The following is a 57,671-nucleotide window of genomic DNA, read 5'->3' as shown; positions in this document are numbered from 1 at the left end:
GACCCAGACCCAGCAGGGCCAGGAATACGAGCCCCGGCAGCTTGGCCTGCGACGCGAACTGGCGGATGTCCGGGCGAGCGCGGTCAAGAACAACCGGAGCCGCCATGTCTGGACGATCAGACATTGGCCCGCCTCCCCTGAACAATTCGGTCGAAAGCCAGTGCGCCGATGAGCACCGAACCCAGCACCAGCGTCTGGAATTTGCTGTCGATCTGCGTGAGGTTCATCGCATTGGCGATGATCGCCAGGCACAGCGCCGCCATGGCGACGTTCTCGGCGCGGCCTGAGCCGCCGCGCAATGAAACGCCGCCGATCACCGCCGCTGCGATCGTCTCCAGTCCGAGCGTCCCGCCGATCGTCGACTGGCCGGAACCGATACGGGCGGTGATCAGCACGCCGGTGAGTGCGGCCAGGAGACCGGAGAGCACATACGCGGTAATCAACACACGGTGTGTGCGCACTCCCGACAGTCGGGCGGCGCCGACGTTGCCGCCGACGGCGTAGAAGTGGCGCCCGAGCGCGGTCCGACGCTGCAGAATGATGGCGATGGCGATCACCACGATCGCCAGCAGCAAGGCCGGCGGCAGGCCAAGCACCTGCCCTCGCCCGATGGCATAGACGAAGGCGTCGGAAACGCCATAGATCGGGATACCCTGCGTGTAATAGAGCGTAAGTCCCGCGACGATCGACAACGATGCCAATGTCACCATGAAAGGTGATAGGGAAAGGCGCGCCACCAGCGTGCCGTTTACCAGGCCAACACAGGCGCCGCAGGCCAAGGCCAGCGCTACCGGCATCAGCAGCTGGAGCCCATGCGCGTCGGGCATCGCGGCCATCGCCGCGGCCGTGACCACGGACGCCAAGGCCATGGTGGCGCCGACCGACAGATCAAAACCGCCGGTGGTCATGACGATCATCTGGCCGATCGCCGGAACCGCCAGGAAGGAGAAATTGCGCAGGACGTTGAGGATGTTCAGGCGGTTCAGAAAACGCGGTTCGATGATCGCGGCCGCGGCCGCAACCGCGACCAGAAGCAGGATGACGATCCCGCCGGTTTCCAGAAAACGGCGCCGCAGCGTGTCAGGGCTCATGCTGCCTCCGTGGCGCCGGTTTCGGCGTCGAAATAGTGACGCAGCACAGTGGCCTCGGTGATGCCGTCGGCTTTGAGTTCGGCGACTATGCGCCCTTCGCGCATGACATAGACGCGGTTGGCCAGGTGAACGAGCTCTGGCAGTTCGGACGATGACAGCAGAATAGCCGCGCCATTCTCGACCAGGCTTTTCATAAGCCTGTAGACCTCGCTTTTGGCGCCCACGTCGATGCCGACCGTCGGTTCATCGAAAATATGGACCGAGACAGGACGCATCAGACCGCGCGCCAGCACGAGTTTCTGCTGGTTTCCTCCCGAAAACGACGACGCCGCGCGTTCCGGCGCCATCGGTCGTAGACCCAGTGTCTTCAACGGCGCGGCTATCGCCCGGCGCTCGCGCCAGAACTTGAGCAGTCCGGCCTGGGACAGTCTCGGGTCGTCGAGCGCGGCCATGGTCACATTCTCGCGGCCTGGCCGGCCAAGCGCCAGTCCCTCGGCGCCGCGATCGGCCGGGTAGTAACAAAGTCCAGCACGCAACATGCTGTGCGGCACTGGCGCTCTGACCACCTCGCCATGGAGTTCGATCTCACCGGACGTCACACGCTCCAGGCCGAATACGGCTCGGCAAAGTTCGCTACGACCGCAGCCAACCAGGCCCGCCAGGCCGACGATTTCGCCAGCTCTGACCACGATGGAGGCATCGGATAGGGTGCCGGAGACACTGATCCCCCTGGTCGCCAGCACGATTTCGGCGGGGCGCTGGCTAATTGATGGATAAAGTCGTTCGACCGGCTGGCCGACCATCATCTCGATCAGGGTCGCGTCCGATGCCGCGGCGATGGCCACTGTGTCGATCTTGCGCCCTCCTCGCAAGACCGTGACACGGTCCGCGAGCCGACGGATCTCGGCCATGCGATGCGACACATAGATGATGCCGACGCCCCGCGCCTTGAGGCCCGCGATTGCGGCGAACAGTTTTTCCGCTTCACCGTCGGTAAGCGACGCGGTCGGTTCGTCGAGGATGAGGATCTTGGCATCCGAAAGCATGCCTTTGGCAATCTCGACCATCTGCTTTTGCGCCCGGGTCAGCGTTTCGATCTTGCTGTCCAGCTCCACGTGAAAGCCAATGTCGCGGAAGCGTTCCTCCGCGCGGGCACGCATCGCGCGCCGGTTCAGGAAAAGCCTTCCTTTGATCTCGCGTCCAAGAAACAGGTTCTCCTCGACCGTGAGGTCGGGGACGAGACTGAATTCCTGGAACACCGCCGCCACCCCGGCATCGCGGGATTTCTGCGGGGTCAGCGCGGAAACGGTTTGGCCGTCGATACGGCACGAGCCTTCGGTCCAGCCATAGGTTCCCGCTATCAGATTGATGAGCGTCGACTTGCCGGCGCCGTTTTCGCCAAGAAGGGCATGGACCTCGCCGCTCAACAGCGAGAAATCAACGCCGTCAAGCGCCACCACACCCCCGAAACGCTTCGTCATACCCGTAAGTTCAAGCATCTTTTGACACCACCGAACTCGAAGCAAAAAGGGCGGCAGGCCAAGGCCGAGGTCTACCGCCCATCGTAGATGCGACTATTGTACCGAAAATTCAGGCTTCCACCCATCGGGCGCGAAAATCTGCGTCGGGTCGATCTTGTCGACGTTGTCCTTGGTCACGATGCCCGGCGCGACCAGCAGAATCTTTTCATAGTCCTTCTTTTCCAAGGCGCGCACCGCGAGGTCGACGCTGATGCGGCCCATCATGACCGGATACTCGGCGGCAAAGCCAAGCACCTTGCCTTCCTTGACCAGCTTCAGCATCGTCTGGTTCTCGTAGGACGACATGATCACGACATCGTCGCGGCCGGCGTCGGCGACGGCACTGACGGCCGCTTCCGCCGCCGCGGCCCCGCCCCAGATGACATTGAGATCGGGATAGGTCTGCAACGCGTCCTCGACGAGGCGTAGGCTCTGCGGAACGCCGGGCTCCCCATAGAGCTCGGCCGCTAGCTTGATGTTGCCGGTTTTGGTGCTGTCGCGGAAGCCCGCCATATAGCTCTCAGCCCAGCCCGATCCCTGCGGACCCGGCAGGCCGATCGCGGTCGTCTTTTTGTCGCCGAGATACTTCTTGAGGTACTCACCCTCCTGAAAACCCTTCTGGTAGGTATCGGGAGTGATGCGCGCGGTGATCGGGGTTTCCAGGATCGGATTGGCGACGGCGATCTGGACAAGACCCTTGGCGTCGCCCTCCTTCAGCTTGGCCGCCAGACCGGCTTCCGAGATGGCGGCGACGAGGATGCCCTGGGCGCCGGATGCGACGCAATCGTCATATTGCGACAGCTGCTTTGGCAGTGCGTCATAGCCGCCGGCCTGCAGGACCGTCACTTTGACACCCAGGCGCTTTGCTTCTTCGACGATGCCGTAGTCGACCGAGACCCAGTAGCTGTCCTTGAGGTGCGGAAACAAGACGCACAGGTTCCAGGGCTTCTCGGCCTTTTCCAGCGGCACATAGTCGAGTGCCTCGACTTTTTTCAGATCGCCGCCTTTGGCCGCGTTGATCTTGAAGGGCCACCAATCCTTGGCTTGGGCGGCGTTGGGCAGGACGGCCACGCTGGTGACGAAAGCCGCCGCGAGCATGGATTGGAAAGCGCGAGTCTTGGTCATGTGATTCCCCATTTGTTTCGTGTGTTCCCGGGTGGGGAGCCGACGAATTCGCCGGCTCCCCGGTCTGCCTTGGGAGCAGAGATATCTGCCGATGCGTGGAAGTCACCTTTTCGGCGAATGCGCCTTGGGGTTGTCCGCGCTGTCGCTCATTCACATCGCCACCGTACTACTTATAAGTTATAAGTCAACAGGCTTTCATACGCTGGTGCTAATTTCAGGCAGGGTGAGCGTCTTCAATCCCGCGCCCTCGCCGCCGTCGACCGGCATGACGATGCCGTTGACGAAAGATGAAGCGCGCGACAGCAGCCAGGCCACGGCCTCGGCGACGTCTTCGGGAGTTCCCAATCGACCCACTGGAATGCGGCTTTCCAGCAGAGCCCTGCGGCCAGGAATGGCTAGCGTGCCCGTCATCATCCTTGTTGCGATCTGGCCGGGGCAGACGGCATTGAAGCGAACGTCGCTGATCTCCAATGCCAGCGACAAGGTCAAGGCGATCAGCGCGGCCTTGGAGGCCGAGTAGATGGCCAGACCCTCCTCGCCCATCAGCCCGGCCACCGATGACATCATCACCACCGATCCGCGCGCCGCGCGCAGGCCTGGCAGCGCCGCGCTGGTGAAGACGAACGACGAGCGCGCATTCACCCTCATGATCTCGTCCCAATCGCTCAGGGTGGCGGTCTCAAAAGCCCCTCGCCCCGTCATGCCGGCGTTGTTGACCAATCCGGCTATCTTTCCGTTACCGAGCATCATCGCGGTATTGATGACCGTTCGGCATTGGGCTTCGTCGCGCACATCACAGGCGATGAAATGTGCATTGGCGAGGCTGGATACGATTTCTCGTGCGGCAGCCTCGTCGCGACCCGTGAAGACGACGGCCGCGTTCTCCTGCTCGGCAAGGCGCCGGACACAGGCGGCGCCGATGCCATGCGTGCCGCCGGTTACGACATAGACACTCTCTTTTTCTCTCATGGTTCAGCCTTATGAATGATTGGCCCAACGAGCCAGGTTGCGCTGTCACGCTTCCAGCAAGGCTCGCGCAATTCGGTTGTGGTCCCGCCCACGGTGGGGTGGCTCACTGCGCGCGTCGATCGTGTTCACGGGCGTGGCGCCGCCGGTGGTCGGATAAAGGCATGTCGGAGCACGCAGCCTGCGCCGCGTTCAGTCAGTGTAAGTCGCGCTGAAAACCAAGCTCCAGCACGCCCGAAGCGTCATGGCCTCGACGAACCGCGGCGGTCCGGCGCTGACAAGACACAGTCTTTGATGATGTTGAAACCCGGGCATCCAGTGGCGTTGCGATCGTAAGCTTCGAAGACACCCATTGTCAGGTGGAGCCACAGAAAAATTCTTATCGTGGAACTGCGGCATTCGGCTATGCGAAAATATCACTGTTAACCCTCGACGCCCCCCGGCGATGCTGCTCATCATTCGACGGCCCACAAATAGACTTCCAAGCTAGGTAGTGAGGGTCACGAGACGCGCACTCCGCAGACACGAACAAACGCTGTGACGCGTCCCCTGCCCAAAGTCTGTGTTAACTTATAACTTATAAGGCGACTGTCAAGAATAGGGGCTGTGGTGTTCTGGCGTTGAGGGACCGGTTAGGCTGCGGCTGATGGAAAGACATGGCTGCATGGCGATGGCAGTGCGGTTCCGGACTGCCATTATGCGACTTTCGAGGCACAAATCATGAACATGGGACGACGGATATTTGGTTCGAACTCGCGAGCCCGTTCGAGGGGAACGGCCCAAAGTGCTACCTAGACTACTCTGAACTCGCGGCAGCGTTTGCCGCTGACTGATCAAATGCCAGCCGCAATCGCTCCATTTCCGGGCGACTGTGTTCGCGGGCGGCAAAGGATCCCACGGCAAGCGCCGGGCTGAGGCATGGATTTTCGCAATGTTGCAATGCTCGTCTGGGCGGCGCCACCCACAAGAAGCTTGATCCTATGAATCGGAATATGCAATTGCACGCGCCGGTGCGGCGATGCATCGAACGTTTTGATCCGGCTGGGACGCCGTGTACGAAATGCCGCCTTCGGCCTCATCGCGGTCATCGACGGTAAATGGCTCGATCGATCCGCCGGCCGACAGGTGGAGAGGGATAAGGAAGGACTAGCAACCGACGCGCACGGATTTGGGGATTCAGCCGTATGAGGTAGCGAAGCACGGTCAGAATATCCGCCGTTGTGCCGTTCCAACGCAGCACCCGAAGTTGGTTGACCGGCTTGTAGATACCGGCGCCCCCGGCGATGGCGTCGAGGGCGACTAGTACGAGGGCGAAATAGCCATAGGAAAAGGTATTCTCATTTGTCCACCGATCGAATGATACCGCGAAGAGGCGTGGCGCGGCACGCCATTTCCGAAGGATCTCCACCATTTCGGGATCTTCCTCGAGCTGGTCTCGAATATCGTCGAGAAAACGCCGCTTCGTGCGCGCCTTGAATTCGCTATGCAGATCGGCGAATGCAACATCGAAGCGCGATTTCCTCGCCATAGGCCCCCTGCGTCATTGAATGTTTGATCGACTAGCGTTGGACTAGAGTTGTTGTTTTCGGATTGCTCCATTGAACCGCCGTCGAGGACAGCGAAGAAGTGTTTGTCGTCAGCGTCAAGATCTCGAAGCTTGACGAATAGCTCTGAGGCGCCAGGATAGCCCTGAAGCCGCATAAGCCCCCGAACTTCGCGGTTCCAGAGCGCCTGGATCGCGGAGCTGTCTCCTACGGGTTTATTCCAGAGCTTGACGTAGTATAGGTCTCCAGCATCTTCGGCCTGCCACAGATCAGGAACTCCTCTCTTGGCGTCCCCACCTACGATCCGACGGATCAGTCGATACCGCCCCACCCTCTGTTCAGCCATCCGATCCCCACCCAGAAATGTTACTCGCAAGACGTTGGGCATCGGTTTGAAACAATGCGCACAGGATTTGTTTCATCTATTTCTTCGCAATACTAGCTTGAGTTGTTCGGTCCTTCTGCGCCGCGGTCAGTCGGCCCGAACCGGCCCAACCCTCCACTTTGGTACCGACACCGACGATAGCAATTAAACGGCCGCGGTTCCGCTAGTGCGGGGCGAGTCCGACCTGCACCGGCCGGCCAAACGTCAAGACCATTCCTGGTCAAGCTCTCGAGTGGGGACGAGGCCACCATCGGCTTCCCAGGTCGGTATGCTCGTAGCGTATATCCTGCTAGACCTGATCATCAGCATCGTACGTGCGTTCCGAGACCCCGCACTCAAGGCACACGTCGCCACCATGGTTCTCGCTGTAGGTCCAGCCACCCGCCCACCCGCAGTTGGGACAGAATTCATAGCAGTCGAGCTCGCCCCATAGCCATGGACTAGCATATTCCGGAACCGCGTCCCTATCATAGGAAATGATCTCAAAGGCATCTTGTCCGACAGAGATGTAAGCCCTCGATGAAAAGAGCTTCAGGGCAGAAATAACGTCGTCTGCCGACAGGAAAAACCATTCTCCCGAATCTGCCTTGTGGTCGAATATGAGGTGCAACCGCCGTTCGACCACGCGGTCTTCGGAAATCGATCCGGTCCGAATTTCTCCCATCAACGCAACTCTACGCCGATTGCCAGTCTGCAGGTTGGCTATGCGGCGATCGACCGCCTGCGAGCGTCCGACCTTCACATAAAGACGGCCGGCAAGGCTGTTGTCCAATTCAGTGATAAAATAGACGGTCATTGTAGCATTCAGGATATTCAGCTACGCGCTTCAACCCCGCTGCACTCCCAAAAGAAAAATTGCTAGCGAGGAACGGCAGCAGCGCGGTCACCTACTCTCTCCAGCCAAGTGCACGGAGCCACGCATCGACCTGACCAAATGCATCCTGCTGCCATTGTTCGGCGGTGCGTTCCCCGAGAATTTGGGTGTCCTGCACGAACTGGCGGACGCTAGTGGGGCCAAAACTATCAACCGCCTCGAACTTGCCGGCAATAAACCCGAAGCCCTCTTTGCCTTCCTTGTGAGCGAGAACCGGCTCGCAATCCGCGGCAAGTGCATCGGGGCCACCTGGATAGTTTCGAACGCAGTAATAGATGTCGTATGCATCCTTCCTCTTCAGGCGGTTCTCGATTGCGTAGCCCTTCATTGCGAGGAGGGCGGGGATCGATGCGACGGCGATGTTGACGTGGTTCGCGCCTCCATCCGGCATCTCGCCCGAAATCGCAACGAGGTTGTAAAAGCGTAAGGCCAATTCGGCACCCGATGCCCGCTGCACGGCAAAATGCTCGATCAGCGGCGGTTTGTTCTTTGTGAAGACGGCGTCGAAAGGACGCAAGAAGTCGACAACCACATCGATCGGACCTCCACCATCATCGACAGGCACTGTCCGAACAAGCTGGAACAGACGGTGATCGTCACGCTGCTCATACCCATTCCCCATAAGTGCCTCGACAAGTCGGGCGTATTCGCCATCTCCAAGTGCCTCGGTATCGAGGCCCAGATCGACGTCGAGAGTTCCGACATGCGGCATTTCTTCGTTTTCTAGGAGGAGCCAAGGCACCGCGCCGCCAATCACGGCGAACTTGCCTTTGAAACTGCCGAGTATCTGACCAATTTCCAGTAGAACCGATTTCACGGCCGCGGTGGTGCGGTCGTCGTAGTCGGCGGCCGATTGCGGATCGGGCGGTACTACTGGAGCCATTGCAATTTCTCCTGCCGCAAATGGTCAGCGGCTTCCTGTCCCCTCTCCCCGGATATCACCAAATCAAGGTAAGTTTGAACAGGACTTGTGCAAACGACGCCGGGCGCCGGCTCGATTGTATCAAGCAGTGGCCCTTCATCCTTCAGGATCGTGATCACAACGTTTTCACCCTTCGCCGCCGACGACAGCTTGAGGGCATGCCGCAGACGGTCGAGACCTCCGCTATCTGCGTAGAAGAACTGGCTGCCTACCCGAGCATATGGCGCAATCCATTGCGCTGCCGAGAACGATGCGAGGATCGCTCGGTCAATTCGATTCGACGCACCAAGCACATCGCGAACGACCTGGTCGAACGCTTTGCCGTGCAAGGTAGTGTAGAAGGTTTGGCGATCACCCGCTGGCGGCTCATAAGAGTTCCGCCAAGCGTCCAGAACCGCTGCCGGCCGAAAAAGCGACATGCCATCGTCGCCGATTTTCGCCCACTCCCGATCCACAAGCGCAGCGCGGACATTGCTGACGTGGCCGAGACTGACACCGGCTGCTTCCGCAAGCTCGGTGACGCGCCAGGGATGGTGTGGATCGCGCAACATCACTCTCAGAACCTGCGCGGACTTCGGTTTGAAGATCGACTTCAACTCGCGGCGTTCGATTGCGGGTCGGGTCGGAACCTTACGCTCAATAAATATGCCGTCGAAAGCGAGCCGGCAATTTCCCTCGAAATCGAGGAAGCCCACATTTTCTTCCTGGCAAAGAGCCTGTGCTTCTGGAGAAAGAAAGGGCGCAATGAACACAGGAATTGCGCCTTTTCCTATGTGGTTTACCGCCCTTCGCACCTGGAGTAGGCCCGAGTGAACGTGGCGCGGCTGTCCGCTCGACTTGACCTCACAGACGAGAATATGTGTGCGCCCGAAGGCGCTGATATACGCAAGAATATCGATTTCGCGATCGAAAGCGTCGGCTTCAACCTCTACATTCTCGATGGAAACGGGCGGAATATCGTTTAAGACGGCCCGCAGAGCGTCCGCAGCTTGATGCTCAATGCTTTTCAATGAGTCGCCCGATTTCAGCACCCGCTGAAAATGGCTGACCTACTGAAATATGTCAATCGCAATTTCACAAAATGTGGCGGTTTCAGCGGATGTTGAAATTCGACCAAGAGTGAAAATTAATCTTGAGTTAGCTTCGCCCGTGCCCCAATCAATCCATCTTATGTCGATGGCCGCGACCTGAGTATCGAAAGGCGTCAACTAAAGGCGCCTTCACCAAAATCATCGATAGCGCGCCAGATCGACAAGGGATTGAGATCCGACCGGGCCAAGGCGCTTGCCTTCATCAGCGCAATGCTCAGCGAGCTGAATCAGATCGCGGGGTCTCACAGGCTGCAGTTCCTAGGATACCTTCTGGAGATGGCGTATATCGAGTCGTACGACATGGTCCGCAAAGAGCGCTCCCACCATCAAAGCAAGGCCATAGATCAGGGATAGCCCTGCTGAACTGAGCGCTGCGGCAGCTTCAAATCTGACCTCGGCACTTCTATTTCCGCAAAAAAGACGCGCAGTGCTCCAGCGCGTTCACGGGCGGTTGGACTGCAAAAACCAGTTGGAATATTTGACAGCGCGGCAGGATCACGATTTGCTCTCCAGTGCGCGAGCAACGACATGGATTCGATCTCCTTGTTTCGAGAAATGGTCGGACTGTTTCGCACAACTGACATCAGTTTCGGTTGAGTGGATTCGAGTGGGTCTAGTGGCCCCTCACTGAGGCCCTATGCGAAATCCTAGGCCAGCGGATAAACCAAAAAGTCGTGTGACACGCCAATTGCATCGAGGAGGATTCGCGTTGCCCTTGTACGAGCCAATGCTTCGCCATCTGAAATCGCGCGAGCTGTTCGGAGCCATTGACCGGGTGCCGGCTCTTGGCATGCTGGTAAGTGAGCAGACCTTCGAGGTATTAAACCCTTCGACCGGCGAAGTGCTGGCGGAGCTGCCCGACATGGGTGTCGAGGAGACGCGCGCCGCAATCGACAAAGCTCATGTGGCGCAACCTGAATGGGCTGCACTGACAGCTCGCGAACGCAGCGACGTTCTCTGGCGCTGGCATCAACTGATCGTCGACCACGCCGACGATCTCGCTGCGATTCTCACTGCGGAGATGGGCAAGCCGCTAGCCGAAGCGAAGTCTGAGGTGGCGCATGCTGCCGCGTATCTGCAATGGTACGCCGAAGAGGCCAACCGCATCTACGGCGAGACGATCTCGGCGCCCTCCGCAGACCGTCGCATGCTGGTTATCAAACAGCCGATCGGCGTTGTTGGTACGATTACGCCCTGGAACTTTCCGGCTTCAATGGTTGCGCGCAAGATTTCGCCGGCTCTCGCCGCCGGCTGCACTATTGTGCTCAAACCTGCTGAACAGACGCCCCTGGTGGCAGGTGCAATGTTTGCTCTGGCCCATCTTGCCGGCTTTCCCGAAGGCGTCGTCAACCTCATCTACGCCTCCGAAGGCGATACGGTCGGCCGCGAACTCTGCTCGAACGCCAAGGTCCGCAAGATCAGTTTCACGGGTTCGACCGAGGTCGGCCGATTGCTCATGCGCCAGTGCTCGGACCAGATAAAGAAAGTCGGTCTAGAGTTGGGTGGCAATGCGCCTTTCATCGTCTTTGATGATGCCGACGTCGATGCTGCCGTCGACGGAGCGATCCAGGCCAAGTTCCGCAATGCCGGCCAGACCTGCGTTTCCGCCAACCGGCTTTACGTCCAGTCGGGCGTTCATGACGAATTCGTCGCCAAATTCGTGGAGCGTGTCCGTGAGCTTCAGGTCGGCGACGGCTTCGATCCAGGTGTCGCCATCGGTCCGCTGATCGACGGGCATGCACTGGCCAAGATCGAACTTCACATTGCCGATGCCTTGGCCAAAGGTGGCGCGATCCGATGTGGCGGCGGCCGGATCGGCAGCAATGGCAACTTTTTCCGGCCGACGATTCTCAGCAACGTCTCAAGGGAAATGATCCTGGCGCAAGAAGAGACCTTTGGACCCTTGGCGCCGATCATTCGCTTTGAGGATGCTGATCAGGCCGTGCGTGAGGCCAACGACACGATCTACGGCCTCGCCGCCTACTTCTATGCTTCGAACCTGAAGCGTGTCTGGCGTGTGGCCGAGGCGCTGGAATATGGCATGGTGGGGATCAACACAGGACGCATGTCTTCAGAAGCCGCGCCCTTCGGTGGGATAAAACAGTCCGGCATCGGGCGGGAAGGTTCCCGCCATGGCCTCGAAGACTATCTCGAAATGAAGTACCTCTGCATGGGCGGCATCTGAGGCGGCGGGCGGCGATTGCCGCGATGAAGGCCAGCGGACGGCCGGACGCCACGAAATGGACCCGCAGTTTTCAGATTCGCGGAACAATCCGCACCCAGTCTGCCTCATAAAGGGCCCCGGTTTTCCGCCTATTTTTTGGTGGTCGAACGTCGTCAATTGCCTTCGTCACTGTGGCGGAACGCGGCGCGATAGCCGGTTAGCAACAAGCTTTGGGCGTCATTTCTCTCTGGCGGAATCGACCCTTCCGACAAAAGCCTGACCTTTGCCAGTCTTCTACGGGCCAGCGTTCGCGCCAAAAGCTCAAAGCCGCGTCCGTAACATTCAACAATGAAAGCCAGCGTTATCAGGTCGAGCAGAAAGTCGTCTATCGCATGCGTGAGCGCATCAGACCTTTGTTCGAATCGAAGTAGCAAGGCGCGCGCCTCTTCGATCGCGGCCCGGCAATCGTCTGCGCCTATCAGTGAATCGATCCTGTCGAAGATCTGCAAGCGTCCTCACTCTCCCTAAGCCAGCGCATCGAACGCCGCTGATGAATGAGTCTTCAACAAAGAACAGGGTCGCGTTTCGCGAAAAGGCATCGCTCCGCAAAGTGCGCGTTGATGAAGCCTGGTGCGTTAAGCGACAAGTGAATCCGACCTTGACAAGACATCTTCGAAGGCGAGTGAGCCGGCCCACGCCCGCGTGCCGCGACCCTCAATGCCGAGGAAACTGTGCTGCACTCGTCGGAGGCAACCAGTTCCTCTCTATTCTTCCCGCCGCCACGGTTCAGCCTAGATTACATGCGAAACGACAATAACGGAAAGCAAAGGTTCGCAAAATGAGTAGGGTGGCTGGATCAAACGAAGATTTGGCTGCACCAAGGACCTTTGGGCCACTTCTGCAGCCGACCTTTCGTTCGATCTGGCTCGCGACGCAGGTTTCAAGCCTCGGCTGGTTGATGCAGACTGTCGCTATCAGCTGGCTGATGGCAACGATTTCGACTTCCGATCTGATGGTTGCGCTGGTGCAGGCTTCATCGAACCTGCCCGCTTTCATTTTGTCCGTGTTCGCCGGAGTTCTCGCCGACAATTTCAGCCGGCGCCGGGTCATGTTCGCCGGTCGCTGCCTTATGGTGATTGCCTCTGCGATGCTGACCGCGTCCGTGGCGCTGGGCTTTGTCAATCCGTGGATTATCCTCGGCTTCAGCTTCTTGATCGCAAGCGGCGGTGCTCTCAATGATCCGGCCTGGCAAGCGTCGGTTGGCGATATCGTGGATCGACGCGATGTTCCCGCTGCCGTCACCCTGCTTTCTGTTGGCTTCAACACCGTCCGGACTGTGGGTCCGGCGCTCGGCGGCATTGTGGTTGCTTCGTTTGGGCTTATGGCGGCATTCGCCGTAACCACGCTCACCTATTTCGTACCCTTGGCTACTATTTGGCGCTGCAAGTGGAAGGTTCGTTCTTCCCCTCTTCCCCGCGAGTCGATGAGGACGGCAATTTATGACGGGCTGCGCTTCACGGCGATGTCATCGGAGATCAAGGCAGCGATCGCGCGCGGAACCCTCTTTGGCCTGGCGAGCATCGCCATACTCGCGCTGCTGCCGGTGGTTGTCCGCGACCAGCTGGGAGGAGGCCCGCTTGCCTATGGCGCGCTCATGGCTGGCTTCGGGACCGGTGCCGTCTTGGCTGACCTCTCCAACAGCCTGTTCAGACGGAGCTTGTCGCAAGAAAGGCTGATGAGGCTCTCCTGCGTGGCCTGTGCGGCGTGTTCTCTCTCCCTGGCACTGACATCTTCGATTGCCGTGGCGGCAATTGCACTCGCCTTGGGCGGCGCGGGCTGGGTGACCGCCTGGTCCGGGGTTGGTGTGAGCGTGCAGCTGGCGAGCCCGCGCTGGGTCGTGGGGCGCACCATCTCGATCTACTATGCTTTGATAGACGGCGGCATCGCGCTCGGCAGCTGGGTGTGGGGCACGGTGGCCGAAAACCATTCGTTGACCTGGGCGCTGGAGGGTTCCGCTGGAGCCCTGTTGATCGTCGCTGCAGCCGGCGTTCTCTTTCCTCTTCGAGAGCGCCGCGACTCCGAGCCCGATCCCTTGGAGGAATTCGATGCCCCAGCTGTCTCTCTCAATTTGAAGCCGAGGAGCGGCCCGATCGTGGTCAAGGTCGAATATCTGATAGCCGAGAGAAATCTCGAGGCCTTCCTCGACCTCATGCGGCAGCGGCGCCACGTACACAGCCGCGTCGGTGCTCGGAACTGGACGCTCCAGCGGAACCTGCAGAAGCCTATGCATTGGACAGAAACGTTTCGCACGCCGACCTGGACGGACTACCTTCGCCTCAATCATCGTCTGACGGAAGTGGACAAGGAACTGGACGAGCGTGTCTTTCAGCTGCACGCGGCCGAGACCCCACCTCAAATGACACTTTCCATCGAGCGGCCGACAAGCTCGGCCCGCAAGCCCGAGCACTCAGCTTTTCGCCATCCCCGTCATTGAAGCCTGGCCGGCATCTCTGTCATCAATCGATTGGCTACGAGCGCGACCGGTCGCCCCCGACCCTCAAGACCATCGACATCGAAGCGGCCGCGAGTTGCCTATAAAACCTTACTGCACTCTTATTGTTTGTGACGCATGCGGGTGGTGAGCGGTTTTCACAGCCCATTTCCTGCTACAAAGCTAGCTGGACACTTGAACCACTGAATTGCCGATCAAACGCTCTCGGATACTGGTGCGAGTATGAAATCAAACACGGGCTCAGGCTGGGCAGGCTTTGGCTCCCGCGGAACAACCGGGTAAGCTACGATCGCTTGGGCATGTTCAGCGAGCGCGGCGGGTGTCATTCCCAGCGCTTTCTCCCACAGGCCGCCCGGCACTCTCACCAACTGACGAAAAAGCCCTGCAGCTCTTGTCGCATGGCGCGCCGCTGCGACCCGCTTGCCCTCGCGGATCTTCACCCCGGCCGCCGCTAACAGGATCAGTCCCTTGAAGAACATGCGGTGCTGAGCACTTTGTTTCGCAGCCTGCCAGAGAGGCTCCCAGGCTTCATGGGCTTCCCAGTAGTAGCCGTGATTGAAAAGGTCGATTCCCCATAGAAACACATCTGAGCCAAGCGCTTCGCCAACGGCGACGGTCACCGGATCTGATCGGTAACTGTGGCCCAAGGGATCGCGCACCGGATGCGGATATTTGCCGGGCAGATACGCATAGCTCGGGAAACTTTTTTCGGGCAGCAAGCGAGGGCGAAACATAGACCCAGCAAACATGAAAGTGCGTTAAGGGGCAATTCATGCTGACCGCGTCGTGACAGGGAAGCAGTCGTAACCGGCTTGTAAAAGGTGCCGAGATTGGCCAAAACGCGCTTTGCCAAATGATGACGTTGGGTAAGCGGCTGACGCAAGGAGAAGATATGATTTTGCGACTGAAGGAGCGGCTCGGCAAAAGGTTTGAGGAAGAAGTCCAATTCTTCAAAGGCTGGCAGAAGGACAAGAAGGGCGTGGGAGCCCTTATTCCCACTTCGGTTTATGCGGCACGCCGGATGGCAAGCGTGGTGAACCCACGGTCAGGATTGCCGATTCTGGAGCTTGGCGCGGGAACCGGTGTCATCACAAAGGCGATCCTGGCTAGGGGAATCAAGCCGCGCCAGCTGGTTTCAGTCGAATATTCCAGGATTTTCTACGACGGCCTGGTGCAACGCTCCCGAATGTGGACTTCAGATTGGGCGACGCATTTGCGCTGGACAAAGCTCTGGGTGAGCGCAAAGGTGAACAGTTCGATTGTGTTATAAGTGCAGTCCCGCTGTTGAGCTTTCCAATGCAACAGCGTGTCGCGCTGGTTGAGGATCTGCTTGCCCGTATTCCTGCGGGCCGGCCGCTAATTCAGATCACATATGGACTTCTGTCGCCGGTGATCAAGATGCCAGACCGTTACGTGGTTTCCCACTATGACTTCGTCGTCCGCAACATACCGCCGGCACAGCTCTGGACTTATCGTCGAGCAGTCTAGCCAAATCTGGACGGTTTTCCTTCTCTGAGGGTTCCGCTGGGTGGTGGCCTTCCACCCAAACAGGATGTGGACAGAGCAGGGGCAGATGCCAGACTGCCAAGAAGACGAAGCGGTCCTGGTTTGATTTGACAGTGGGCGGGCCAAATGCGCTTGACAAAGCCGCGCCGGCCCGTTCAACCTGAGGCATTCACCAGGGGAGTCCCGGCAAGGGGCTGAGATACTGCTGGCTTTCGCGGCGCAGTGACCCGTTGAACCTGATCCAGTTCATACTGGCGTAGGGACGGTGCAAGCGCTTTGCGGGAGTTACGCCCGAGGTCCTGTTTCGGCAGGTCGACAGAAGCGTCTTTTCATCCTTCCGGCACAGAACTGGGTCTCCAATGCATGAGCAAAGGAGCCTCAAGATGAATGCCCTCACCCCTGCCGTGTCGACGGGACCGCTGCCCGCCTCGCGGAAGATCCACAAGCCCGGCACCATCCACTCGCAGATCAAAGTGCCGATGCGCGAAATCTCCGTCCATCCGACAGCCGGCGAACCGCCAGTCACCGTCTACGATCCGTCGGGCCCCTATACCGATCCGGCTGTCGAAACCAGCATCGAAAAAGGCCTGGCTCGGCTTCGCCACGAATGGATCTTGGCCCGCGGCGATGTCGAGGACTGTGACGGCCGCCATGTCCGGCCGGAGGACAACGGATTCGCGACGGGCGAACGCCTGACGCCGGAATTTCCCATCCGCCACCGACCGCTCAGGGCCAAAGCAGGCAAGGCGGTGACGCAGCTTGCCTATGCGCGCGCCGGCATCATCACACCCGAAATGGAGTTCGTTGCCATTCGCGAGAACCTTGGTCGCGAGATCCTGCACGGCAAGCTTGAGCGCGACGGCGAGGCTTTCGGCGCGACACTGCCCGATTTCGTCACGCCCGAATTCGTGCGTGACGAGGTGGCGCGCGGACGGGCGATCATTCCCGCCAACATCAACCATCCCGAGAGCGAGCCGATGATCATCGGCCGCAATTTCCTGGTCAAAATCAACGCCAATATCGGTAACTCCGCCGTCACATCGTCGATGGCGGAAGAGGTCGAAAAGATGGTGTGGGCGATCCGCTGGGGCGCCGATACGGTGATGGACCTGTCGACCGGCCGCAACATCCACAACATCCGCGACTGGATCGTGCGCAACGCGCCGGTGCCGATCGGCACGGTGCCGCTCTACCAGGCGCTCGAAAAGGTCGGCGGCATTGCCGAGGATCTGACCTGGGAGGTCTACCGCGACACGCTGATCGAACAGGCCGAGCAAGGCGTCGACTATTTCACCATCCACGCCGGCGTGCGGCTGCATTATATCCCGCTGACCGTCGACCGGGTGACGGGTATCGTCTCGCGCGGCGGCTCGATCATGGCCAAATGGTGCCTGCACCATCACCGGGAAAGCTTCCTCTACGAGCACTTCGCGGAGATCTGCGACATCGCCAGAGCCTACGACGTCTCCTTCTCGCTCGGCGACGGTCTTCGTCCAGGCTCGATCGCCGATGCCAATGACGCGGCGCAGTTCGCCGAGCTGGAGACGCTCGGCGAGCTGACGAAGATCGCCTGGGCGAAGGATTGCCAGGTGATGATAGAGGGCCCCGGCCACGTGCCGATGCACAAGATCAAGGCGAACATGGACAAGCAACTCGCCGTCTGCGGCGAGGCGCCGTTCTATACGCTCGGACCGCTGACGACCGACATCGCGCCGGGCTACGACCACATCACCTCAGGCATCGGCGCCGCGATGATCGGCTGGTTCGGCACCGCCATGCTCTGCTACGTCACGCCCAAGGAGCATCTCGGCCTTCCCGATCGCAACGACGTCAAGATCGGCGTGATCACCTACAAGATAGCCGCCCACGCCGCCGACCTGGCGAAGGGCCATCCGGCAGCGAAGGTCAGGGATGATGCGCTTTCGCGCGCGCGCTTCGAGTTCCGCTGGGAGGATCAGTTCAACCTGTCGCTCGATCCCGAAACCGCGCGGTCCTTCCACGACCAGACCTTGCCCAAGGAGGCGCACAAGCTGGCGCATTTCTGCTCGATGTGCGGACCGAAATTCTGCTCGATGCGTATCTCCCACGACATCCGCGCCGAGGCACAGAAAGAGGGCATGGCGGCGATGGCGGCGAAATACCGCGAGGGCGGCGATCTCTACCTGCCGGCGGACGAGACCGGCGCACCGCTCATACCTCAGCCACGTGAGCCATCATGAAGGTCTTGGTCAAAGGGGCGGGCGTTGCCGGCCTCACCGCCGCCTTCGAGTTCGCCGCACGCGGCGCGGCGGTTACCGTTGCCGAGACAAGGCCTGCCCTTGGGGGCAATGCGTCGTGGTTCGCCGGTGGCATGTTGGCGCCGTGGTGCGAGCGTGAAAGCGCCGAGCAGCCGGTGCTGGATCTCGGACGCGACGCCGCCGACTGGTGGGACGCCGCAACGCCCGGCTTGGTAACACGACGGGGAACGCTGGTCTTGGCCTCGCCGCGCGATGCGGGCGAGCTCGACCGGTTCGCCAGCCGCACGACGGGCTATCGGCGCGTCGAGGAAGATGAAATTGCCTTGCTGGAGCCCGACTTAGCCGGCCGCTTCCGCCGCGGATTGCTCTTCCCCGCTGAGGGCCATCTTGATCCGCGCCAGGCGATGGCAGCACTTCATGACAAGCTCGCGGCCACGGGTGTTGAATTCCACTTCGGCGCCGACGCGCATCATGTTTTTGGTTTCGATCGTCAGATCGACTGTACGGGAATGGCGGCACAAAATGACTGGCTGCGCGGCGTTCGCGGCGAAATGCTCACCCTGCGTACCCCTGATATCTCGCTGTCGCGCCCTGTCAGGCTGCTGCATCCGCGCTTTCCACTGTACGCAGTGCCGCGCACCGACCACCGTTTCATGATTGGTGCGACGATGATTGAAAGCCAGTCCGTCGGACCGGTTACGGCGCGTTCGATGATGGAACTGCTGGGTACCGCCTATGCCCTCCACCCGGCCTTTGGCGAGGCCGAGATCGTTGAAACCGGTGTCGGCGTCCGCCCAGCCTTTCCCGACAATTTGCCGCGCGTCGAAACCAAGGGTGAAATCATCGCGATCAACGGGCTCTATCGTCACGGTTTTCTCCTGGCTCCCGCCATGGCGCGCCAGGCTGCCGACCTGGTTTTCAGTCAAGACAGAACCAAGGAGCTTGCTCATGAAACTGATGGTCAACGGCGAAGCGCATGAGGTTGCCGCCACCACGCTGGCCGAGCTGCTTGCCGCGCTTGACTATGAGGGCGATTGGCTCGCGACCGCCGTCAACAACGACCTCGTGCACAAAGCCAACCGGGCGGAATTCCAATTGAACGACGGCGACCGGATCGAAATCCTCTCGCCCATGCAGGGCGGCTAGGCCATGATCGAGCTTTATGGAGCCGAGCTTCCCTCCCGCCTGCTTCTTGGCACGGCTCAATATCCTTCGCCGGCCATCCTTGCCTATGCAGTCAGGGCATCGGGCACGGCGGTGGTGACCGTCTCGTTGCGCCGTGAAATGGCAGGCGGCAGGGCCGGCGAAGAATTCTGGTCGTTGATCCGCTCGCTTGGTGTCAGAATCCTGCCCAACACTGCTGGCTGCCACTCCGTCAAGGAAGCGGTCACGACCGCACAAATGGCGCGCGAAGTCTTCGGTACGAACTGGGTCAAGCTCGAAGTGATCGGCAACCACGACACGCTGCAGCCGGATGTTTTCGGTCTGGTCGAAGCCGCCCGCATCCTGTGCGAGGACGGGTTTGCGGTCTTCCCCTATACCACCGACGACCTTGTCGTTGCCGAGCGGCTGCTTGCGGCGGGCTGCAAGGTGTTGATGCCGTGGTGCGCGCCGATCGGTTCCGCTCTCGGACCGATCAACATCACGGCGCTGCGCTCGATGCGCGGACATTTCCCTGATGTTCCGCTGATCGTGGACGCGGGGCTCGGACGGCCGTCGCACGCGGCAACCGTCATGGAGCTCGGCTTTGACGCCGTACTCCTGAACACCGCGGTCGCCAAGGCGGCCGATCCGGTCGGCATGGCGCGTGCGTTCGGCAAGGCGGTCGAGGCCGGTCGTGAAGCTTTCAGCTCGGGTATGCTTGAACCGCGCGACGTCGCCGTGCCATCGACGCCGACCATCGGCAGGGCCGTTTTTTCATGAAGCTCGATCCCTTCTACCTGATCGTCGACAGCGCTGACTGGGTCGAGCGGCTGGTCCCGCTCGGCGTCAAGGTGGTTCAGTTGCGCATCAAGGATAGGGACGAGACCACGCTGCGGTCGGAAATCCGCCGCGCGAACGACGTCTGCGCGGTCCATGGTTGCCAACTGATCGTCAACGACTATTGGCGCACGGCAATCGAGGAAGGCTGCGACTTCGTCCATCTCGGCCATGAGGATTTGGCTGCGGCCGACCTGCTGGCGATTAAGTACGCCGGATTGAAGCTCGGGCTTTCCACGCACGATCATCTAGAACTGGAAATGGCCATCGCTGCCGAGCCCGACTATGTCGCGCTCGGCCCCATCTATCCCACCGTCCTGAAGCAGATGAAATGGGCGCCGCAAGGGCTCGAGCGGATCAGCGAGTGGAAGCATCGGGTGGCGCCGATCCCATTGGTCGCCATTGGCGGCCTCAACCCCGATCGGCTCGACGGTGTTTTCGCGGCTGGTGCGGACACCGCGGCGGTGGTCACCGACATCACGTTGAATGCCGATCCCGAAGCGCGCACGCGAGAATGGATCGAAAAGACAAAGCCATGGCGCTGAGGCGAGAACCGCATGTGCTCGTGGTCGGCGGATCTGACTCCAGCGGTGGGGCTGGAATTGCACGCGATATCGAGACGATCTCTTCCATTGGCGTCCGCACCTGCCTGGCTGTCACAGCGCTGACGGTGCAGACGCACGAAGCCGTGATGAAAATCCATCCTTCGCAGCCCGATCTTGTGGCCAATCAAATGCGCGCCGCGCTGCAGGCCAACAAGGTGGCGGCAATCAAGATCGGCATGCTTGCAACGGCCGAGATCGTCGTAGCCGTCGCGGCTGTGCTCCGCGAAAATCCACAGGTGCCGGCAGTACTCGACGCGGTGCTGGCCTCGACGTCAGGCCGGGCGCTGCTGGACGCAAGGGCCATCGCCGCCATGAAACGCGACCTGATGCCCCTTTGCCGCCTCGTCACACCCAATCTCATCGAGCTGGCGCTTCTTGTTGGCTTAGAGCCAGCGGTTGATGAAGACGGCGCGGTGTGGCAAGGCCAGGAATTGCTGGTGGCCGGGATGCAGGCCCTGCTGATCAAGGGCGGCCACGCGGCGGGACCCCGATCGATCGATATTCTGTTGCGCCCCGATCACGAACCAGTCCGCTTTGACACGCCGCGTCTTGCCGCATCGATGCGCGGGACGGGCTGCATGCTGGCCAGCTCGATTGCGGCACATCTGGCGAAGGCGCAATCAATCGAGTACGCCGTGCGCCAGGGCAAGCTCTTTGTGTTAGAAAAGCTTCGGAAAACCCCAGCCGAATAGCCGTAGAGCCGGCTCAAGCGTTCAGCGGCTGACGCTGAAATGGAAGCCGTAGCCCTCCTGCCCTTTTTTCACAGGGCGTGACGGGATGAGGCCGCTTTGCAGATCGGAATTCAGCGGCGCCGAGACAAGCTGCCCTGCCAGGCCGGGAAAGTAACGGGACCCTTCCTGCGGCGAAGCGCACTGCCAGTCAGGCATGGGGATGCACTTGTGCCTCCTGGCGAGTGTGAGGCCGCAGGAGCGAGGCATTTCAGCGCGGCGGGGGCCGCCGGATCTGGCCCCGCAGTGCTGGAGCAAAGCAAAGGCCGGTTTGAGTGGGTGGGGAGAGAGGGCCGCGCGCCTCTCTTCCCGCTACATAGGAAAGGTGCCGCTAGGCACATCCATGTCGGCGCAGCCGTGCCGCGAAGCGGCCCAAGAAAGAAGAGCGTACAAAACGGAAGCACCGAAATGCCCGCCAGCGGGACCAAGTCAGATCGGTGCAGGAGAAAGACCGTGGCCCTGAGACCGGCTCAACAGGGCGACCGTAGGAGCATCAGCAACGCGCCGCCGTCAGGCGGGATGCGGAACGGACGGCCCCCGGCGAAGGGCGCCGTTCTCTTTGAGCTGCGACCCTGGTGAGCGCCTTCGTGCCTAAAGCTGTGCCGTCGGGCTAAGCTTCAGCTTCAGATCGTTCTGAAAAGCCGAACATGGTTCGTCGAGGTAACCCTTGAGGGAAGGATCCTTGTCGGGTTCCCTGTTTTTCGACAAAATCGCCCTGCAGAATTTATATTGCGATTTGGCGGCGTCGCACTGCTGGGTGTCCGCCTTATAGCAAGCGTGGACCAAAACGGCTCCCACGTAATCATGCTCGACGTTGTTGGAAGAAAGGTGAGTCTGAATGTCTTGGAGAATGGCAACTCCATGGGACATCCCATCTGCTCCGGAGTAGGTCATTACGAGTTGACCGGGTCGTTCAAAGCCGCTTACCGAGCCGCTCCCTGCAACGTTCTCGTAGGTGCCAGACAAATCCGGGGCCGACGTGAATGTCACCTTGAAGGGGTGCCCCAGGCCGACGGGGGTGACATCCGTAAAGTCGGGACCGTAGTACACCGAGAGATACCACTCGCCCTCTGTAAGAGCGTTGGGGGCTTGCCCGAGCCCAAGGCGCTGCATGCTCTTGTCGATGACAGTCCGAACGAAGTTGGACGTGCCCTGCTGGATGCCTCGCCGAAGCCGGTCCAGATGAAGGCGCCTACGGCCAACACAGCCACACCCAGCAGGCCGAACCTCGCACCTGTTGACTTCGTTTCACGCCCGGGCTCGATTTCCGGCTGGTCCTGAATCCGCCCCTCGCAACGCTCGTCGGGAACAACTTGGGACCCGATTATGGGCCCCAAGGGATCGGTCAGCATGCTTCCAGATGAACTTTCTTCTTCATGTGCATTCCTCCTCGACTCAAGGGCACTTGCCGTGCGGAGCCGAACACACGCAGTATGGAGATGATAACCCGATTGCGGCTTTCAAGTGTCCTCGCATCCCCCGAGGGCGCCACCTGATCTCTCGGGCAACCTTGTTCGGCGCCGCAGTTATTGAGGCGGCCGGCTTGGAAGCAGTTCCTTATGGCCCTCATGCATAAACCAGAGCACCCGTTTGAGATGACTGCGAAGGGCCTTACGGGCGCGGATTGGCTCTTTGACCGGATCGATACCCAGTACATCCAGCGCCATCTCCTCTTCGCTGGCACTGTCGGCGCAAGCGTCCATGAGCTTCAAATAGAGCTCGAAATGCTTGTCATCATATGCGGTTAGGCTTTCCGACCAGGGGACTTCCGTTGCAATGGTTGGATCAGGTGTTGGGCGCGATCTGCTTTTCATCCATGTCTCGCTTTGGCGATGAACCAGGCCCCCGTTCCAATTCAGAATATCTCCATCTAGCGCACTTTCAACAGTTCTCGGCCTTCTTCGGACAGTGCCCAATCGTTGCATATGGTCGTGGGTTCCAAATTGGCGCGCGGCTGCTCGCGACCATACATCCTCAACTTGGCGAGGCGATGTAACGCCCGGCGGAACCAGAATGGCGCGGCTATTGAGCATCGCCGATTGGACCGAACCTCTTATTTTAGCTTCGCGGTAATCTTGTCTGGATGCTTGCAAGCGTCCATCATGCCGCCGTACATACGCTTAAGGATCTCGCCCATCACCGTACGAGCAGCAAACATTTCCAAACTCGATCTTGTAACTTGAGGCTTTGCGTTACTGCATAGCTGCATTGCACAATATGTGTTTGCGCATTGCACAACTTTTAGCGATTAAGCTTACAGCTGATGCACGCGATGGTTTCCTCCCATTCCATCGTACCAGCTGTTCCCCTCTGAAGGTTTTGACTTTACACCTAAAGGGCCTCGGTTTTCCGATGGCCCTTTTTTTGGCGATCGCCACGTCGTCAATTGCAACGCGGCGCGATCGCCGGTTCAGCCATCAGACTTTGGAACCATTTCTGCCCGGCCAATCCCTCCCGACAAAAGTCTGATCTTCACCAGCCTTCTACGGGCAAGCGTTCGCGCCAGGAGTTCAAAGCCGCGTCCGTAACATTCGACAATGAAAGCCAATGTCATCAGGTCGAGCAGAAACTCGTCGATCGCATGCGTGAGCGCATTAGACTTTTGTTCGAATCGAAGGAGCAAGGCGCGCGCCTCTTCGATCGCGGCCTGGCAATCGTCTGCGTCTATCAGGGAATTGAGCCTGTCAAAGATCTGCAAGCGTCCTCACTTTTCGAAAGCCACACTCAGCATCGAATGCCGCTGATGAGTGAGTTCCAACAAAAAAAAAGGGTCGCGTTTCGCGAAAAAATCTCGGCAGCGGCGTCGATCAAGCATGGCGCCTCCAATGCCATGTGAATCCCGGCTCACCAAGGTGTCTTCGAAGGCGAGTGAGCCGGCCCATGTCTGCGTCTCGGCCGCCTAACCACTGGTCAGGAGGAACTGTGGCCACATTTGTCGGGCAAATGGGTTCCATCTATTCTTCTAGCCGCCACGGTTCAGCCTAGATTACATGGGAAGCGACAATAACGGAAAGCAAAGGTTCGCAAAATGAGTAGGGTGGCTGGATCAAACGAAGATTTGGCTGCACCAACGACCTTTGGGCCACTTCTGCAGCCCACCTTTCGTTCAATCTGGCTCGCGACGCAGGTTTCAAGCCTCGGCTGGTTGATGCAGACTGTTGCCATCAGCTGGCTGATGGCAACGATCTCGACTTCCGATCTGATGGTTGCGTTGGTGCAGGCTTCATCGAACCTGCCCGCTTTCGTCTTGTCCGTCTTTGCCGGGGCTCTCGCCGACAATTTCAGCCGGCGCCGGGTCATGTTCGCCGGTCGGTGCCTTATGGTGATTGCGTCCGCGATGCTGACCGCGTCCGTGGCGCTGGGCTTTGTCAGTCCGTGGATGATCCTCGGCTTCAGCTTCTTGATCGCAAGCGGCGGTGCTCTCAATGATCCGGCCTGGCAAGCGTCGGTTGGCGATATTGTGGATCGACGCGATGTTCCCGCTGCCGTCACCCTGCTTTCTGTTGGATTCAATACCGTCCGGACTGTGGGCCCGGCGCTCGGCGGCATTGTAGTTGCCTCGTTTGGCCTTATGGCGGCATTCGCGGTGACCACGCTCACCTATTTCGTACCCTTGGCCACTATTTGGCGCTGCAAGTGGAAGGTTCGTTCTTCCCCTCTTCCACGCGAGTCGATGAGGACGGCGATCTATGACGGGCTGCGCTTCACGGGGATGTCATCGGAAATCAAGGCCGCGATCGCGCGCGGAACCCTCTTTGGCTTGGCGAGCATCGCCATACTCGCGCTGCTGCCGGTGGTTGTCCGCGATCAGCTGGGAGGAGGCCCGCTCGCCTATGGCGCGCTCATGGCCGGCTTCGGGACCGGAGCCGTCTTCGCTGGCCTCTCCAACAGCCTGTTCAGACGGAGCTTGTCGCAGGAGCGGCTGATGAGGCTCTCCTGCGTCGCCTGCGCGGCGTGCTCACTTTCCCTGGCACTGACAACTTCGATCGGGGTGGCGGCAATTGCACTCGCTTTGGGCGGCGCGGGTTGGGTCACCGCCTGGTCAGGGGTCGGTGTGAGCGTTCAGCTGGCAAGCCCGCGCTGGGTCGTGGGGCGCACCATCTCGATCTACTATGCTTTGATAGATGGTGGCATCGCGCTCGGCAGCTGGGTGTGGGGCACGGTGGCCGAAAACCATTCGCTGGCCCTGGCGCTGGAGGGTTCCGCTGCCTCCCTGATGTTCGTCGCTGCAGCCGGCGTTCTGTTTCCTCTTCGCGAGCGCCGCGACTCAGAGCCCGATCCTCTGGAGGAATTCGATGCCCCGGCTGTCGCTCTCAATCTGAAGCCGAGAAGCGGCCCGATCGTGGTCAAGGTCGAATATCTGATAGCCGAGAGAAATCTCGAGGCTTTCCTCGACCTCATGCGGCAGCGGCGTCATGTACACAGCCGGGTCGGTGCTCGGAATTGGACGCTCCAGCGGAACCTGCAGAAGCCTATGCATTGGACGGAAACGTTCCGCACGCCGACCTGGACGGACTACCTTCGCCTCAATCATCGTCTGACGGAAGTGGACAAGGAACTGGACGAGCGTGTCTTCCAGTTGCACGCGGGAGTGGAAGCGCCTCAGATGACACTTTCCATCGAGCGACCGACAAGCTCGGCCCGCAAGCCCGAGCACTCAGCTTTTCGCCATCCCCGTCATTGAAGCCCGGCCGGCACAGAAAACGCGATTCTTGTCTATCGCGCTCAAACCGGTGCGGGAGACGGACAATCCACCAAAATTCGATGATGGGTGGCAGAGAAGAACCCCAGGCTGAGAGTGCGACCGATCGGTCCCCACGGTGAAGCGGAGCCTGGGGCTACAGCGGCACGCGACTGTTGCCGCGTGTCACCTTTTGAATTTAAAGTCTTCCTCAGTCCGCCTCGCTGATCCGGGCCAACGCTATCTTGAGGTTGGCATTTTGTCCCGCCAGCTCGCTGAGACGATCACGTTCGGCGGCGACCACATCCGGACTGGCGTTGGCAACGATGCACCCGCGCGGAGCGTGCTGTTGCTGGAAGCAGGAAGGCATGATCGGCCAAAGCCGGGAGAGGTGCTGCCGGCAGTAGCGAATGGGCTGCTGCGTCAGCTTGGTGTCTGGACGCCGTTCGCCGAGGCCGGCTTCGTTGAAAATCGTGCGCTTGTTTCGGTGTGGGCCAATGAAGTTCCCAGCGAGCGGCACGGCATGTTTTCCGCTCAAGGTGCCGGCTGGCAGCTCGACCGGACGCGATTCGACCGGCTGATGGTGCAGGCGGCCAAGGCGGCAGGTGTGGACACGCGGTTTGGCTCGGCCGTGGGTTCGGCAGTGCGCGACGATCAAGGCTCGCTGCTCAAGCTGGCCGATGAAGCTATCGTTGCCCGCGCACGTGGTTTGGGCGACCGGTCGCAGTTGGAGGCCGGCGCGATGTTTCGGCGCCAAGCTCACCATGCACGGACATCTTGCCGCCTACACACGCTTTTTCGACCGCGCACCGGGCGATTGCAGCATGGTCGTCGAGGCGCGTCCCGAAGGCTGGTGGTACAGCGCCGACTTGCGCGTGCCTCACCGATCCGGATCTGGGCAGCGAACTGCGCAAAGCCGGACATTGGTACCGCGCTTTAGCCGCAACGCAGTCCATCGCGCCGCTCGTGCCGCCCAACGCAATCGAGACCGCCAGCATGATCAAGGCGGCGGGAACCGCAACGATCGATCCCGCCGCCGGTGACCGCTGGGTCGCGGCGGGCGACTGCCTGTTCTGTGCCGATCCACTGTCATCACGCGGGATCGTGCATGCACTCCGCTCAGGGATCCTGGCGGCCTACGCGGCATCGGACATGCTGGACGGGCGTGGCGATTCGCCTGCGCCCGCTATGCAAAATCGCCACACGCGGCTTTGCCGATTAGCTCCCGGCGCTGGCTACCCACTATGCAGCCGCCGCGCGATGGGACACGCCTTTCTCGCAGCGGCGGCGCAGCCATGTCTTCCACGCGTATAGCATCGAAGGAGGGAGGTCAGAGGTGGTCTCGGGACGGGGTGCTCGGCATTTATGAACCGACCGAGCGCCAGCGAGTGGTCGTCGGCGGGCTCAATGGCGGCATCAGGTCAGGGAACTCGACCTCCATGATCATCTCCGATTTAATTCAAATTTGTCTGTATATATTGACGATTGCACTACCTTCACCTCGTAGACGGCAATGCGGGCGGGTAGAGAGGGTTCTATGATATGATAAGCGATTTTTCCGCCGCCCGAGTGCATTTAGATCGAGCGTATGACTACCTTTGTGGGGATGACCCGATGAGTCAAAGGGGCCGCGAAGCCTTGGACCTGCTAATTGAGGCGGTTGCCGTCGAAGAGTTCAAGCAGCCACGCCAAAGCGCTGAGGTGCTAAGGTTTCCGATCGGGCGCCGCTGCTGAGGTAATCTCCACGGCCGCCATGTAGCCTCGCGGGTGAGGCGCTCACGGCAGGGACTCGCCGCCCCGTGAGGGCCCGGAACGAACGCATTGGCAAACGGAAAGCCCACTTGCCAGACCAGCGCCCGGCCGGCGTGGCAAGTAGGCCGGCGGTTCCAAGCGGAGACATTGATGCCGGACTATGTCGTGCTTTGCATCGCATTAAGCTGCTGCGGGATATACGTAACGCCATCCCTAAAAACATCGAATGCGGCAGCGACAGCGCGAATCCCAAAGCGATGCTCCCGCCGTACGCGGACAAAGCCGTTTTCGAAGTCCACTATCCCGTCCTTGGCCAGCATGGCCAAGCGCTCAGCCGAATCGCGAAGACGGATCGGACCAAATCCGTGGGCGACACAGATTGCCGGCACGTCAGCCTCGAAATCGCACATTAATCGCTCGATAATTGCGGCTCGCACGCGGTCGTCGTCTGTGAGGCGATGGCCCTTCGATGTCGCCAGTCGGCCAGCTGCGATGTGCCGGATGTAGGAATCCCGTGTAATTTCGTTTTGAACGTATCCTTGGCCGATGCGGCCGATAGCCGACGCGCCGAAACCGATCAGGGTTCTGCAGGTATCGGCCGAGTAGCCCAACGAGTTACGTCGCAGGCGACCTGTTTCCTGTGCCAGCGCGAGCTCGTCGTCCGGCAAGGCGAAATGGTCGAGCCCGATCTGTCGGTAGCCGGCGGCAATCAGCGTCACGGTGACAGCCGCATACTGTTCAGCGCGGGCAGCGCTGTCGGGAAGAAATTCCGCCTCGATGAGGCGCTGATTCTTTATTTGGGATGGGATGTGCGAGTAGCCGAACAAGGCAAGCCGGTCGGGGCGCATGGCGACCGCCGCCCTCACTGTTTCGACGCACGACTCCACCGTTTGACGCGGCAGGCCGTAGATGAGGTCGAAGTTGATGCGGCTTACTCCATGCCGGCGCAGCATTTCCACGGCAGCCGACGTCTGGGCCTCGCTCTGGATCCGGTTGATCGCTTTTTGAACAATGGGATCGAAGCTCTGTACGCCCAGGCTCGCGCGGTTCACGCCGGCCGCTCCCAAGCCTTCCGCCATCTCGGGCGTGAGCGTGCGTGGATCGATCTCGATGGCGACCGTAGCTGTTTTCGAGATGGCGAAGCGGCATCGCAGGAACTCCATCAGAGCGAGGAACTCGGCTGGTCCGATGAGAGACGGCGTTCCGCCGCCGAAATGTATGTCGCTCACGGGCAACGTCTTCGGCACTCGCACCGAAACCAGACGGATCTCGTCACGCAGCGCCGCCAGATAGTTGAGGATGGGCGCATCACGGCGGGTGATGGTGGTTGGGAAGCCGCAATACCAGCAGGCTGATCGGCAGAACGGAACGTGCAGATAGAGTGACACCGGATCATCAGCCGGCAGGTTCCTGAGCCATTCCTCATAAGCCTCGGCGCCGACCGCCCCAGAGAACTCCGACACAGCCGGATAGATAGTGTACCAAGGCAGCCGGGCCTCTCGAAATTTCGTGGTCTGCAACGGTCACCGTCCCATGCTGATAACATCCAACCTTACCGCTGCGCTCGCCTGCGTCTTTGCGCTATGTCAGTCCGTTCCGCTTTGGGCTCGAAATTTTTAAGCAATGGGCGCCGTTCAGTCTTGGCTGGACAGCGATGGTCTGAGCGCACTCGGTCAGCGACTGACGATGGTGTTCCCGCCGAAACCCTCACGCGCACCGTTTTGTTCCAGCCTCCCTTCCCTTCATCTGCGCGTGGGAGACTCTTCTGAGCGCAGATGCCGCATCCGATGAGACAATACGGTGTTGGGTCCAGACTTTGCACGCCAGCTACGTCTCTGCCGTCTCGATGAGCTCGTTGTGTGAATTGCTGGCAAGAAGCATTAGCTGTGGCGCGCCGCTTTCAGCACGAAAACCTGCTCGACGCGACCGTCAGGTCCGCCGCACTGCCAAGGCTGGCGCCTACTGATTCAGTGGTGCAAGGCTGCAGCGCGTGGTTGTCGACCATCAGCTCGCCAAAAATGACGGCGTCGAACCGAGCGGTGCCGCCGCATGATGCCTCAACGTCGGGGCTCACAGCAGACAATGCTGTCGCCATTGAGCGAAAACTGTCGCGAAGCGAACAGACGAGCCGTAGCCGAAAGATTTGCCGTTCCTGCTTGGGTGGATCCGCAAGGCAAAAAGAAGGGAGCGCGAACCAAGATCCGCCCGCACATTTGAGCTTCAAGCTGCAGCTGGGTCGTCAGGGTGGCACGTCATTTGTAGTACCTTTGTGAGGCCCGCCGCGGAGGTGAAAAAGGTGATTGTACAAAAATGTTGTACGACCGCCCGGGAGTGATAACTACTTAATATATGTGACAACAAGTCTCAATCACATTATAAATTCTCCTGAGCATTAGCACGGCAGGTGCAGCAACACTCCTAGAATTAAGCTTGGTTCGCTGTCAATCGTTCGCTTAGCAAAAATCATTCATCGGTCTCGATTCCTTTTACTATTTAGACGGAGATCAACAATGACCATTGGGAGCCTCCTCCTCGGCTCAACTGCGGCACTGATCGCCGCTTCCGACGCTCGCGCCGTGATCATCGTCCCCGAGCCTGATCCCACTGAGTACCTCAAGATCTGCGACGTCTACGGCTCCAGCTACGTCTATATTTCAGGCACCGAGACCTGCCTGCGCATCGGCGGCTATCTTAGCTACTACGTGGGCTTGGGCGATGTCGGATTGTTTTACCACGCAAGAACCTCAGATGTGAGGACTGGTGAGGATCAGGGTACATGGCAAAACAACACGCGCTTCACACTGAAAGCTTGGACCGGCCAGGAGACCGAACTCGGCACGTTGAAGACCTACACCGAAACCCGCGTGAATTTCGGTAACCGCCACACTTCGGTTTCGGACAGTTCTCGGTCCTATGCCTTCAACGGAGACAGCATCTTGACTTTCGCCTGGATTCAGCTTGGTGGCCTCCGAGTTGGTAAGGACTGGTCGGCCTTCGACATGTTTATTGGCGGCGCGGGTGACGTACTCAACCAGACGCCGGTTCCCTACGGCGCTTTGGATACCAATGTGGTCCAGTACTACTTCGACGCCGGGAACGGCTTTTCGGCCGTGGTTTCGCTCGAAGAAGGCTCAGGCGTGGTCGGCACAATCGACAACTACGCTCCGCAGATAGTCGGCGGCTTGAAATACACACATGGCTGGGGAGCGATCACCGGCGTTGCTGGTTATGATAGCAACTACGAATCGGTGGCCGCCAAGGTCCGTGTCGACATCAATGTCACCAACGAACTGTTGCTGTTCGGAATGTTCGGCTACGGTTCCAATGGCAAGCTCAACGACGACCCCATGAACGCGATCGACGCTCATGGTCGCGGTTTCTATAAACCTTGGGGCGGGAACTGGGCTTTCTGGGCTGGCGGCGGTTACGAGCTCACCGAGTCAGCTTCGTTCAACCTTCAGCTCTCGGGTGATCAGCTCAACAACTATGGTGTCGCTGCGAACGTCGCCTATGCGTTCCTTCTAGATTTCACAGTTACGGCTGAACTCGACTATGACCGCTACGGAGGCTCCGCCGTCGGAAAGGTGAAAGCTTCCGAAGTGAACTGGACCAATGCCAACAAGAAGAGCAGTGTCGGCGGTATCCTGCGTTTCGAACGCTCATTCTAATGCGATGAAGCGTTGAGCTCCGAGGTCCAGTTGATGCGCGGACATTCCCCCTACATTCCGTTGATTGTGCATGCACGGCTCGGACGGCCGTCGTACGCGGCGACCGTCATAGAGCTCGGGTTTGACGCCGTGCTCCTGAACACGGCGGTCCCGAGGGCGGCCGATCCGGTCGGCATGGCGCGTGCGTTCGGCAAAGCGGTCGATGCCGGTCGTGAAGCTTTCAGCTCGGGAATGCTCGAACGGCGCTACCCACCGACGATCGGCAGGGCCGTCTTCTCATGAAGTCGTGGACGTGCCGGCTGGATTGACCGGCTGGTGCCGCTCGGCGTCCGTCTGGTGCAGCTCCGGATAAAGGATATGGACGAGAAAGGACTGCAGACGGAAATCCGCCGCGCGAACGACGCCTGCGCGGTCCCTGGTTGCCAAGTGAGTCAACGACATTTGGCGCACGGCAATCGAGGAAGGCTGCGACTTCGTCCATCTTGGTCAAAAGGATTTGGCTGCCGCCGATGCTGGCGATGAAATACGTCGGGTTGAAGCTCGGCCTGTCGATCCACGATCACACCGAACTGGAAACGGCGCCAGTGGCGGAACCGGAGTATGTGGCGCTCGCCCCAGTCTATCCAACAGCCTCAAGAAGATGAATGGGCGTCGCGAGGACTCGAGCGGATCAGCGGTGGAAGCACCAGGTCGCGCCGATCCCATTGGTCTGCATCGGCGGCCTCAACCTGACCGTCTCGAAGGCGTTTTTTGAGGCTGGCGCGGAAAGCGCAGCCGTGGTCACCGACTTTGCGCTGAACGACGCCCCAGAAGCGCGCACGCCAGAATGGATCGAAAGACAGAGCAATGGCGCCGAGGCGAGAACCGCATGTGCTCGTTGCTGTCGGGTCAGACACCAGCGGTGGGGGCTGGAATTGCCCGCGAGATCCAGACGATCGCTTCCAGTGGCGTGCGCACCTGCCTTGCTGTCAGCGCGCTGACGGTGCAAACCCATGAACACGCCTGGAAATCCAAGTTACGCAACCCCGTCCGGTGGCGGATCAGATGCGCGCTACGCTTCAGCCTAACAGAGTGGCCGCCATCAAGATCGGCATGCTCGCAACGGCTGAGATCGATCGTCGCTGCGGTTGCCGCTGTGCTGCGCGAATATCCGCGCACCGACAATCCAGATCCGGTGCTGGCTTCCACGTCAGGCCGAGCGTTCTTGAAGCAAGCGCCATCCCGCATCATGAAGTAGCATCTGATGCCGCTTTGCCGTGTCGACACCCAATGTCATTGAACTGGCGCTTCTTGCCGGCTCAGTGCTACCGGTGAATGAGGCCGGCGCGCTTCAACAAGGACCACAAGCCACCCCGTCTGCTGGACTCCTCCAAATTCGAAACACGGATGGTTACTATCCAGACAATTGATTTTATCAATCTGCGACAATACCGCATAGCGGCGCCGGCGGAATGATCACCGGTAGCAAGACGAGCTGTTTCGTTGGCCTGTAGGACGCGCACCGCGACCGAGGTACAAGCCAGCCCGTCTGCGGCCATGTTCGGATCGGGCGCATCGGTGCGCCGATGAGATTGCCGGCGGAACGTTCTATTCGTACAGCCGTGACGGCAGTCATCTCACCGGCGCCATCCTGCCGATGGATGGCCGGCAGTCGGTGCAGCATGGGCTGACACTGTTCGGAATGAAGCCGCTCGCGCTTCGGACGGTTGAAATGGAGGACATTAGCGTGGAACCGATCAGTCTCGACGAACTTCTGGCCAGCGTCGGCAAGGAAGTCGGCGTGTCGCCGTGGCGGGTGGTCTCGCAGCAGATGATCGACCAGTTCGCCGAGGCCACCGATGACCACCAGTTCATCCACTGCGATCCGGAGCGCGCCAAGCGCGAGACGCCGTTCGGCGGCACCATCGCACATGGCTTCCTGTCGCTTTCGCTTTTGTCGGCGATGACTTTCGAGACCATGCGGCCGCTCGAAAACTGCAAGATGGGTGTCAACTATGGCTTCGAATCGCTGCGCTTCCTGGCGCCGGTGAAAACCGGCTTTCGCATCCGCACCCGTTTCGTACTGGCCGACGTCAAGGTCAGGCCGTCGGGCTGGGTGCAGACGGCGCTGGGCGTGACGATTGAGATCGAGGGCTCGAAAAAGCCGGCGCTGACCGCGCGCTGGTTGACGCTGACGCTGATCAAACGCCAGCCGGAGGCGGCCTGAATTGCTCAACGAGCATCAGCAGAGACGATCTTCACGTGCCGGGGCGATGTAGGCGACTAGCGCACCGATCGGCAACGCGGCCACGGGGGTCGGCTAGATAGAGTGGCAGGAATGCCTAATCGGGGCTCCGACTCGGAAGGGGCTTCGATGCATCGGAAGCGCTTCGGCTTTCGGCGCTGCATTCCTTCCTCACGAAGGTCCATGGAGAATTCCCGACCACGGGGTCGAAAGATCGGCTTGTGATCGGAGTGGGCAGATCCTCCCCGACTGAATCTGCCAATAGAGTGTTATCGAGTCAACCGGGTCGAACTTGAGGTCGCAGGTGTCGCTGATCGGCTGCTCGTCGAGCTCGAGAGCTGCCAGCTAAAGGAAGAACACGGCTATGAAGAGCTCCGCAGTTGATGTGGATGCCCAGAGCTGGGAGTGCAGACCGACGAGTTCCCAGCGGGCGAACTTGCCATTGGTAGCGCGCCAGACCAGTGGCGAGAAACCCTCGATGAGAAGGCCCCCGAGGCGCACGCGGGATGGACTACAGTGGCGTTTGGCGAGAGGGCCTTCGAAGACGAGATCGAGTGTAAGATGGACGAGCTCGACACGCGTATCGCGCAGTCCCTGCGATCGCGCCTTGTTCGCGGCGCTCGTGCGTGCGAACTGTTGGTAGATCGAGCTGACTAGATGAACAGGGATGGCATTAAAGCGGAACTGGAAGAGACGTCCCTGGCCAAACTAAGTAAGATCAATCCAGCCATCGCTAAAGGTAGGCGAACACGAGACGTTCGGACTCCCTGCCGCTGAAATCCTCAAATTGAAACGGCCGGACCGTTGGAGCTATCATCACCCGCTTGGCTTCCAGAGCTACGGAGCGGGTTGATTATCTGAACGTCCTCGAAGTCCTTTTCATTGTCGGTCACTACGACACACTCGTTGGCTTCGGCTACAGCGGCAATGATTGTGTCTAGGGCGCTCCGCGAACGGCCTCTGGCTTTGCCGTTGGCCATCAGCCGCGCCCACACGAGGCCAGCTTTCTCGTCGAACGATAGCACGCGGCCAGCGAACAGCGCTTGCGGGCCTTCGGAGCCCTCGAACCAAGTTTCAAGGCTGCTGCGCTTTTTCCCCTTCGGCTTCTCTAGGATGCCTCGGCGAATTTCGGCGACAGTAAGCGAAGCAATGAAGAGGTCTTCGTCCTTCTGCGCGCCCATCCAGGCCAGCAACGAGCCCGAAGGCTCCGGCTTTATGACGTTGCTGATGATATTGGTATGAAGAAGGTAGCGCGTCACAGGTCGATCTTGCGCCCCTCTTCGCGCGGCCGGCTGAGGTCGAGATTGGAGCCAACCAGAGGCGAGCGACGCAACGCGGCGAGAATGCTGCCCGCTTTCGGTGGCTCACCCGCCACGGCTTGCTGTATGGTCCGACGAAGCTGTCGGGCATCCGGCCCGCTCTCCGTTATTTTCGGGCAAGAGTTCGCAGTAGATCGCGGTCTGCGTCGAAGGCCTGGATCTCGAACCGCGCGATGCCGCGCTCAGCCAGGCGAGAGCGATAATTCTCGATGGCTCTCTTCTGTGCAGTGTTGCCCATCGCGTGCCTCCGTTCTCTATCCGGATATATAGCCATGGCTTCTTCGGAGCACAAGGTGCCCCGTGATCGGCCAGCACTGGCTCCTGCGCGACGCGCGTTATTGATAGAATTCCAGCTTGTCGAAGCACTGTGACTTGGCATCATTGTCGCGAAACGGAGTATTTCGCGTCAGGACAGGAACGCGATCATAGCGCGCCGAAACGGCAACAGCCGAAAAGCTTGGTGTGGTCGCCGGCGCGGCCCGCGAATCGGCTGTGTCTGCGTCGCCGAAGCCCGATCGACGCTTCGTCAATCTGGTCCGGCTGCTGGCGCGACAGGCCGCACGGGATTTCGTTCAAGCCGAAACGGATAGCCAGACGCGAGACCGCGTCCCGGAGTAAGGGGCCGCCTCATGAAGGTCGCGCTTGGCGCTCGCTACTCAACTGACAATCACCGATACGCCTCGATCGAGGATCAGTTGCGGCTCTGCTGCTTGCGTGCTGAAAAGCAAGGCTGGACAGTCGTCGACAGCAATACCCACCGCGCGATCTGCGGCGGGTCGCTGTTGCGTCCCGGCCTTCAGGAGCTGATCAGCGATGCGATGCAGGGCAAATTCCTGATTGTGCTCGCAGAGGCGATGGATCGCCTGACCATGACCGCTGCAAACCGGGAGCAGGCCAGGCTGGGCAAACGTTGCAACAGATCCTTCAAGGAAATTCATAGACTCTTAGCAACTCCGGCTCGCTGTGAATGGTAGGCTTATTGCAACGTCTGAGGTCAGTGGTTCCAAACCGTGGCCCCGCTTGTCTTCGACTGGCCGAACTGCTTGCAATTTCGGCTAAAGGCAAGAAGAGCGCCCATTTGTTTGTTCGACACAGGATATCGACGGTCGTCACGGCCACCGAGATTTGTCCGGTCGTTGGACAACCCTTCGAAATCGCAACTTCTGCGGAGAACGCGAAATGAGAAATTCGGCAGGACTTGGTCCTGAGCCATGATGACACTGGTTAGTCGCCTACGCATGGCAGCGCATCCAGACCGCCTTCGAATCCTGGGCCTTTGTGCGCATGCGGACCTAACTGTCTGCGAGCTAGCGGAGATTCTGGGCGTGTGTCGAGAGCGGGTTGCGCGACACGTCCGGCTGCTCGCCAGAGCCGACTTTCTTTGCTGCAACGAACAGCCTCCGTGGCGCTCGTACCATCTCAACGCAGGATCCAACGACGGCGGGCTGGTTCAATTATTGGTCGATCTCCTGCCCCATCGCGACGGCTATCATAAACAGGACCTGCAGCGGCTCGAAGCGGTACGAGACACGCGGCCGAAGGGGACCGCGTGCTTGATCGTGAAATAGGTCAATCCAATTGGAGCGCGAAGCTACCATGGACAACTCCGCAGACGGTGCGATCGCACAGCCCGACACCCACGGGCGGTCTTCCTTGGCCGCGGTTGATTGCCGCGTTCACGAGCTGCTTCTGAGACAGGAGCGGCAGGAGCGGACGACCCTCAAGCTCATCGCCTCAGAGAACTTTGCGTCCTCGGCCGTGCTGGAAGCGAACGGCTCGATTTTCACGAACAAGTACGCCGAGGGGTACCCCGGTGCGCGCTACTACGCTGGAAACGAGATCGTTGATGAGCTTGAGAATCTAGCCATTGAGCGCCTGAAAACGCTATTTGGCAGCGAGCATGCCAACGTCCAGCCTTATTCCGGCTCGCCGGCCAACCAGGCTGTCTATCGTGCGCTTTTGAGTCCCGGTGACAAAGTCATGGGCTTGCCCCTTCCGGAAGGGGGCCATCTGACTCATGGTTGGGCCATCAACTTTTCCGGAACTGACTATCAACGCGTGCCCTATGGACTAGATGAAAAGACACAGCAGATTGACTATGACCGCTTGCGCGAGACAGCCAAGCGGGAACGGCCGCGGCTCATTTGGGTCGGCGGAACCGCTTACCCGCGTGTCTTTGACTACGCGGCAATGGCAGAAATTGCCCTGGAAGCGAACTCCTATCTCGTAGCCGACATTGCGCACATCAGCGGCCTGATTGCCGCGGGAGCGCACCCGAATCCCGTGGGCCATTGCGACGTGGTCAGCAGCACGTCCCACAAGTCGATCCGCGGTCCCCGCGGTGGCTTCATTTTGTCAAGGAACGAAGATCGCTATCAGGCCCTGTATCATACAAAGAGCAAATACAATCTCGCCAGACGAATAGACCGGGCGGTCTTCCCTCACCTGCAAGGCGGACCTCACATGAATGCCATCGCTGCGCTAGCGGTTGCCTTGCACGAAGCCGCGAACCCGTCCTTCCGAGGCTACGGCCAACAGACGGTCAAGAATGCCAAGGCTCTGGCACATGCACTGCTTGAGCGAGGTTATGACCTGGTTACCGGGGGGACGGACAATCACATGCTGATCCTTGATCTTCGCGATCGGCCACTATCGGGCAAGGCCTATGCCGGGCGACTAGCAAAGGCAGGAATCATCACAAACTTTAATATGGTGCCTGGCGACCCGCGGCATCCGGCGGTCACAAGCGGAATTCGCCTGGGGGCGCCAGCAGTGACGTCAATGGGCATGCGCGATGTGGAAATGGTGCAAATTGCTGGCTTCATTGACTCCGTCCTCCAGCGGCCAGACGACGAAGATCTCCATGCCTGCGTGCGAAGAGACGTTGCCGACTTGTGCGCTGCGTTCGAGGTCCCGGGCATCTCCGACAAGTAAGGTGGGCCAAGCAAAATGCCCATACCACATCCAACATCCGAAGCGAGGTATTCATGGCTAGGCAGTTCGTGTTCTCTTCCGAATCGGTTGGCGCGGGGCACCCGGATAAGTTGGCCGACAACATCTCGGATGCCATCCTCGATGCCATCCTCCGCACAGATCCCAAGGCGCGCGTCGCCTGTGAAGCGTTGGTAAAATCAGGGATAGTCGTTCTGGCTGGCGAGATCACCAGCGATGCCCAGGTGGATTACAGCCAAATTGCGCGCGATACGATTCTCGACATTGGGTACGACGACGAGGCCGTCGGCTTTGACGGCCGGCGTTGCTCCGTCGTTCATGCCCTCACCGAGCAGTCGCCCGACATCAGCCAAGGCGTTGACGAGGGAAGAGGGCAAGACCTCCAGCAGGGAGCGGGAGATCAGGGCCTCATGTTCGGCTACGCATGCCGCGAAACCAATACCCTGATGCCTTTGCCGATCCAGCTCGCTCATCGCTTGACGAAACGGCAGGCGTATGTCCGGAAGGCACAACAGCTTGGCTGGTTGCGTCCTGACATGAAATCCCAAGTCTCAGTGCGCTATGAGGGGTTGCGCCCGGTCGCCCTGGATACCATCGTCGTGTCGACGCAACATGACGAGCAGGTCTCGCAAGAGACTGTCCGCGAGGGCGTCATTGAGGAAATCATAAAGCCTGTCCTGCCGACCCACCTGGAGACGGAAGGCATCAGAATTCTGGTCAACCCGACGGGGCGGTTCGTAGTCGGCGGGCCGCGCGGCGACTGCGGTCTCACTGGACGCAAGATCATCGTCGATTCCTATGGCGGGATGGGTCGTCATGGCGGCGGCGCCTTCTCGGGCAAGGACCCGTCCAAGGTTGACCGCTCGGCTGCCTATGCAGCCCGCTATGTCGCAAAGAACATCGTTGCTAGCGGACTTGCGGACGTGTGCGAGGTGCAGCTTGCTTACGCAATCGGCGTGGCCAGTCCGGTTTCCGTCATGGTCAACACGTTCGGGACAGCCAGGGTTGAGGAAAGCAGGATCGAGCGCCTCATTCTTGAGTTGTTCGATCTCAGACCGAAAGGCATTATCAAGATGCTTGATCTCTTACGCCCTATATATCGCAATACAGCGACCTATGGCCATTTCGGCCGTGAAGAGCCTGATTTCACCTGGGAGAAGACAGACAGGGCGGACGAATTGCGTCGCGAGGCAGGACTCGCCGCCCCGTGAGAGCCGCCGGCGAACGGATTGGCAAGCGGAAAGCCCATTTCCACCGGGCAGACCCGCGCCTGGCAGGCGTGGCGAGAAGCCGGCTCGGGTTTTTTGGCGGAGACATTGATGCCGGATTATGACGTGCTTTGCATCGGCAATGCCATTGTCGACATCATCGCCCAGTGCGACGAGGCATTCCTCGAGATCAACGGCATCATCAAGGGCGCGATGAACCTGATCGACACGCGCCGCGCCGAACTGCTCTACAGCCGCATGGGCCCGGCGATCGAGGCCTCCGGCGGCAGTGCCGGCAACACGGCGGCCGGCGTAGCCAGCTTCGGCGGACGCGCCGCGTTCTTCGGCAAGGTGTCGAACGATCCGCTCGGCGAAATCTACGCGCATGACATCCATGCCCAGGGCGTCGCCTTCGACACCAGGCCGCTTGAGGGCCAGCCGCCGACAGCGCGATCGATGATCTTCGTCACCCCCGATGGCGAGCGTTCGATGAACACCTATCTCGGCGCCTGCATCGAACTCGGGCCGGAAGACGTCGAGGCCGACAAGGCGTCAGGCGCCAAGGTGACCTATTTCGAGGGCTATCTGTGGGATCCGCCGCGCGCCAAGGAGGCGATCCGGCAGACGGCGAAGCTCGCACACGAGGCCGGACGCGAAGTGTCGATGACGTTGTCGGATTCGTTCTGCGTCGACCGCTACCGGGACGAGTTCCTCGAGCTGATGCGCTCGGGCACTGTCGACATCGTCTTTGCCAACAGCCACGAGATCAAGTCGCTCTACCAGACAAAATCCTTCGACGAGGCGCTGGCTCAGATCCGCAAGGACTGCAAGATTGCCGCCGTCACCCGTTCCGAAAAAGGCTCGGTGATCGTGCGCGGCGACGAGACCGTGGTCATCGAGGCGACCGCCATCAAGGAGTTGGTCGACACCACCGGCGCCGGCGACCTCTACGCCGCCGGTTTCCTGCATGGCTACACGCAGGGCCGCAACCTCAAGACCTGCGGCGACCTTGGCTCGCTGGCGGCCGGCCTGGTGATCCAGCAGATCGGCCCAAGGCCAAGGCAGAATTTGCGCCGCGAGGCGGAAGGGGCTGGGTTGCTGTAGATGCGCGGGCAACTAACCAGCCGCCCTACTGACGCGATGACCGCAGTGGCGGAACTGTGTCAAAGCTCGCTGATAGCGACAGCCATTCGCTTCGGAGAACTGACCCATGCTGCTGCCGTGAAGCTCGCTGGAGGAGCGGTGCAAGGCGTGCTTGCCATGACGGCATTCACCGTCATCCAGATCGTCACCAGCATTTTCCAGAAGCTCAGCTTGGGGAAGGCCAGTAAGGTTCCTGAGGTAACGGAGAACTCGCGGCGTCCGTCGGACTTGACTTGCGATCACGTCCCACGATGCCGAATGCGGGCAGCAGACTGAATATTTCACAATGCTAGACAAAGGCGTAAAACGCGACCATATAACGACATAAACATTTCATTATGCGTCATTGACAAAGAGCGGGTTGCTGTGATTGTCTGCTGTTGTGGTTCTCGCGTACGGTGCTGCCGCAGCGGAGCTAAGAGGGAAGCCGGTGCGATGCCGGCGCTGCCCCCGCAACTGTTAGCGGCGAGCCAATCCACTCATGTCACTGAGGCGAATACCCTCGGGAAGACGGGTAGAGGCTATGACCCCGCGAGCCAGGAGACCTGCCACGGCGAATTACGTCCACGGGCGGGGTGTCTCGGTGGCCGCTGCAACCGGCGTGCCGGCCTGCTAGCGCCTCCTTGTCACCGACGCCCCCAACCATCGGGGTATGACATGACTGTCTCTCAGCAAATTCCTGTAGCAACGCTCGGCGTGCCGCGCTTCGGTCGTCGGCGAGAACTGAAATTCGCCCTCGAAAGCTACTGGTCCGGAACATCGTCCGCTGGCGACCTTCTTGCGACGTCGAAGGCGCTCCGTGCCGCTAGCTGGGAAGAGCAGCGCGATCGCGGCGTGTCGAAAATCCCGTCGAACGACTTCTCGCTTTACGACCATGTGCTCGACACCGCAGCCATGGTCGGGGCCATTCCATCCCGGTACGGCTGGAATAGCGGCGAGGTCCCACTTGACATCTACTTCGCAATGGCGCGCGGCAACCAGGGTCAGACGGAGGATTGTGGACACGCTGGTCACCAGGAGGAGGCTCATGGACCTGGTGTAACCGCGATGGAAATGACCAAGTGGTTTGACACCAACTACCACTACATTGTGCCGGAACTCGATGATGATCAGACGTTCGCCCTCTCGTCATCGAAGCCGGTCGATTACTTCCTCGAGGCTAAAGCTCTCGGCATACACACACGCCCAGTCATCCTTGGACCCATCACCTTCCTCAAGGTGGCGAAATCGCGTGCCGAAGGGTTCGGTCCCATCGCGCTCCTACCGCGGCTGCTGCCCGTTTACGAGCAAGTCCTGCAGAGGCTGAAGCTGTCGGGAGCCGACTGGGTGCAGATCGATGAGCCAGCGCTTGTCCTCGATCTGAACCCGAACGAACGAGCTGCGTTCGAATTCGCCTATGGCCAGCTGTCGAAAGCCGCGCCCGAGCTGAAGATCATGCTGGCTACGTATTTCGGGTCGCTGGGAGACAATCTCGAAACCGCGGTTTCTCTGCCCCTGGCCGGCCTGCATATTGATCTCGTGCGCGCTCCCGAGCAGCTGGAAACGGTGGGTCGGCTCGCTCCGAAGGATCTGGTGCTCTCGCTCGGCTTGATCGATGGCCGCAACGTCTGGCGTGCGAACCTGCCCGCCATTCTCGACCGCATCAAACCGATCGTCGCCGGCTGGCCCTTGGACCGCGTCGAAATTGCGCCTTCTTGCTCGATGCTGCATGTGCCGATTGACCTGCGCATGGAGACGGAACTCGAGGCCGACATCAGGTCGTGGCTCGCCTTCGCGGCCCAGAAGACCGACGAGCTGGTCTTGCTGGCCCGGGCCCTTTCCAAAGGCAGGGATGCGGTGGCAGCCGCGTTGAAAGCTTCTGCCGAGGCTGCCGCCACTCGCTTGACGTCCACGAAGATCCATGACCCGCTTGTTGAGGGGCGGATCGCCAGCATTGACCATAGCATGAAACGACGAGAGAGCGCTTTTGGCGAGCGCTCCAGAGTCCAGGCCGGCACGCTCGGGCTGCCGCCGTTCCCGACGACGACAATCGGGTCCTTCCCGCAGACGCCGCAGGTACGCCGCGCGCGGTCCGCTCATGCGAAGGGCCAGCTCAGTTATGTCGACTACGAGATTTTCCTGAAGAAGGAGATCGAGTCAGCAATTCGTTGGCAGGAAGAGATCGGGCTGGACGTGCTGGTGCACGGTGAGTTCGAACGAAACGATATGGTACAGCATTTCGGCGAGCAGCTGTCCGGCTTCGCCTTCACTCAGCATGCCTGGGTGCAAAGCTATGGGTCGCGTTACGTGCGTCCCCCCATCATCTTCGGGGACGTATCGAGGCCCAATCCGATGACGGTGCGCTGGTGGCAATTCGCCCAGTCGCTTACGGAAAAGCCCGTGAAGGGAATGCTCACAGGCCCAGTGACCATTCTCAACTGGTCCTTTGTTCGAGACGACGTACCCCGCTCCGAAGCCTGCCGCCAGATCGCGCTCGCCATCCGCGACGAAGTGACGGATCTCGAAAGGTCCGGCGCAAGGATGATCCAGATCGATGAGGCCGCGTTTCGCGAAGGATTGCCACTGCGCCAATCTGACTGGAAAGCCTATCTCGACTGGGCTGTCGAATGCTTCCGGATCGCTTCAACGGGTGTAAAGGACGCGACTCGAATCCATACCCACATGTGCTATTCGGAGTTCAACGAGATCATCGACGCGATCGCTGGAATGGATGCGGATGTCATTTCGATTGAGACGTCGCGCTCCAAGATGGAACTGCTGGACGCCTTCACGAGCTCCAAATATCCGAACGAGATCGGTCCCGGCGTCTATGACATTCACTCACCACGTGTGCCGGAGGTCTGCGAGATTTCGGACCTAATCATGCTTGCCCGCGAGCGACTGTCCGACGGCCAACTGTGGGTAAACCCGGACTGTGGCCTCAAAACACGCAAATGGGAGGAGGTCCGCCCTGCCCTCATGAACATGGTCGCTGCAGCGCGCGCGCTCCGGGAGAAAGTGGCCTGAGGCTTCTCCTTCCTCACCGTGTGGTGAGCTACCGGCTGGCTCCTGTCGGCCGTGAACATGCCAAACCGGCACACTCTTGGAAATGAGCCACTCGGCGCAAATGTGCAATTTCCCTACGGCACGTGTCTTAATCCCGCAGAAATATAAATGTGGCACTACGCTATAATATTGGTTCCTTGGGGACATACAGGCCCCGCGCCTCGAACAAATCGGACACGCGTCGTTTCTCAAAGTAGACTGCTTGGCGCGTTCGCTCAGGCAGCGACAATATATGGTGCTGCGTCTGTCCGCCCCCAGTTGATCGCGCAGACTACGGGCGAGGTGGCAGGGTTCGGGTATCGCTAGCGTCCCGCCAATTCGGAGATGGACGTCGCAATTCGTGTCGCCAAGTAAAAATCGCCAATCATTTTCGATTGCGAGTCCGCGGCCGATTGGCCCTTATTTTCCTGAGATCTGCGTTACAGGCCGGGGCGTTGTCGCCGTTTCTGAGGGTAAGATGGGATAGGCGACGTCAGGTGCCTCTCCGGTCAGCGAGTTGAGGAAGGCAACAAGCAGGTCAACTTCTTCGTCCGCCAGTACTACGCCGAGCTGGGTGGTCCCCATAATGGCGACGGCCTGTTTCAGATCCCAAACCTTGCCCGAATGAAAGTATGGCGCGGTGAGTGCAACGTTGCGCAGCGGCGCCACGCGGAAGACATAGGAATCGTCGGCTGCATTGGTGACCTCAAATCGGCCCTTGTCTTTGTCCGGCAGGACTTCGGCGCTGGGCCGTTCCACGAGGCCGAATGGGTAATAGGCTTGCCCACCAACGTTGATGCCGGCATGGCAGGACGAGCAGCCTTTGTCCATAAAAAGCACCAGGCCCTGTTTCTGTTCGGAAGTCATGGCAACCTCATCACCATTCAGGAAGCTGTCGAACGGGGCAGGTGTGACCAGTGTCGCCTCGAAGGCTTCGATCGCCTTGGCGAAGTTGTCGAAGGTGACCCGATCGGCTTCAGCCGGAAAAGCTGCATCGAACCACTCGACATATTGCGGCATGGACTTGAGAGTGGCGATGAGTTGGCCCGGTGTATTGGCCATTTCGATCCCGGCTTGGACCGGTCCCTTCGCCTGAGCCTTCAGGTCTTCGGCACGACCATCCCAGAACTGGGCGATGTTGAAGACAGCGTTCAGTACAGTCGGCGCGTTGCGCTGTCCCTTCTGCCAACCATGGCCAATCGAGGTTTCGTGATTGTCGTCGCCGCCGGTGGCCAGGTTGTGGCATGAATTGCACGACAAGACGCCTGACGCCGAGACGCGTGGATCGAAGAACAGTGCCTTGCCGAGAGCGATCTTTTCCGGGGTGATCGGGTTGTTGGCGACTGTCGGCGTGGTGGATGGCAAAGCCGTGAAGGTGGCCAATGCCGTATCTCTGAGGTCGGTGGGGATCGAATCCGCAGCAAAGGCGGTGGGTGCCAGCAAGGTCACGGCCATCGTACTGAATAGGATTTTCATAATTGGTCTTCCTGCGTCGTCCACGCAGCCATTATGCGATCTGCGGCTCATGAACGCCCTGAGCTAGATCAGCTTGAGGGAGAGGACGGGGTCTCACACCTGTTTTCGCAGCTGAGCTGGGACCCTCTTGGAAGTGATCGCTCTTCTCGATTGGACTTCAGGGAGGAGGAGTATCCCTGGTTGGCAACCGGTTTTATGCATCAAAGCACGCCCTGAGGGCGGCTTCGTAGATTCGGTCACTGCGATCTTCCAGCCAAGGTTGAGAAAGTCGACAGCATCCGCAAGACTGGCAATCTCTTGCACGATGTGCGCTGCACGCCTTGCGAAAAGTGAGCTTCTGAAACGTCAGGGTTCATTCGTTCCTCCTGACCTGCTGATTGCGTGAATCGGCCTTGTCGACACCCGCCGACTGCACATTGTGATGTCACCAGCGATGGCGGTTTCAATACCTAAGCAGCGACGGTCTATGCGACAGTATGGAGGTCGTAGCGGAATAGCCGTTCTGCCTTCATCGATCGTCACACCGGCATATAGCTCCGCTTCTACGAACATCCCATCACGCGAGGATGGCGCGGCGCTTGAGCAGGTCCACCCGCTGCAACTGCCTCACACCTTGATCCACAGATCCTAGGCGATGACCATGTTGTCGTCATCATTTGACGGGCGCGGGGCATTGGCTCATAAGCGAGCCACCGCAAACTGTGCGGTTGCCAGTGCGTAATGAAGTGAATTGGAATGATCTTCGGTTTGGGAAACACGCACGTCCGACGCAGCTTGCGTTGACAGAGGCGGTTTTAGGCGCAATAGCACCTCCGCTGGCCTATTTTGTGGAGTTCAATTGTGGTTCGGCCAAAGGCGCGGGCCGGACCGGCCCCTTGTAAACGTAATCAAAGAGAGAGAGACCCTGCATGGAAGAAATCCTACCGCGCATCGCCACTGGTGCCGGCATCGGCCCGGCTGTCGCAGAGAAGGCCGTTGGGTTAATGCTGGGTTTCCTGCGGAGCCACGCGGCCGACGGTCCCGGCGCGCGCATGATCGAGGCCATTCCGGGAGCTTCGGAATTAGTAGCGAAGTATCATGGCGACGACCCAGAGGGTGGCGGCCTTATGGGGCTCGGGCAGCAATTGATGAGTGAGGGTCTCAGCATGGCAAAGATCGCCGCCCTCGCCAACGAGACGATCGCCTGCGCCAAGGAACATGCCGGCGACGAACTCGTGGACGAGGTCCTCAATTCCGTTCCTGGCCTTCCCCAGTTCGTCTGATTAGCGGCAGCCGGGGGCGCATGACCTTGTTCGCCCGTGCCGGCCCGTTTGCGCAGCAGGCATTCTCCGCCGGGCGTTCCGCACCGATCTCGTGAGACCACCAACCGCCGGGCACGCGGAGCGAGCGTTGGAGTACTTCATTCGTCTATCGAAAAATCAACTTCAGGCGATTCGATGTGTATAATTTCTGGCGGTAAGGGTTTATCCTGAACGCTTTCGATGAAGCCCGCGAGATAGGCAAACGTATTGTATTTCTCGAGGACTAGCCGCTTCGCCTCTCTTATTGCGCCGCGACGTTCCTTCCAGAGGTCTGAGTTGATGATTTCTTGAATTTTTTGGGTTACGTTCTTGTCCTCTGGGTCAATCAGAACCATAGAGTCCGAAGGGAAGAACCTCGTGATTGCTGGGCTGCCGTAATAGATCGGCATTGTTTCAGCAACGAAGCAGTCCATAAGCTTCTCTGTAAAATAGTAGTCAGCACGAGTATTCTCGAACGCTATACTGTAACGGTAAGGTGCGAGTGCGTTCCATTTATCTCCAATCAGCCGAAAACCTCGGCCGAACAGGTCAAAATCGAGCTCCTTTCTCAGCCGTTCCAGAAACGCCAGCCGATATCGATGTCCTTTTAGCAGGGCGATGTTACTGGTAATCCATGAGAGCCGAAACGGCTTATCCACGACTTCGCTGACCAGAAGTTGGTCATATGTCTTGTTTACAGACCAAGACCGAGTGATAGGTGGAGACAAAACGAATCGGCGCGCTGCATTCTGCCGAGCAGCCAGCTCTTCGTCAGACGTCAGGACGATAGTATTCTTCCCCTGCCCTTCATGAAATGCACGATGAGCTTTCGTCGGCGGTTCGCCGATTGCAAAGATTGTCCTGTTTGGGCTCGCCTCGATATCAACAGGGAGCCCAAAAAGAGAAGCAGAGTTAAAGACAATATGCCAATCGGGCACGAACGATGTAGTGCGTACAAAAGCGACGTTGTTCCAGATTCCACTGCCCTTTGGAGTGAGATGGTGGATTGCATCATCCAAAACGCCCCAAGAATCTAGACATGTAGCAACAATGGGCGCCGGGCGTTCCGTCAACAATTTGGCCGACAAAGCAGTTCCACTCCCTTCAGTCGTGAAGGTACTCAATCGCCATTCAGGATTGCGGTAACATCGGGCAGCATAAACCTTCCGGGACCTGCTGTCGAGGCAATTGTCGCTTTGCACTTGACCAGGTTCTTCCTCGCTTTGTGTGGTGATCAGGCCGGCTGAGTGGCAGCATGCGTGCCCTAATGAGTTCGCAGCCCGCTCTGCCCAATGGTACGTTTAATCGTCTTCAGGCGGTTGATCAGCCCTTCCGCCTGGCCGTTGCTCCACGGTAGTTCAATGGCATCGCGAACGGCGTCAGCGTCACGGCGTAGGACCCGACCGAAACGCGTGATGGCGACAGACCCGGAGTTGACGCCACGTCGATCGAAGTGTCGAGCTTGCCCAATTCACAGGCCCCGCAAAATGCCGCGGAAGCGCATGGCAAGCCTGCGCATAGTGGCAAACTCATGTGATCCCTGCTTCAGGACGTCGACCTTTGTGGCCTGGTTGATCATCAGCACATCCCGAGGCTTCGTGCAGAGGGCCGGGGCGACTACCGGCGAGATCACACGGCAGGTCGCGGGATTCGTATGGGACAGCGTCGCTGACTGGTTGACGCGTATGATTGAAGCAGGCGACGCACTGTCCTTGCCCGGCCTCTCGGCGCGGCGCCAACTTGCGAGAAGCCGCTCCAGATTCGAGAAGCTGCCTGTGTCGCCGCGCTGTTCGATATCGTGGAACAGGTGTCGTCCGCAGTGATTGCCGTCTCTCGAGGACCGGCTAAGAAACGCCTCGAAATACATTGATGTCCTTGGTTACCAGCGGCGGTTCCCAGCCCCTTGGAAGAGCGGCTCACCGGGCGATGAACTTACATTTGGCCATTGCCAATGACCGTCCATCGTCCCTGACGCCCACCAGCAAGCGATCACGATCCCTCGATTTCACAGTCCAAAGAAGTAAAGCGAGACGAAAATAGCGCGCTTAGCCTCGACTACTAGCAACTTCGGCGCAAAGTACAGCCGGGACGCGCCACGCACCACGGCAGGGTCGCCAACAACGAGTGGCTCAGCGGTCACGACGGGAAATATGGCGCATCGATGTCGCTTCTGGACGAGCATTGGCAATAACGCTGTCGAGACATTGTTGCTTTCAGCGGCAACCGGCCCTATGAAGCGACGCTTCGCTGACTATGTTTCACCGCCTGGAGAGTTTCATGACAGAAGAAGCCGGAAAAAACGTCGACACCCTCATTGAGCTTGCCGCCGATGTCGTGTCGGCCTATGTCTCCAACAATCCGATCCCGGTGGGGGATCTCCCTGCCCTCATCGGCCAAGTGCATGCGGCTCTGAGAGCGACGGCCGGAGGTGTCTCTGCGCAAGAGCCGGTTGCCCTTACGCCCGCAGTCCCGATCAGGAAATCGGTGACACCGGACTACATCATCTCCCTTGAGGACGGGAAGAAATTCAAATCGCTAAAGCGCCATCTGTCGACCCACTATGGGCTGACGCCGGATGGATATCGGGCCAAATGGGGCCTGCCCGCGGATTATCCCATGGTCGCGCCGAACTACGCCGCGGCGCGCTCGTCATTGGCCAAGACGATGGGGCTCGGCCGCAAACCTAAGGCGCCGGAAGCGCCGGAGCCTGCGCCGACGAAGCGAACCCGCAAGAAGGTCGCGGCTTGATTTCGGCAATCGAGATTCGTTCTGGAGCGTTGCAGCCATCGGCTTAATCTGCGCGTCATATAAAAAGGCGGGGCCAACCCCGCCTTCCTTTCAAACAACTTTGTTTCATGAGGAATTCGCGACGCCTGCAGCAATCTGCTGCCCTCAGTTTTTGCTCGCTCCTATCGAGCGGCCGTGAGGACCTACGTGCCTACTCTTGCCAGGACGCAGGAGAAAATTTCAACCAGCTTTGCTCAGGCTGCCAGCTGAGGACTTGCCAGTGCGGCGGTCCTGCTCGATCTCATAGTTGATCTTCTGGCCGTCAGCCAGGGTCGAGAGGCCCGCACGTTCGACAGCGGAAATGTGGACGAAAACTGTCAATGACCATGGAATCGGGACCCTGTTTTTTCGCGCAAAAGGGGGTCTCTAGTCAGCGAGATCGGGGCTTTGCGCACGCCCTCCCGCAATCGCTCGTAGGGGAGCGTCTCGCTGCGGCACCAGTGAGCACCAGGGGACTCGACCATGACGATTTCTTTGGCCATCGGTGCAAAGTCCGCGCGGAAGTGAATGGTACTCTTGACTGCGACGACGGACTGCTCCTTCGGCTCTATTCCAACAGCGCGCAAAAGATCTTGGTCTAGGCATTGATATCGGATGGTCGAGACTGCGACCTGCACGTCGGAACGCGGGTCCAGTACTCGTAGGCGCGCCATCCGACCAAGATCAACTTTTACGCCGGCGAGGAACGGTCCATTGGCCGTGAACACCCCTTCCCAAAGTTGCTCGACGCGAACTCTGACCCGGTAAGGTTCGGCATCATACCCGAAACGTCCTCCCAGGCGTACGTCCATTTCGGCGCCTACCCCGGCCTCGTGAGCTGACGCTGCTGTCTCTGGATCCCAAAGCAGCCCTAGAGCGCTGTTCCGCAATCCACCTTCGACCATCCCTCTGAGAAGTCCTACGGTATCTGATGTTCCTCCGCAGCCTGGATTATCCTGAACATCGGCGAGGACGATGGTTTCGCCCCTGCCTCCGTGGAGTAGGGCATGTTCCACTGCCTGCCCGACGCTGAGCAACGGCATCTCGAACATGCTTTCAGCCTCGAGCATCGCCGCGCAGGCCTTGTCGGCTGCGGCTGCGACGGCCGCTGCATCTGTCCCGTAGGCTACTATCGCCGGGCCGCAGTCCCGAATATCAGCCAAAGGAAAACCTAGCGCCATGTCAACATTGAATACAGCGGCGTCCAGATAGCCCGGCAGTTTCTGGTACAGGCTCTTGCAAGGCTCGAAGTCTGTGCACTGCGCGGCCAGCGGAATCAGAAACGGCGGCTTTCTGAACGCTTTTGCCAGAGCCCTGCCATGTCGGATGCGGTGCCCTAATAGCGTAAAGGCGCGTTGACCGGTCGCGGCCATGTCGATGTGCGGGTAGGTGCGAAACAGAGCGATGCCATCACACAATTCCACCATCGTCTCAGTGACGTTGGCGTGAAGATCAAGGCTGATGACGACGGGCAGCTCAGGTCCGACGAATGCTCGGACGCGTCGAAGCAATTCTCCTTCACCATCCTCATATGATTGGACTGCCATAGCGCCATGAAGGTCGAGAAAAATCGCGTCGAGCTTCCCAGCGGCCGCGATGCCGCTGCAGATCTCCGTGGCGATCCGTTCGAACGCGTCGTCCGACACGAAGCTAGTCGGCTCGGCCGCAGCCCACACTATGGGCACGAGATCGCACGTGTCTTTGGCGGCAGCAATGAAGCCCCCAATCGGGATCTCAAGGGGAGGAAAGACATCGAGAATGTCAGCGCCAAACGTTATTGCTGGCCAGCCGTCGGCCCGAGCGAAGTCGTCGTAGAAGGCGCCAAACGGGGCGAACGTGTTCGTCTCGTGCAAGAGGCCAGCAATGGCTACGCGCAAGCGAGCCTCTGCCGGCTTGGTCGATGCTGGTTCAACGCTTTCGTTCATACAATGCTCCCTTCGGGAATTGGGCCGGCTGTTGCTGGTTTGAGAACCGTTCCTGACAGTTAATTGCAGGTGCTGCGTTGCCGCCCACCGTCTCGCGCACTGCTCGCATGCGGTTTGTGCTAAACACACACGGTAGCCGCGCGAACGCTCTTGTAGACCATGCGAGCCGCGACAAGGTCGGCCAACCCGGATCCAACCGCTTTGAAATAGGTGATCTCATCAACGGCGGTGCGCCCCTTCACTTTCCCGTTTGCAAGGTCCTCGAGCGTGCCGAGGACATGTTCCTTGGCAACCACGCCGCCTCCTATGGGCTGAACAAGGTCACCCGCCTCGTGCAACGCTTCGTGGGTATCGACAAACACCCTGGCCATCATCAACGCTGCATCGTCTGCCTCCCTCATTCCCGGGGTAAAGGCGCCAATGAGATCGATGTGTGTTCCCTTACGAATCCACTGTCCTTTGATGACTGGCTCGGTCGCAAGGGTTGCAGCTGTGACAATGTCCGCGGCGGCTACGGCCTGTTCCAAATCAGTCACGACCTGAGCGGTAATCCCGCGCTCATTCAATGAGCGAGTGAGCTTGTCAGCGCTCTCATGTTGAATATCCCAAACCGACACTTTCTCGATCGGTCTAACGGCGAGGTAAGCGTCAGGAATGAGGCTGCCGACCCGACCAGCGCCTATAACCAGTAGTGAGCGTGCATCCACCCGAGCGAGAAAACGAGCGCCCAATGCGGCCGTGGCCGCCGTCCGCCTTGAGGTGATGACATTGCCATCCATCAAGGACAGTTGTCGGCCTGTCACCGCATCGTAGAGGATGTAGGTGGACGTCAGTCCGGGTAAGCTTCGGGCTGCGTTTCCTGGAACCACAGTGACTAGCTTGACCCCCAGGAACTGATCCTGATCCTCGGGTTTGGCCCAGGCCGGCATGATAAGAAGGGTTGCATCCGGCTCACCAGTTTTCTCGAGACGATGATGATGCCGGGCAGGCACCACACAGCCATTGTGAAAACCGGCCTGTAGGGCGTCGACAAGTGCATCGAAGGGGAGACTTGCCGCAGTCGCATGGGCATCAATGATCCTGATAGCGGCATCAGTCATATCCGTTTGCTCCTTGTGGTATCGCTCCGTCGGCGAGCTTCGTAGCTTCCGTCCAGAATCGCGGCACGTCGAAGTTGCAGGCAGCAACACAAAGCTATGAAAGCCATCGAGCCCTCGAACTGACGTCCTCTAACGATATTTGTTCGCCTATGATCCTTTGCGCCAGCAACTCGCCGCAGCCGAACGCCATCGTCCAGCCGAGTTGCCCGTGCCCCGCGTTGATCCAAAGATTGTCGAACCGCCGGATGCGGCCCAGGTAGGGGGGACCACCGGGTGTGGTTGGCCGCAGACCGGACCAGAATTCCGGCGTTGCCAAATCCACCGCGTGCCCGAAAGACCGTCGCGCGTAAGCGGCAATCCGTTCAATGCGATCCTCGGGAAGAGAGCGATCGCGAGCCGCAAATTCAGCGATCGCGGTGACGCGTAGCTTTCCGCCAAAGGTTGCGACAGCCAGCAATTCCGTTTCGTCGACATAGGGCAACGTGGGCACCCCCTCGGGATCCGTAATCGTCCAAGTGCCCGAATAGCCCTTTACTGGATATATATTGGGGCGAAAGCTGAGCGATCGGGTGATGTCGGGCGTTTCGACACCCGTGGCCAAGATCACTGCCGAGCAGGGTATTTCTCCGCGGTCTGTTACGATCGCCGCGATAGCATTGCCCACGCGGCGAAAGCCTGTGACGCGGGTATCGAAATGCAGACTTACCTTGTGTGTCTGGCTCAAGAAGGCGGCTGCTCGTTGGCTAAACAGCCGGCAATCGCCAACAGAGTCTGCTGCACTGAACAGCCCTCCAACCAAATCGGGCATAGCGGCGAGCGCAGGTTCGCGCATAATCAGCCCCTTCCGGTTAAGCACCTCGATTGCGCCGTCGCCATGACGCCTGATCGAGGCGACATAAGTGTCGAACTGCGTCTTGTTCTGGAACAGATACAGGCCGCCCTGATGTCGGATTTCTTTGGGTAGGTCCATGTCGGTTTCGGCCGCGGCGACGAGAGCGCGGCTATAGCGGCTCAGACGCTGGAGCTTGTCGGTGTTCCTTAGATGAGTCGAAGAGCGGCAGTTGAGCAAGAACTCAAGGCCCCAATGCCAAAGCGCAGGATCTCCCAGGCGTGTTATTTGGACCGACGGGTCACGTCCCGCAATGGCTTTCACCATGGCGCCAATTGCTTGCGGTCCTGCCCAGGCTTTCGCGTGTCCGACAGCGATGATCCCGGCGTTCGCGCGGCTGCACATTTCGGCCGGGCCGGAGAGTGCGTCAATGACAGCTACGTTGATGCCGCGCTTCGCAAGAGCGTATGCGGTTGTGATTCCGGCTACCCCGGCACCAATCACGGCGATGTTGTTATTTCCATTTCCGTCACTCATAAAATTTCTTCAAGACTTAGCTAAATTCATTTTGTCCCTCTCAAACCCTTGGCGCGTCCGTCAAAGCGCACATGCGAACAGATCACCGGAATGCCTTTTCGGCAAAAGTTCATCGTGCGCTAGCGCGAGATCGCTTCAAACGGCTGAAGAGGGCTGGACCAGTACTCCGTGGACGCGCGTGGCGATCCACAAGATCAGTGCATCCTCCTCGCTTGCCGAAACGAGCGCGTGACCCATTGTGGAGTCATAGTAGCTGCTGTCGCCTGGCAAGAGGCGCACCGGCGCATAGTGCTCGGTGTGCAAGATCACCTCACCTGACAGCACATAGAAGAACTCCTCCCCCAGATGGCCCTCGATTTTGGTGAATTCTTTGATTGAGTGCGCACGCACACGCGTCAGCAGAGGCGTGAACTGCTTGGCTGCGAGATCGGCGCCAAGCAACTCGTATTGGTAGTGAGGTGTCTGTTGCAGAATGCCCTCGCCGCCTCTGGTGACGACCAGGCGGCCTGCCGCACCGGGTTTGCTGGTGATACTGCCGAAGAGCTCGGTCACATCGACACCCAACCCAACCGAAAGGCGAAGGATGGTGTCGTATGTCGGCGAGACTTGGCCGTTTTCGATTTTTGATACGGCCGAAATCGAAAGCCCCGATCTCTGCGCCAAGTCATTCAGGGTGAGCCTGAATTGCTTGCGCAGCTTCTGAACGGTAACTCCGACCGGTGGATATTTGTGCTGCTGTATGGAATCCAACTGCGTCATCTCATCTCATACCGAATCGGGCTGGGGCGTCAGAGGTCTTTTTACCATCAAGGAGCAATGTAGGATGGATAATCACGCATCGCCTGGCGGGCAGCGGCGTCAGTCCTCAGATCGGGAACACCGGCACCCGGCGCGACCGTCAGCGTCGAGTTCAGCAGAAGCTGTGTGTAGGGGTGGCGCGGCTTTTCGAAGATCCGCTCGGAGACGTTCATTTCGACGACCCGGCCTACGTACATTACCGCCACGTGCGTGGTCATATGCTGGATCACGCTCATGTTGTGGCTGATCATGACGTATGTCAGATCGAATTCCTCGCGCAGCGTCAAAAGCAGATTGAGCACTTGGGACTGAACCGACACGTCAAGCGCCGAGGTCGGCTCGTCGCATATCAGCAGTTTCGGACGTGAGATCAGAGCTCGCGCGATGGCGACGCGCTGCCGTTGGCCGCCCGACATCTGGCTGGGATACGCTTCCAGGAAACGTGACGGCAAACCCACCACGTCAAGAATTTTTCGCGCTCGTTCTTGCCGCTCCGCCGACGTGCCCTCGCCGCGCAAATACAGCGGATAGGCCACGATCTTGCCCACGGTCTGGCGCGGGTTCAGCGACGAATACGGATCTTGGAAAATGAACCCCATCCGTTGGGCGATCTGCCGACGTGTCATGCCGGCGATGGACCGCCCATGCAGCAGTACGTCCCCTTGCGTCGGCGGGAGGAGACCGAGCATGATCTTTGCGAGCGTGCTTTTCCCAGACCCAGACTCGCCGACGATACCAAGAACGTCGCCCTTCCTGACGCGGACCGAAACGTCATCCACAGCACGCATCGGCGCGCTGTGGCCGAAAATCCCTCTTCGGCCACCGTATTCGTGCGAGACCTTGCGCAACTCGAGAACAGGTTTGTCGCTCATCAGGCAACGACCTTCAGACGCATTTTTGCTTCGCCGGCCTTTATGCAGCGTGCCTGATGGCCGTCTCCGATCTCTTCCAGGTCAATCGGCCTTCTGCAAGCATCGGAGGCGAGAGGACACCTATCGTAGAAATGACAGCTCTCTATACGCGTTAGAAGCGAAGGCACTGTGCCTCCTATAGAGGGCAACGGCTTCATTCGCGGGTGCGAAGGATCAGGTACTGAACCAAGCAACGCACGGGTATAGGGATGGGACGGATTGGTGAACAGTTTCTCGGCGGCCGCTGTTTCCACCACCTGACCCGCATACATGACGAGCACCTTATCGGCGATGCGTGACACAAGCCCGAGGTCGTGCGTAATCATGATCATTCCCATCCCGAAAGACTTCTGCAGGTCGATAAGCAGTCGCAGCAATTCAGCCTGGATGGTGACGTCCAGAGCCGTGGTCGGTTCATCCGCCACTATCAGCTCGGGCTCGCACATCAGCGCCATGGCGATTACGACACGCTGGCGCATCCCGCCCGAGAGCTCGTGCGGATAGTTGCCCAAGCGTTGCGTCGCGTTGGAAATCCCAACCTGCTCGAGAAGTAGGATGGCCCGCTCCCGCGCCTCCCTGCGAGTGGCCCAACGATGCGCCCGATAGACATCGGATAACTGCCGTCCGATCGTGTGCAGCGGGTTTAGCGCGGTCATCGGCTCTTGAAAAATCATCGACAGACGGTTGCCCCGCAAACCCCGCAGTTGACGCTTTGAGATCGATTGCATGTCGATGCCGTCGAAGCTCACCTCCCGCGCCGTCCGCTTTGCCACCTTGGGCAAGAGTCCCAGAAGCGACAGCGCGGTGATCGACTTTCCACAGCCGGATTCGCCGACGATGCACAGAGTTTCGCCTTTCGACACGCTGAAGCTTACATCCTGAACGGCCGCAAGAGTTCCGTTCGCCGTCGCAATGTCAATGTTGAGCTTTTCGACGTTGAGAAGCATTGGCCTTCCTTCAATTGCGTCCATCGGGCGACAGCAGATCGCGCAGACCATCGCCAAGAAGGTTCGTGCCAAGGACGAGCGTGAACAGAAACGCCCCAGGTATAGTGATAAGCCAAGGCTCAAACAGGATCGAGGCTTTGCCTTCCGCAATCATCAGGCCCCATGACGGGAGGGGCGCCGGCACGCCGAGACCCAGGAATGAGAGGGCCGCCTCGAGAATCATCGCCTGCGCCATTTCAAGCGTAGCCACCACGACCAGATTGTTGAGGAGATTTGGGAGGATCTCGTGCCTGACGATCTGGAGGACGGAGGCGCCCTGCAACTGCGCCGCGGTCACGAATTCCGTTGACCTCAGTTGAATCGTCGTGGCCCTCGTAACGAGCGCAAACCGGTCCCAAAGCAAGAGCCCGAGCGTCAGCATGACCACCGTAAGTGAGGACCCCACCAGCGCCACCACGGCCAGCGCCACCAGAATGACTGGCATTGCCAAACGAGCGGTGATGACGAACATCGCCACGCTGTCCACCTTGCCGCCGAAATAGCCCGCGCAAATCCCGATAGTGGTTCCGATGATGCCCGACACGACGGCGGTCCCAACGCCGATTACCAGGGAGATTTGGGCGCCATAGATGATGCGTGACAGGTAATCACGACCCAGCTGGTCGGTGCCAAGCGGGTGCACCCAACTTCCCCCGGGCAACCAGATTGGAGGGGCAAAGCGGGTTGCAAGCGATTGCAGATACGGGTCATAGGGGGCCAGCAAGGGCGCAAACACTGCCATAACAACGACGATGAACAAGACTAAGAGCCCTAGCACCAACCCGCCGTGCCTTAGCCAGCGCAGCAAGTTGCTCTTTTGTGCAATCGGTTCCGATCTTGCTGGATATGCTGAGGCGTCGGTCATTTGCTGCGCATCCTTGGATCAAGCATAGCATTGAGCATATCGGCCAGCAGGGTCAGCACGACGTAGAACAGCGAGAAGCAGAGCACGAGTGCCTGGACAGTTGGTAGATCGGCTCGCGATATGCTTTCCCAGGCTAGAGAGCCCGCTCCGTGAATGGCAAACACATTCTCGACAACTACAGAGCCTGCCAGCATGAAACCGAACTGCGCCGACGCCAGACTGATAACAGGCAGCGCTGCATTGCGCAGGGCGTAGTCGAATAGAACCCGCGTCTCCGAGAGCCCCATGGCGCGAGCGGTGCGAATATAGTCAGCCTCAAGGGCCGATATCATGCCTGAACGCGTCAAGCGCATGATTGCCGGGGTGGCGAAATAGCCCAGCACGACCGTAGGCATTATAAAACTTTGCCATGAGGCCGTGCCCGAGGCCGGCAAGATCGCCAGCTTCACGGAAAACAGGATGATCAGCAGAAGGGCAAACCAGAAGCTGGGCATGGCCTGACCGACGACCGCGAATAGCAAAGCCAGCCGATCCACAAAGCTGTTGGGCCAGCGCCCTGCAACAACGCCCAGCGGCACTGCAATGAGCAGCGCCAAAATCAAGGCGAAGAATCCCAGCTGGGCTGTCATCGAAAAGCGATCAATAAGAAGCGTGGCGACCGGCTGCCCGAAATAGAGACTTGTTCCAAAATCCCCGCGAAGAACTCCACCGAGCCAATGCACATATTGGACGACAATAGGCCGGTCGAAACCGTAGAGATGCCGCAGTCGATCGGCATCAGCCGCAGTCGAGGCTTGGCCGGCCAAGGCAGCCGCAGGATCACCAGCCGCAAAGATCAAGGAATAAGCGACAAACGATACAAATAGCGTGAGGAGGCAAGCCATCAGTATCCGCCGCATTGCAAAATGCAACATTGTGCGCTCCTGCAAGGGTTATGCGTCCAGCCGCACGTGGCGACTGGACGGCAGGAGATCACT

At 59.5% G+C, this 57,671-nt stretch carries 50 protein-coding genes, 6 pseudogenes and 2 riboswitches (2 of these 58 only partly in view); of the genes and pseudogenes, 25 read left to right on the top strand and 31 right to left on the bottom strand.

All coding sequences use genetic code 11. The features are described from left to right. The 10 genes from NKK52_RS30995 to NKK52_RS30950 form a co-directional block, all read right to left on the bottom strand. On the bottom strand, positions 1-124 hold the start of the coding sequence (locus NKK52_RS30995) for an ABC transporter permease (protein WP_031204409.1). 866 nt of this gene lie to the left of the window's left edge; 124 of the gene's 990 nt are visible here — the first part of the coding sequence; its start codon is at positions 122-124; its stop codon lies off the left edge, out of view. After that, entirely contained in the window at positions 117-1,091 is a 975-nt protein-coding gene (locus NKK52_RS30990; protein WP_023685593.1) for an ABC transporter permease, read from the bottom strand. Before NKK52_RS30990 ends, NKK52_RS30995 begins: the two co-directional genes overlap by 8 nt. Further along, positions 1,088-2,572 carry a sugar ABC transporter ATP-binding protein gene (locus tag NKK52_RS30985; protein ID WP_352630952.1) on the bottom strand — a complete coding sequence of 495 codons (1,485 nt, stop codon included), beginning with the start codon at positions 2,570-2,572 and terminating at the stop codon, positions 1,088-1,090. Before NKK52_RS30985 ends, NKK52_RS30990 begins: the two co-directional genes overlap by 4 nt. Before the next feature lie 93 nt (positions 2,573-2,665). After that, a complete protein-coding gene (gene torT, locus NKK52_RS30980) occupies positions 2,666-3,736 on the bottom strand; it encodes a TMAO reductase system periplasmic protein TorT (protein ID WP_033000535.1) in 1,071 nt (356 codons plus the stop codon). 195 nt (positions 3,737-3,931) lie between these two features. Continuing rightward, positions 3,932-4,705 (bottom strand): SDR family NAD(P)-dependent oxidoreductase, encoded by a 774-nt coding sequence (locus NKK52_RS30975; RefSeq protein ID WP_023685596.1) that lies wholly within the window; start codon positions 4,703-4,705, stop codon positions 3,932-3,934. A gap of 1,081 nt (positions 4,706-5,786) precedes the next feature. Beyond that, a complete protein-coding gene (locus NKK52_RS30970) occupies positions 5,787-6,230 on the bottom strand; it encodes a hypothetical protein (RefSeq protein WP_023685597.1) in 444 nt (147 codons plus the stop codon). Between the two features lie 690 nt (positions 6,231-6,920). Next, positions 6,921-7,427, bottom strand: coding sequence for a GIY-YIG nuclease family protein (locus tag NKK52_RS30965; protein ID WP_031204411.1), 507 nt, complete (start codon positions 7,425-7,427; stop codon positions 6,921-6,923). Between the two features lie 91 nt (positions 7,428-7,518). Further along, positions 7,519-8,388, bottom strand: coding sequence for a nucleotidyl transferase AbiEii/AbiGii toxin family protein (locus NKK52_RS30960; protein WP_023685599.1), 870 nt, complete (start codon positions 8,386-8,388; stop codon positions 7,519-7,521). Next, complete coding sequence (locus tag NKK52_RS30955; protein WP_245263163.1) at positions 8,376-9,437, bottom strand: type IV toxin-antitoxin system AbiEi family antitoxin; 1,062 nt, start codon at positions 9,435-9,437, stop codon at positions 8,376-8,378. The genes NKK52_RS30960 and NKK52_RS30955 overlap by 13 nt, the downstream gene beginning before the upstream one ends. 425 nt (positions 9,438-9,862) lie before the next feature. Then, positions 9,863-10,048, bottom strand: a complete 186-nt coding sequence (locus NKK52_RS30950) for a hypothetical protein (protein ID WP_156939308.1) — start codon at positions 10,046-10,048, stop codon at positions 9,863-9,865. Between the two features lie 197 nt (positions 10,049-10,245). Here NKK52_RS30950 and NKK52_RS30945 point away from each other — a divergent pair, with 197 nt between their 5' ends. Further along, positions 10,246-11,703 (top strand): NAD-dependent succinate-semialdehyde dehydrogenase, encoded by a 1,458-nt coding sequence (locus NKK52_RS30945; RefSeq protein WP_198031547.1) that lies wholly within the window; start codon positions 10,246-10,248, stop codon positions 11,701-11,703. Positions 11,704-11,855: 152 nt separating this feature from the next. Here NKK52_RS30945 and NKK52_RS30940 read toward each other — a convergent pair whose 3' ends face one another. Continuing rightward, positions 11,856-12,191 (bottom strand): hypothetical protein, encoded by a 336-nt coding sequence (locus tag NKK52_RS30940; RefSeq protein ID WP_031204413.1) that lies wholly within the window; start codon positions 12,189-12,191, stop codon positions 11,856-11,858. A gap of 329 nt (positions 12,192-12,520) precedes the next feature. Here NKK52_RS30940 and NKK52_RS30935 point away from each other — a divergent pair, with 329 nt between their 5' ends. Continuing rightward, positions 12,521-14,176: an MFS transporter gene (locus tag NKK52_RS30935; protein ID WP_352630850.1), complete on the top strand. Its 1,656-nt coding sequence runs from the start codon at positions 12,521-12,523 to the stop codon at positions 14,174-14,176. 212 nt (positions 14,177-14,388) lie between these two features. Here NKK52_RS30935 and NKK52_RS30930 read toward each other — a convergent pair whose 3' ends face one another. Next, entirely contained in the window at positions 14,389-14,913 is a 525-nt protein-coding gene (locus NKK52_RS30930) for a DUF309 domain-containing protein (RefSeq protein ID WP_245263164.1), read from the bottom strand. A gap of 173 nt (positions 14,914-15,086) precedes the next feature. Between NKK52_RS30930 and pmtA the strand changes: the two are divergent. The 7 genes and pseudogenes from pmtA (at position 15,087) to NKK52_RS30895 (ending at position 21,214) form a co-directional block, all read left to right on the top strand. After that, positions 15,087-15,682: pseudogene (gene pmtA, locus NKK52_RS30925) on the top strand (phospholipid N-methyltransferase PmtA). A gap of 182 nt (positions 15,683-15,864) precedes the next feature. Further along, a riboswitch (TPP riboswitch) is annotated at positions 15,865-15,981 on the top strand. Between the two features lie 102 nt (positions 15,982-16,083). Further along, on the top strand, positions 16,084-17,919 hold the full coding sequence (thiC, locus tag NKK52_RS30920) for a phosphomethylpyrimidine synthase ThiC (protein WP_023685604.1): 1,836 nt from the start codon (positions 16,084-16,086) through the stop codon (positions 17,917-17,919). Continuing rightward, positions 17,916-18,917: a glycine oxidase ThiO gene (gene thiO, locus NKK52_RS30915; protein ID WP_023685605.1), complete on the top strand. Its 1,002-nt coding sequence runs from the start codon at positions 17,916-17,918 to the stop codon at positions 18,915-18,917. The genes thiC and thiO overlap by 4 nt, the downstream gene beginning before the upstream one ends. After that, complete coding sequence (gene thiS / locus NKK52_RS30910) at positions 18,886-19,083, top strand: sulfur carrier protein ThiS (RefSeq protein ID WP_023685606.1); 198 nt, start codon at positions 18,886-18,888, stop codon at positions 19,081-19,083. Before thiO ends, thiS begins: the two co-directional genes overlap by 32 nt. 3 nt (positions 19,084-19,086) lie before the next feature. Beyond that, positions 19,087-19,860 (top strand): thiazole synthase, encoded by a 774-nt coding sequence (locus tag NKK52_RS30905; protein WP_023685607.1) that lies wholly within the window; start codon positions 19,087-19,089, stop codon positions 19,858-19,860. Beyond that, the gene (locus tag NKK52_RS30900) at positions 19,857-20,462 is read left to right on the top strand and encodes a thiamine phosphate synthase (protein WP_023685608.1); all 606 of its coding nucleotides are present in this window, start codon (positions 19,857-19,859) and stop codon (positions 20,460-20,462) included. Before NKK52_RS30905 ends, NKK52_RS30900 begins: the two co-directional genes overlap by 4 nt. Then, the gene (locus tag NKK52_RS30895; RefSeq protein WP_352593593.1) at positions 20,453-21,214 is read left to right on the top strand and encodes a hydroxymethylpyrimidine/phosphomethylpyrimidine kinase; all 762 of its coding nucleotides are present in this window, start codon (positions 20,453-20,455) and stop codon (positions 21,212-21,214) included. The genes NKK52_RS30900 and NKK52_RS30895 overlap by 10 nt, the downstream gene beginning before the upstream one ends. 627 nt (positions 21,215-21,841) lie before the next feature. Here the strand turns inward: NKK52_RS30895 and NKK52_RS30890 are convergent. After that, the gene (locus NKK52_RS30890) at positions 21,842-22,363 is read right to left on the bottom strand and encodes a hypothetical protein (protein WP_023685609.1); all 522 of its coding nucleotides are present in this window, start codon (positions 22,361-22,363) and stop codon (positions 21,842-21,844) included. Positions 22,364-22,776: 413 nt separating this feature from the next. Next, entirely contained in the window at positions 22,777-23,064 is a 288-nt protein-coding gene (locus NKK52_RS30885) for a hypothetical protein (RefSeq protein WP_081726247.1), read from the bottom strand. Positions 23,065-23,636: 572 nt separating this feature from the next. Between NKK52_RS30885 and NKK52_RS30880 the strand changes: the two genes are divergently transcribed. The 4 genes from NKK52_RS30880 to NKK52_RS30865 all read left to right on the top strand — a co-directional run bounded on the left by NKK52_RS30880 (position 23,637) and on the right by NKK52_RS30865 (position 27,665). Continuing rightward, a complete protein-coding gene (locus tag NKK52_RS30880; RefSeq protein WP_023685612.1) occupies positions 23,637-24,086 on the top strand; it encodes a hypothetical protein in 450 nt (149 codons plus the stop codon). Positions 24,087-24,278: 192 nt separating this feature from the next. Then, a complete protein-coding gene (locus NKK52_RS30875) occupies positions 24,279-25,934 on the top strand; it encodes an MFS transporter (protein WP_352630843.1) in 1,656 nt (551 codons plus the stop codon). A 256-nt stretch (positions 25,935-26,190) separates the two neighbouring features. Continuing rightward, on the top strand, positions 26,191-26,871 hold the full coding sequence (locus tag NKK52_RS30870; RefSeq protein ID WP_156939309.1) for an NAD(P)/FAD-dependent oxidoreductase: 681 nt from the start codon (positions 26,191-26,193) through the stop codon (positions 26,869-26,871). A 602-nt stretch (positions 26,872-27,473) separates the two neighbouring features. Further along, positions 27,474-27,665 (top strand): hypothetical protein, encoded by a 192-nt coding sequence (locus NKK52_RS30865; RefSeq protein ID WP_023685615.1) that lies wholly within the window; start codon positions 27,474-27,476, stop codon positions 27,663-27,665. Between the two features lie 176 nt (positions 27,666-27,841). Here NKK52_RS30865 and hemN read toward each other — a convergent pair whose 3' ends face one another. Beyond that, positions 27,842-29,203 (bottom strand): oxygen-independent coproporphyrinogen III oxidase, encoded by a 1,362-nt coding sequence (gene hemN / locus NKK52_RS30860; protein ID WP_023685616.1) that lies wholly within the window; start codon positions 29,201-29,203, stop codon positions 27,842-27,844. A gap of 990 nt (positions 29,204-30,193) precedes the next feature. On the opposite strand from hemN, the gene NKK52_RS30855 reads away from it, so the two are divergent. The 3 genes and pseudogenes from NKK52_RS30855 to NKK52_RS30845 form a co-directional block, all read left to right on the top strand. Continuing rightward, positions 30,194-31,351, top strand: a complete 1,158-nt coding sequence (locus NKK52_RS30855; RefSeq protein WP_023685618.1) for a porin — start codon at positions 30,194-30,196, stop codon at positions 31,349-31,351. Between the two features lie 18 nt (positions 31,352-31,369). Continuing rightward, positions 31,370-31,633, top strand: a pseudogene (locus NKK52_RS30850) (thiazole synthase); the annotation flags it as partial. A 21-nt stretch (positions 31,634-31,654) separates the two neighbouring features. After that, positions 31,655-32,184, top strand: a pseudogene (locus NKK52_RS30845) (thiamine phosphate synthase); the annotation flags it as partial. A gap of 55 nt (positions 32,185-32,239) precedes the next feature. Here NKK52_RS30845 and NKK52_RS30840 read toward each other — a convergent pair. Beyond that, positions 32,240-32,581 carry a hypothetical protein gene (locus tag NKK52_RS30840; protein ID WP_210164785.1) on the bottom strand — a complete coding sequence of 114 codons (342 nt, stop codon included), beginning with the start codon at positions 32,579-32,581 and terminating at the stop codon, positions 32,240-32,242. A 481-nt stretch (positions 32,582-33,062) separates the two neighbouring features. On the opposite strand from NKK52_RS30840, the gene NKK52_RS30835 reads away from it, so the two are divergent. After that, the gene (locus tag NKK52_RS30835) at positions 33,063-33,557 is read left to right on the top strand and encodes a MaoC family dehydratase (RefSeq protein ID WP_031204421.1); all 495 of its coding nucleotides are present in this window, start codon (positions 33,063-33,065) and stop codon (positions 33,555-33,557) included. A gap of 800 nt (positions 33,558-34,357) precedes the next feature. Here the strand turns inward: NKK52_RS30835 and NKK52_RS30830 are convergent. Then, a complete protein-coding gene (locus NKK52_RS30830; RefSeq protein WP_023685624.1) occupies positions 34,358-34,834 on the bottom strand; it encodes a type II toxin-antitoxin system VapC family toxin in 477 nt (158 codons plus the stop codon). Beyond that, positions 34,831-35,132, bottom strand: a pseudogene (locus tag NKK52_RS30825) (hypothetical protein). The gene NKK52_RS30830 and the pseudogene NKK52_RS30825 overlap by 4 nt, the downstream one beginning before the upstream one ends. Positions 35,133-35,523: 391 nt before the next feature. Between NKK52_RS30825 and NKK52_RS30820 the strand changes: the two are divergent. From NKK52_RS30820 to metE, 6 genes are all read left to right on the top strand, one after another. After that, positions 35,524-35,868 (top strand): recombinase family protein, encoded by a 345-nt coding sequence (locus NKK52_RS30820; RefSeq protein WP_023685626.1) that lies wholly within the window; start codon positions 35,524-35,526, stop codon positions 35,866-35,868. Positions 35,869-36,105: 237 nt separating this feature from the next. Further along, the gene (locus tag NKK52_RS30815) at positions 36,106-36,462 is read left to right on the top strand and encodes an ArsR/SmtB family transcription factor (RefSeq protein WP_084026290.1); all 357 of its coding nucleotides are present in this window, start codon (positions 36,106-36,108) and stop codon (positions 36,460-36,462) included. Positions 36,463-36,490: 28 nt separating this feature from the next. Continuing rightward, positions 36,491-37,828: a serine hydroxymethyltransferase gene (gene glyA / locus NKK52_RS30810; RefSeq protein WP_023685628.1), complete on the top strand. Its 1,338-nt coding sequence runs from the start codon at positions 36,491-36,493 to the stop codon at positions 37,826-37,828. A 53-nt stretch (positions 37,829-37,881) separates the two neighbouring features. Then, a complete protein-coding gene (gene metK / locus NKK52_RS30805) occupies positions 37,882-39,057 on the top strand; it encodes a methionine adenosyltransferase (RefSeq protein ID WP_023685629.1) in 1,176 nt (391 codons plus the stop codon). Positions 39,058-39,165: 108 nt separating this feature from the next. Continuing rightward, positions 39,166-40,158 (top strand): adenosine kinase, encoded by a 993-nt coding sequence (locus tag NKK52_RS30800; protein WP_352630833.1) that lies wholly within the window; start codon positions 39,166-39,168, stop codon positions 40,156-40,158. Positions 40,159-40,563: 405 nt separating this feature from the next. Continuing rightward, a riboswitch (cobalamin riboswitch) is annotated at positions 40,564-40,764 on the top strand. A gap of 90 nt (positions 40,765-40,854) precedes the next feature. After that, positions 40,855-43,203 carry a 5-methyltetrahydropteroyltriglutamate--homocysteine S-methyltransferase gene (gene metE / locus NKK52_RS30795; protein ID WP_031204423.1) on the top strand — a complete coding sequence of 783 codons (2,349 nt, stop codon included), beginning with the start codon at positions 40,855-40,857 and terminating at the stop codon, positions 43,201-43,203. 438 nt (positions 43,204-43,641) lie between these two features. Here metE and NKK52_RS30790 read toward each other — a convergent pair whose 3' ends face one another. Further along, a complete protein-coding gene (locus tag NKK52_RS30790) occupies positions 43,642-44,697 on the bottom strand; it encodes a cytochrome-c peroxidase (protein WP_023685632.1) in 1,056 nt (351 codons plus the stop codon). A 908-nt stretch (positions 44,698-45,605) separates the two neighbouring features. Between NKK52_RS30790 and NKK52_RS30785 the strand changes: the two genes are divergently transcribed. Next, a complete protein-coding gene (locus NKK52_RS30785) occupies positions 45,606-45,959 on the top strand; it encodes a hypothetical protein (RefSeq protein ID WP_023671848.1) in 354 nt (117 codons plus the stop codon). Positions 45,960-46,096: 137 nt separating this feature from the next. On the opposite strand, the gene NKK52_RS30780 is transcribed toward NKK52_RS30785, so the two are convergent. Beyond that, the gene (locus tag NKK52_RS30780) at positions 46,097-47,101 is read right to left on the bottom strand and encodes a glycosyltransferase family 10 domain-containing protein (protein ID WP_198031542.1); all 1,005 of its coding nucleotides are present in this window, start codon (positions 47,099-47,101) and stop codon (positions 46,097-46,099) included. Positions 47,102-47,225: 124 nt separating this feature from the next. Then, positions 47,226-47,856: pseudogene (locus tag NKK52_RS30775) on the bottom strand (transposase); the annotation flags it as partial. 398 nt (positions 47,857-48,254) lie between these two features. On the opposite strand from NKK52_RS30775, the gene NKK52_RS30770 reads away from it, so the two are divergent. Then, positions 48,255-48,725 carry a Ros/MucR family transcriptional regulator gene (locus tag NKK52_RS30770; RefSeq protein ID WP_023685635.1) on the top strand — a complete coding sequence of 157 codons (471 nt, stop codon included), beginning with the start codon at positions 48,255-48,257 and terminating at the stop codon, positions 48,723-48,725. Between the two features lie 219 nt (positions 48,726-48,944). Here NKK52_RS30770 and NKK52_RS30765 read toward each other — a convergent pair. From NKK52_RS30765 to NKK52_RS30720, 10 genes and pseudogenes are all read right to left on the bottom strand, one after another. Continuing rightward, positions 48,945-49,079, bottom strand: a pseudogene (locus NKK52_RS30765) (cold-shock protein); the annotation flags it as partial. Between the two features lie 2 nt (positions 49,080-49,081). Continuing rightward, positions 49,082-50,668, bottom strand: a complete 1,587-nt coding sequence (locus NKK52_RS30760; protein ID WP_023685637.1) for a M81 family metallopeptidase — start codon at positions 50,666-50,668, stop codon at positions 49,082-49,084. Between the two features lie 119 nt (positions 50,669-50,787). After that, positions 50,788-51,768 carry a bifunctional Delta(1)-pyrroline-2-carboxylate/Delta(1)-piperideine-2-carboxylate reductase gene (gene lhpI, locus NKK52_RS30755; RefSeq protein WP_023685638.1) on the bottom strand — a complete coding sequence of 327 codons (981 nt, stop codon included), beginning with the start codon at positions 51,766-51,768 and terminating at the stop codon, positions 50,788-50,790. Positions 51,769-51,862: 94 nt separating this feature from the next. Further along, on the bottom strand, positions 51,863-53,134 hold the full coding sequence (locus NKK52_RS30750; protein WP_023685639.1) for an FAD-dependent oxidoreductase: 1,272 nt from the start codon (positions 53,132-53,134) through the stop codon (positions 51,863-51,865). Positions 53,135-53,269: 135 nt separating this feature from the next. Next, positions 53,270-53,893, bottom strand: a complete 624-nt coding sequence (locus NKK52_RS30745) for a helix-turn-helix domain-containing protein (protein ID WP_023685640.1) — start codon at positions 53,891-53,893, stop codon at positions 53,270-53,272. A 47-nt stretch (positions 53,894-53,940) separates the two neighbouring features. Further along, on the bottom strand, positions 53,941-54,804 hold the full coding sequence (locus tag NKK52_RS30740; protein ID WP_023685641.1) for an ATP-binding cassette domain-containing protein: 864 nt from the start codon (positions 54,802-54,804) through the stop codon (positions 53,941-53,943). After that, positions 54,804-55,790, bottom strand: coding sequence for an ABC transporter ATP-binding protein (locus NKK52_RS30735; RefSeq protein WP_023685642.1), 987 nt, complete (start codon positions 55,788-55,790; stop codon positions 54,804-54,806). The genes NKK52_RS30740 and NKK52_RS30735 overlap by 1 nt, the downstream gene beginning before the upstream one ends. Positions 55,791-55,800: 10 nt before the next feature. Further along, positions 55,801-56,694: an ABC transporter permease gene (locus NKK52_RS30730; RefSeq protein ID WP_023685643.1), complete on the bottom strand. Its 894-nt coding sequence runs from the start codon at positions 56,692-56,694 to the stop codon at positions 55,801-55,803. Further along, positions 56,691-57,608, bottom strand: coding sequence for an ABC transporter permease (locus NKK52_RS30725; protein WP_023685644.1), 918 nt, complete (start codon positions 57,606-57,608; stop codon positions 56,691-56,693). Before NKK52_RS30725 ends, NKK52_RS30730 begins: the two co-directional genes overlap by 4 nt. 58 nt (positions 57,609-57,666) lie before the next feature. Next, positions 57,667-57,671 carry the 3' portion of an ABC transporter substrate-binding protein gene (locus NKK52_RS30720; RefSeq protein WP_023685645.1) on the bottom strand. 1,516 nt of this gene lie beyond the right edge of the window, so 5 of the gene's 1,521 nt are visible here — the last part of the coding sequence; the start codon falls outside the window, past its right edge; its stop codon occupies positions 57,667-57,669.

Origin of the sequence: Mesorhizobium sp. C277A, assembly GCF_040324395.1 — a bacterium.
GTDB lineage: Bacteria > Pseudomonadota > Alphaproteobacteria > Rhizobiales > Rhizobiaceae > Mesorhizobium.
Note: the sequence above shows the minus strand (reverse complement) of the source record. Positions and strands in the feature narration are given on the sequence as shown.

Coding starts and splice junctions, on each gene's coding strand:
- NKK52_RS30990 (WP_023685593.1), bottom strand. CDS start 1,091: ATGAGCCCTGACACGCTGCGGCGCCGTTTTCTGGAAACCGGCGGGATC.
- NKK52_RS30985 (WP_352630952.1), bottom strand. CDS start 2,572: ATGACGAAGCGTTTCGGGGGTGTGGTGGCGCTTGACGGCGTTGATTTC.
- torT (WP_033000535.1), bottom strand. CDS start 3,736: ATGACCAAGACTCGCGCTTTCCAATCCATGCTCGCGGCGGCTTTCGTC.
- NKK52_RS30975 (WP_023685596.1), bottom strand. CDS start 4,705: ATGAGAGAAAAAGAGAGTGTCTATGTCGTAACCGGCGGCACGCATGGC.
- NKK52_RS30970 (WP_023685597.1), bottom strand. CDS start 6,230: ATGGCGAGGAAATCGCGCTTCGATGTTGCATTCGCCGATCTGCATAGC.
- NKK52_RS30965 (WP_031204411.1), bottom strand. CDS start 7,427: ATGACCGTCTATTTTATCACTGAATTGGACAACAGCCTTGCCGGCCGT.
- NKK52_RS30960 (WP_023685599.1), bottom strand. CDS start 8,388: ATGGCTCCAGTAGTACCGCCCGATCCGCAATCGGCCGCCGACTACGAC.
- NKK52_RS30950 (WP_156939308.1), bottom strand. CDS start 10,048: ATGTCGTTGCTCGCGCACTGGAGAGCAAATCGTGATCCTGCCGCGCTG.
- NKK52_RS30945 (WP_198031547.1), top strand. CDS start 10,246: ATGCTTCGCCATCTGAAATCGCGCGAGCTGTTCGGAGCCATTGACCGG.
- NKK52_RS30935 (WP_352630850.1), top strand. CDS start 12,521: ATGAGTAGGGTGGCTGGATCAAACGAAGATTTGGCTGCACCAAGGACC.
- thiC (WP_023685604.1), top strand. CDS start 16,084: ATGAATGCCCTCACCCCTGCCGTGTCGACGGGACCGCTGCCCGCCTCG.
- thiO (WP_023685605.1), top strand. CDS start 17,916: ATGAAGGTCTTGGTCAAAGGGGCGGGCGTTGCCGGCCTCACCGCCGCC.
- thiS (WP_023685606.1), top strand. CDS start 18,886: ATGAAACTGATGGTCAACGGCGAAGCGCATGAGGTTGCCGCCACCACG.
- NKK52_RS30905 (WP_023685607.1), top strand. CDS start 19,087: ATGATCGAGCTTTATGGAGCCGAGCTTCCCTCCCGCCTGCTTCTTGGC.
- NKK52_RS30900 (WP_023685608.1), top strand. CDS start 19,857: ATGAAGCTCGATCCCTTCTACCTGATCGTCGACAGCGCTGACTGGGTC.
- NKK52_RS30895 (WP_352593593.1), top strand. CDS start 20,453: ATGGCGCTGAGGCGAGAACCGCATGTGCTCGTGGTCGGCGGATCTGAC.
- NKK52_RS30890 (WP_023685609.1), bottom strand. CDS start 22,363: ATGCAGCGCCTTGGGCTCGGGCAAGCCCCCAACGCTCTTACAGAGGGC.
- NKK52_RS30885 (WP_081726247.1), bottom strand. CDS start 23,064: ATGAAAAGCAGATCGCGCCCAACACCTGATCCAACCATTGCAACGGAA.
- NKK52_RS30875 (WP_352630843.1), top strand. CDS start 24,279: ATGAGTAGGGTGGCTGGATCAAACGAAGATTTGGCTGCACCAACGACC.
- NKK52_RS30865 (WP_023685615.1), top strand. CDS start 27,474: ATGATAAGCGATTTTTCCGCCGCCCGAGTGCATTTAGATCGAGCGTAT.
- NKK52_RS30855 (WP_023685618.1), top strand. CDS start 30,194: ATGACCATTGGGAGCCTCCTCCTCGGCTCAACTGCGGCACTGATCGCC.
- NKK52_RS30840 (WP_210164785.1), bottom strand. CDS start 32,581: ATGATGCGGGATGGCGCTTGCTTCAAGAACGCTCGGCCTGACGTGGAA.
- NKK52_RS30835 (WP_031204421.1), top strand. CDS start 33,063: ATGGAGGACATTAGCGTGGAACCGATCAGTCTCGACGAACTTCTGGCC.
- NKK52_RS30820 (WP_023685626.1), top strand. CDS start 35,524: ATGAAGGTCGCGCTTGGCGCTCGCTACTCAACTGACAATCACCGATAC.
- NKK52_RS30815 (WP_084026290.1), top strand. CDS start 36,106: ATGATGACACTGGTTAGTCGCCTACGCATGGCAGCGCATCCAGACCGC.
- glyA (WP_023685628.1), top strand. CDS start 36,491: ATGGACAACTCCGCAGACGGTGCGATCGCACAGCCCGACACCCACGGG.
- metK (WP_023685629.1), top strand. CDS start 37,882: ATGGCTAGGCAGTTCGTGTTCTCTTCCGAATCGGTTGGCGCGGGGCAC.
- NKK52_RS30800 (WP_352630833.1), top strand. CDS start 39,166: ATGCCGGATTATGACGTGCTTTGCATCGGCAATGCCATTGTCGACATC.
- metE (WP_031204423.1), top strand. CDS start 40,855: ATGACTGTCTCTCAGCAAATTCCTGTAGCAACGCTCGGCGTGCCGCGC.
- NKK52_RS30790 (WP_023685632.1), bottom strand. CDS start 44,697: ATGAAAATCCTATTCAGTACGATGGCCGTGACCTTGCTGGCACCCACC.
- NKK52_RS30785 (WP_023671848.1), top strand. CDS start 45,606: ATGGAAGAAATCCTACCGCGCATCGCCACTGGTGCCGGCATCGGCCCG.
- NKK52_RS30770 (WP_023685635.1), top strand. CDS start 48,255: ATGACAGAAGAAGCCGGAAAAAACGTCGACACCCTCATTGAGCTTGCC.
- NKK52_RS30760 (WP_023685637.1), bottom strand. CDS start 50,668: ATGAACGAAAGCGTTGAACCAGCATCGACCAAGCCGGCAGAGGCTCGC.
- lhpI (WP_023685638.1), bottom strand. CDS start 51,768: ATGACTGATGCCGCTATCAGGATCATTGATGCCCATGCGACTGCGGCA.
- NKK52_RS30750 (WP_023685639.1), bottom strand. CDS start 53,134: ATGAGTGACGGAAATGGAAATAACAACATCGCCGTGATTGGTGCCGGG.
- NKK52_RS30745 (WP_023685640.1), bottom strand. CDS start 53,893: ATGACGCAGTTGGATTCCATACAGCAGCACAAATATCCACCGGTCGGA.
- NKK52_RS30740 (WP_023685641.1), bottom strand. CDS start 54,804: ATGAGCGACAAACCTGTTCTCGAGTTGCGCAAGGTCTCGCACGAATAC.
- NKK52_RS30735 (WP_023685642.1), bottom strand. CDS start 55,790: ATGCTTCTCAACGTCGAAAAGCTCAACATTGACATTGCGACGGCGAAC.
- NKK52_RS30730 (WP_023685643.1), bottom strand. CDS start 56,694: ATGACCGACGCCTCAGCATATCCAGCAAGATCGGAACCGATTGCACAA.
- NKK52_RS30725 (WP_023685644.1), bottom strand. CDS start 57,608: ATGTTGCATTTTGCAATGCGGCGGATACTGATGGCTTGCCTCCTCACG.